The sequence below is a fragment of the Bradyrhizobium pachyrhizi genome, assembly GCF_029714545.1.
GTDB lineage: Bacteria > Pseudomonadota > Alphaproteobacteria > Rhizobiales > Xanthobacteraceae > Bradyrhizobium > Bradyrhizobium pachyrhizi.
The window spans coordinates 5667575-5725127 of sequence record NZ_CP121667.1; the positions used below are offsets into that span (position 1 = coordinate 5667575).

Annotated in this window: 50 protein-coding genes and 2 pseudogenes (1 of these 52 only partly in view); 26 read left to right on the top strand and 26 right to left on the bottom strand. The window is 64.2% G+C overall.

All coding sequences use genetic code 11. From position 1 onward, the window contains the following. Together QA639_RS26885 and QA639_RS26890 are read right to left on the bottom strand one after the other, a co-directional pair. Positions 1 to 472, bottom strand: partial view of an MFS transporter gene (locus tag QA639_RS26885; RefSeq protein WP_283090625.1) — the 5' portion only. Its footprint begins 665 nt before the window's first position; the window shows 472 of its 1137 coding nt (coding positions 1–472); the start codon lies at positions 470 to 472; the stop codon falls past the left edge of the window. A 106-nt stretch (positions 473 to 578) separates the two neighbouring features. Continuing rightward, the gene (locus QA639_RS26890; protein WP_050384751.1) at positions 579 to 1889 is read right to left on the bottom strand and encodes a COG3904 family protein; all 1311 of its coding nucleotides are present in this window, start codon (positions 1887 to 1889) and stop codon (positions 579 to 581) included. 227 nt (positions 1890 to 2116) lie between these two features. On the opposite strand from QA639_RS26890, the gene thrS reads away from it, so the two are divergent. Further along, the gene (gene thrS, locus QA639_RS26895; RefSeq protein WP_157346305.1) at positions 2117 to 4165 is read left to right on the top strand and encodes a threonine--tRNA ligase; all 2049 of its coding nucleotides are present in this window, start codon (positions 2117 to 2119) and stop codon (positions 4163 to 4165) included. 84 nt (positions 4166 to 4249) lie between these two features. Further along, on the top strand, positions 4250 to 4813 hold the full coding sequence (locus QA639_RS26900) for a nitroreductase family protein (RefSeq protein ID WP_057019692.1): 564 nt from the start codon (positions 4250 to 4252) through the stop codon (positions 4811 to 4813). Positions 4814 to 4927: 114 nt separating this feature from the next. On the opposite strand, the gene QA639_RS26905 is transcribed toward QA639_RS26900, so the two are convergent. Together QA639_RS26905 and QA639_RS26910 are read right to left on the bottom strand one after the other, a co-directional pair. After that, entirely contained in the window at positions 4928 to 7411 is a 2484-nt protein-coding gene (locus tag QA639_RS26905; protein ID WP_050384749.1) for a putative bifunctional diguanylate cyclase/phosphodiesterase, read from the bottom strand. Positions 7412 to 7589: 178 nt separating this feature from the next. Then, positions 7590 to 8666, bottom strand: a complete 1077-nt coding sequence (locus tag QA639_RS26910) for a hypothetical protein (protein ID WP_028336153.1) — start codon at positions 8664 to 8666, stop codon at positions 7590 to 7592. Between the two features lie 268 nt (positions 8667 to 8934). Here QA639_RS26910 and QA639_RS26915 point away from each other — a divergent pair, with 268 nt between their 5' ends. Beyond that, positions 8935 to 9981, top strand: coding sequence for a patatin-like phospholipase family protein (locus QA639_RS26915; protein WP_050384748.1), 1047 nt, complete (start codon positions 8935 to 8937; stop codon positions 9979 to 9981). 3 nt (positions 9982 to 9984) lie between these two features. On the opposite strand, the gene QA639_RS26920 is transcribed toward QA639_RS26915, so the two are convergent. Both QA639_RS26920 and QA639_RS26925 read right to left on the bottom strand, forming a co-directional pair. After that, positions 9985 to 10413 carry a CBS domain-containing protein gene (locus QA639_RS26920; RefSeq protein WP_028336151.1) on the bottom strand — a complete coding sequence of 143 codons (429 nt, stop codon included), beginning with the start codon at positions 10411 to 10413 and terminating at the stop codon, positions 9985 to 9987. 192 nt (positions 10414 to 10605) lie between these two features. After that, on the bottom strand, positions 10606 to 11403 hold the full coding sequence (locus QA639_RS26925) for a rhomboid family intramembrane serine protease (protein ID WP_028336150.1): 798 nt from the start codon (positions 11401 to 11403) through the stop codon (positions 10606 to 10608). 486 nt (positions 11404 to 11889) lie between these two features. Here QA639_RS26925 and QA639_RS26930 point away from each other — a divergent pair, with 486 nt between their 5' ends. Together QA639_RS26930 and QA639_RS26935 are read left to right on the top strand one after the other, a co-directional pair. Beyond that, positions 11890 to 12444: a PAS domain-containing protein gene (locus QA639_RS26930; protein ID WP_028336149.1), complete on the top strand. Its 555-nt coding sequence runs from the start codon at positions 11890 to 11892 to the stop codon at positions 12442 to 12444. 129 nt (positions 12445 to 12573) lie between these two features. Next, positions 12574 to 14307 carry an adenylate/guanylate cyclase domain-containing protein gene (locus tag QA639_RS26935; RefSeq protein WP_283087687.1) on the top strand — a complete coding sequence of 578 codons (1734 nt, stop codon included), beginning with the start codon at positions 12574 to 12576 and terminating at the stop codon, positions 14305 to 14307. A gap of 28 nt (positions 14308 to 14335) precedes the next feature. On the opposite strand, the gene QA639_RS26940 is transcribed toward QA639_RS26935, so the two are convergent. Next, a complete protein-coding gene (locus QA639_RS26940) occupies positions 14336 to 14722 on the bottom strand; it encodes an ester cyclase (protein ID WP_028336147.1) in 387 nt (128 codons plus the stop codon). 257 nt (positions 14723 to 14979) lie between these two features. On the opposite strand from QA639_RS26940, the gene QA639_RS26945 reads away from it, so the two are divergent. From QA639_RS26945 to QA639_RS26960, 4 genes are all read left to right on the top strand, one after another. Further along, positions 14980 to 15576: a tetratricopeptide repeat protein gene (locus QA639_RS26945; protein ID WP_038383260.1), complete on the top strand. Its 597-nt coding sequence runs from the start codon at positions 14980 to 14982 to the stop codon at positions 15574 to 15576. Positions 15577 to 15776: 200 nt separating this feature from the next. Continuing rightward, positions 15777 to 16928, top strand: a complete 1152-nt coding sequence (locus QA639_RS26950) for a DJ-1/PfpI family protein (protein ID WP_157346311.1) — start codon at positions 15777 to 15779, stop codon at positions 16926 to 16928. Between the two features lie 106 nt (positions 16929 to 17034). Continuing rightward, positions 17035 to 19392, top strand: a complete 2358-nt coding sequence (locus tag QA639_RS26955; protein ID WP_283087688.1) for an Orn/Lys/Arg family decarboxylase — start codon at positions 17035 to 17037, stop codon at positions 19390 to 19392. Positions 19393 to 19410: 18 nt separating this feature from the next. Continuing rightward, on the top strand, positions 19411 to 19971 hold the full coding sequence (locus tag QA639_RS26960; RefSeq protein ID WP_028342702.1) for a GNAT family N-acetyltransferase: 561 nt from the start codon (positions 19411 to 19413) through the stop codon (positions 19969 to 19971). 504 nt (positions 19972 to 20475) lie between these two features. On the opposite strand, the gene QA639_RS26965 is transcribed toward QA639_RS26960, so the two are convergent. Next, the gene (locus QA639_RS26965; RefSeq protein WP_026192947.1) at positions 20476 to 20697 is read right to left on the bottom strand and encodes a dodecin; all 222 of its coding nucleotides are present in this window, start codon (positions 20695 to 20697) and stop codon (positions 20476 to 20478) included. A gap of 244 nt (positions 20698 to 20941) precedes the next feature. Between QA639_RS26965 and QA639_RS26970 the strand changes: the two genes are divergently transcribed. Further along, positions 20942 to 21523, top strand: a complete 582-nt coding sequence (locus QA639_RS26970) for an HdeD family acid-resistance protein (RefSeq protein ID WP_028336143.1) — start codon at positions 20942 to 20944, stop codon at positions 21521 to 21523. A 166-nt stretch (positions 21524 to 21689) separates the two neighbouring features. Here the strand turns inward: QA639_RS26970 and QA639_RS26975 are convergent, their stop codons facing one another. Further along, the gene (locus tag QA639_RS26975; RefSeq protein WP_028336142.1) at positions 21690 to 22076 is read right to left on the bottom strand and encodes a COG4315 family predicted lipoprotein; all 387 of its coding nucleotides are present in this window, start codon (positions 22074 to 22076) and stop codon (positions 21690 to 21692) included. 215 nt (positions 22077 to 22291) lie between these two features. Beyond that, the gene (locus tag QA639_RS26980; RefSeq protein WP_028336141.1) at positions 22292 to 23032 is read right to left on the bottom strand and encodes a bestrophin-like domain; all 741 of its coding nucleotides are present in this window, start codon (positions 23030 to 23032) and stop codon (positions 22292 to 22294) included. 159 nt (positions 23033 to 23191) lie between these two features. Here QA639_RS26980 and QA639_RS26985 point away from each other — a divergent pair, with 159 nt between their 5' ends. Next, the gene (locus QA639_RS26985) at positions 23192 to 24136 is read left to right on the top strand and encodes an ornithine cyclodeaminase family protein (RefSeq protein ID WP_283087689.1); all 945 of its coding nucleotides are present in this window, start codon (positions 23192 to 23194) and stop codon (positions 24134 to 24136) included. 180 nt (positions 24137 to 24316) lie between these two features. Here the strand turns inward: QA639_RS26985 and QA639_RS26990 are convergent, their stop codons facing one another. The 4 genes from QA639_RS26990 to QA639_RS27005 all read right to left on the bottom strand — a co-directional run bounded on the left by QA639_RS26990 (position 24317) and on the right by QA639_RS27005 (position 28637). Continuing rightward, positions 24317 to 26575 carry a xanthine dehydrogenase family protein molybdopterin-binding subunit gene (locus tag QA639_RS26990; protein WP_157346315.1) on the bottom strand — a complete coding sequence of 753 codons (2259 nt, stop codon included), beginning with the start codon at positions 26573 to 26575 and terminating at the stop codon, positions 24317 to 24319. Then, positions 26572 to 27054, bottom strand: a complete 483-nt coding sequence (locus QA639_RS26995) for a (2Fe-2S)-binding protein (RefSeq protein ID WP_157346317.1) — start codon at positions 27052 to 27054, stop codon at positions 26572 to 26574. The genes QA639_RS26990 and QA639_RS26995 overlap by 4 nt, the downstream gene beginning before the upstream one ends. Before the next feature lie 4 nt (positions 27055 to 27058). Continuing rightward, positions 27059 to 27919: an FAD binding domain-containing protein gene (locus tag QA639_RS27000; protein ID WP_283090626.1), complete on the bottom strand. Its 861-nt coding sequence runs from the start codon at positions 27917 to 27919 to the stop codon at positions 27059 to 27061. Between the two features lie 259 nt (positions 27920 to 28178). Further along, entirely contained in the window at positions 28179 to 28637 is a 459-nt protein-coding gene (locus tag QA639_RS27005) for a hypothetical protein (protein WP_028336136.1), read from the bottom strand. A gap of 443 nt (positions 28638 to 29080) precedes the next feature. Between QA639_RS27005 and QA639_RS27010 the strand changes: the two genes are divergently transcribed. After that, positions 29081 to 30565, top strand: coding sequence for an ABC transporter substrate-binding protein (locus QA639_RS27010; RefSeq protein WP_283090627.1), 1485 nt, complete (start codon positions 29081 to 29083; stop codon positions 30563 to 30565). A 593-nt stretch (positions 30566 to 31158) separates the two neighbouring features. Here the strand turns inward: QA639_RS27010 and QA639_RS27015 are convergent. The 4 genes from QA639_RS27015 to QA639_RS27030 all read right to left on the bottom strand — a co-directional run bounded on the left by QA639_RS27015 (position 31159) and on the right by QA639_RS27030 (position 36548). Further along, the gene (locus QA639_RS27015; protein WP_283087690.1) at positions 31159 to 31659 is read right to left on the bottom strand and encodes a hypothetical protein; all 501 of its coding nucleotides are present in this window, start codon (positions 31657 to 31659) and stop codon (positions 31159 to 31161) included. 57 nt (positions 31660 to 31716) lie between these two features. Then, positions 31717 to 33267 carry a DUF1254 domain-containing protein gene (locus tag QA639_RS27020; protein ID WP_346283702.1) on the bottom strand — a complete coding sequence of 517 codons (1551 nt, stop codon included), beginning with the start codon at positions 33265 to 33267 and terminating at the stop codon, positions 31717 to 31719. 88 nt (positions 33268 to 33355) lie between these two features. After that, positions 33356 to 34822, bottom strand: coding sequence for a DUF1254 domain-containing protein (locus QA639_RS27025; RefSeq protein WP_283087692.1), 1467 nt, complete (start codon positions 34820 to 34822; stop codon positions 33356 to 33358). A 220-nt stretch (positions 34823 to 35042) separates the two neighbouring features. Next, positions 35043 to 36548, bottom strand: coding sequence for a DUF1254 domain-containing protein (locus QA639_RS27030; RefSeq protein WP_428841065.1), 1506 nt, complete (start codon positions 36546 to 36548; stop codon positions 35043 to 35045). A 181-nt stretch (positions 36549 to 36729) separates the two neighbouring features. Here QA639_RS27030 and QA639_RS27035 point away from each other — a divergent pair, with 181 nt between their 5' ends. After that, positions 36730 to 37752: a helix-turn-helix domain-containing protein gene (locus QA639_RS27035; RefSeq protein ID WP_283087694.1), complete on the top strand. Its 1023-nt coding sequence runs from the start codon at positions 36730 to 36732 to the stop codon at positions 37750 to 37752. A 206-nt stretch (positions 37753 to 37958) separates the two neighbouring features. Here QA639_RS27035 and QA639_RS27040 read toward each other — a convergent pair whose 3' ends face one another. Both QA639_RS27040 and QA639_RS27045 read right to left on the bottom strand, forming a co-directional pair. Next, positions 37959 to 38174, bottom strand: coding sequence for a hypothetical protein (locus QA639_RS27040; RefSeq protein ID WP_283087695.1), 216 nt, complete (start codon positions 38172 to 38174; stop codon positions 37959 to 37961). Between the two features lie 39 nt (positions 38175 to 38213). Further along, positions 38214 to 38420 carry a hypothetical protein gene (locus QA639_RS27045; RefSeq protein WP_283087696.1) on the bottom strand — a complete coding sequence of 69 codons (207 nt, stop codon included), beginning with the start codon at positions 38418 to 38420 and terminating at the stop codon, positions 38214 to 38216. Between the two features lie 23 nt (positions 38421 to 38443). Between QA639_RS27045 and QA639_RS27050 the strand changes: the two genes are divergently transcribed. The 4 genes and pseudogenes from QA639_RS27050 to QA639_RS27065 form a co-directional block, all read left to right on the top strand. Continuing rightward, positions 38444 to 39742, top strand: a complete 1299-nt coding sequence (locus QA639_RS27050; RefSeq protein ID WP_157346336.1) for a peptidase M15 — start codon at positions 38444 to 38446, stop codon at positions 39740 to 39742. Positions 39743 to 39781: 39 nt separating this feature from the next. Next, on the top strand, positions 39782 to 40975 hold the full coding sequence (locus QA639_RS27055; protein WP_283087697.1) for an aspartate kinase: 1194 nt from the start codon (positions 39782 to 39784) through the stop codon (positions 40973 to 40975). Between the two features lie 261 nt (positions 40976 to 41236). Further along, the gene (locus tag QA639_RS27060; protein WP_157346340.1) at positions 41237 to 42412 is read left to right on the top strand and encodes a M14 family metallopeptidase; all 1176 of its coding nucleotides are present in this window, start codon (positions 41237 to 41239) and stop codon (positions 42410 to 42412) included. A gap of 15 nt (positions 42413 to 42427) precedes the next feature. Then, positions 42428 to 42514, top strand: a pseudogene (locus tag QA639_RS27065) (IS5/IS1182 family transposase); the annotation flags it as partial. Between the two features lie 119 nt (positions 42515 to 42633). On the opposite strand, the pseudogene QA639_RS27070 reads toward QA639_RS27065, so the two are convergent. Next, positions 42634 to 42991, bottom strand: a pseudogene (locus QA639_RS27070) (amidohydrolase/deacetylase family metallohydrolase); the annotation flags it as partial. A gap of 289 nt (positions 42992 to 43280) precedes the next feature. Here QA639_RS27070 and QA639_RS27075 point away from each other — a divergent pair. Then, a complete protein-coding gene (locus QA639_RS27075; protein WP_283087698.1) occupies positions 43281 to 44501 on the top strand; it encodes an ABC transporter substrate-binding protein in 1221 nt (406 codons plus the stop codon). A 254-nt stretch (positions 44502 to 44755) separates the two neighbouring features. On the opposite strand, the gene plsY is transcribed toward QA639_RS27075, so the two are convergent. The 4 genes from plsY to QA639_RS27095 all read right to left on the bottom strand — a co-directional run bounded on the left by plsY (position 44756) and on the right by QA639_RS27095 (position 49961). Then, on the bottom strand, positions 44756 to 45409 hold the full coding sequence (plsY, locus tag QA639_RS27080) for a glycerol-3-phosphate 1-O-acyltransferase PlsY (protein ID WP_283087699.1): 654 nt from the start codon (positions 45407 to 45409) through the stop codon (positions 44756 to 44758). A gap of 36 nt (positions 45410 to 45445) precedes the next feature. Then, entirely contained in the window at positions 45446 to 46585 is a 1140-nt protein-coding gene (locus QA639_RS27085; protein WP_157346346.1) for an amidohydrolase/deacetylase family metallohydrolase, read from the bottom strand. Between the two features lie 75 nt (positions 46586 to 46660). Then, positions 46661 to 48586, bottom strand: a complete 1926-nt coding sequence (locus tag QA639_RS27090; RefSeq protein WP_283087700.1) for a patatin-like phospholipase family protein — start codon at positions 48584 to 48586, stop codon at positions 46661 to 46663. Between the two features lie 223 nt (positions 48587 to 48809). Continuing rightward, a complete protein-coding gene (locus QA639_RS27095; protein ID WP_050385824.1) occupies positions 48810 to 49961 on the bottom strand; it encodes a zinc-binding dehydrogenase in 1152 nt (383 codons plus the stop codon). Between the two features lie 88 nt (positions 49962 to 50049). On the opposite strand from QA639_RS27095, the gene QA639_RS27100 reads away from it, so the two are divergent. The 5 genes from QA639_RS27100 to QA639_RS27120 all read left to right on the top strand — a co-directional run bounded on the left by QA639_RS27100 (position 50050) and on the right by QA639_RS27120 (position 54658). After that, positions 50050 to 50709 carry a hypothetical protein gene (locus QA639_RS27100; RefSeq protein WP_283087701.1) on the top strand — a complete coding sequence of 220 codons (660 nt, stop codon included), beginning with the start codon at positions 50050 to 50052 and terminating at the stop codon, positions 50707 to 50709. Between the two features lie 49 nt (positions 50710 to 50758). Next, on the top strand, positions 50759 to 51121 hold the full coding sequence (locus QA639_RS27105; RefSeq protein ID WP_283087702.1) for a hypothetical protein: 363 nt from the start codon (positions 50759 to 50761) through the stop codon (positions 51119 to 51121). Between the two features lie 277 nt (positions 51122 to 51398). Next, positions 51399 to 52952, top strand: a complete 1554-nt coding sequence (locus QA639_RS27110; protein WP_283087703.1) for an FAD-dependent monooxygenase — start codon at positions 51399 to 51401, stop codon at positions 52950 to 52952. 140 nt (positions 52953 to 53092) lie between these two features. Next, positions 53093 to 53710 carry a PilZ domain-containing protein gene (locus QA639_RS27115; RefSeq protein ID WP_028336124.1) on the top strand — a complete coding sequence of 206 codons (618 nt, stop codon included), beginning with the start codon at positions 53093 to 53095 and terminating at the stop codon, positions 53708 to 53710. 333 nt (positions 53711 to 54043) lie between these two features. After that, on the top strand, positions 54044 to 54658 hold the full coding sequence (locus tag QA639_RS27120; protein ID WP_026192955.1) for a transglutaminase-like cysteine peptidase: 615 nt from the start codon (positions 54044 to 54046) through the stop codon (positions 54656 to 54658). A 129-nt stretch (positions 54659 to 54787) separates the two neighbouring features. On the opposite strand, the gene QA639_RS27125 is transcribed toward QA639_RS27120, so the two are convergent. Beyond that, positions 54788 to 55198, bottom strand: coding sequence for a hypothetical protein (locus QA639_RS27125; RefSeq protein WP_283087704.1), 411 nt, complete (start codon positions 55196 to 55198; stop codon positions 54788 to 54790). A 96-nt stretch (positions 55199 to 55294) separates the two neighbouring features. Here QA639_RS27125 and QA639_RS27130 point away from each other — a divergent pair, with 96 nt between their 5' ends. From QA639_RS27130 to QA639_RS27140, 3 genes are all read left to right on the top strand, one after another. Further along, positions 55295 to 55924, top strand: a complete 630-nt coding sequence (locus QA639_RS27130) for a TetR/AcrR family transcriptional regulator (protein WP_283087705.1) — start codon at positions 55295 to 55297, stop codon at positions 55922 to 55924. A gap of 33 nt (positions 55925 to 55957) precedes the next feature. Further along, positions 55958 to 56488, top strand: coding sequence for a bifunctional 3-hydroxydecanoyl-ACP dehydratase/trans-2-decenoyl-ACP isomerase (gene fabA / locus QA639_RS27135; RefSeq protein WP_283090628.1), 531 nt, complete (start codon positions 55958 to 55960; stop codon positions 56486 to 56488). Positions 56489 to 56676: 188 nt separating this feature from the next. After that, positions 56677 to 57168 carry a hypothetical protein gene (locus QA639_RS27140; RefSeq protein WP_283087706.1) on the top strand — a complete coding sequence of 164 codons (492 nt, stop codon included), beginning with the start codon at positions 56677 to 56679 and terminating at the stop codon, positions 57166 to 57168. The last annotated feature ends 385 nt before the right edge of the window (positions 57169 to 57553 follow it).

The window sequence follows — 57553 nt, forward strand, 5'->3', positions numbered from 1 at the left end:
TCAGCGCGATCGCGCCATAGGTCGCGCGAAAGCCGTAGCGGCTTGCGATGAAGGTGATCAGCGGCAGCCCGATCGCGGCGGCCAGCGACCAGCCGAGGAAGATGTAGGCAATCGTGCTGCCGCGCTTCTCCACCGGCACGATCAGTGCCGCGGTGCCTGCCGCCTGCGGCGTGTAGAGCACGCCGACCGCGAGCATCACCAGCCGAATGATCAGGAGGCTGTCGTAGTTCGGCACGAAGGCAGAAGCAGCATTGGTCAGGGTCAGCACCAGCAGCGTCGCCGTCAGCAAGGCCCGCCGCTCGGTCCGGCTGGTCAACCACGCCGTCACCGGCGAGCCCACGCACAGCACGATCGCGCCGAAGGTGATCAGGAGACCCGCGGTGTGGATCGTGACGCCTAGTCCGTCGGACAACTCCGCCAGCATGCCGGCCGGCGCGAGCACCGAGCAGCCGGTGACGATGTTGCCAAGCATCAATGCGGTGGGAGCGAAGCGTTTCACGCCGCGTTGTTAGCAGACGCCGAGATCGATGCAACTGCATCTAAATGCATGGCACCTGATCGAACGGCGCCTCTTGCGCTCATGGCGACGGCGATGCCGCCGGCACCGCACTGACGCTCGGCGACACGGCGGCCGGCAACGGGCTCGCAGGCTTCGGACCAGCGGTCGCCGCCGGGCATGATGCCAGAAGCTGCGTCCAGCCCCGCTCCAGCCCGGTGGTGCCGATATCGAATGTCGCAAGGCCGGACTTGGTGTCAGACTTGACGTCAGACTTGGCGTCAAGCTTGGCGTCAAGCTTGGCGTCGGCTGCCGGCGGGCTTTCGCCGATCTGCAGATGCGGGGCCGCGAGCATCGCCTTGACGGTGTCCGAGGTCACCGCCTCGCTCCAGACCTCGTATTTGCCGAACCGCGCCGACCGGCCGAATGCGACGGTTCTGGTCGCGCCGGCCATCATCACCACCGTGCCCTTGCCGGCTGCCCCCTCCTCGAACTCGCGCACGAACATCAGCCGCCCGCGATCCTTGCTCTCGCAGAACAGCCGCCACTCCATCATGCGGAACGCGCTGCCGTCGGCTCTTTTCTGCTGCACGATCTTGCGAACATAGGGCCGTGTCTCCTTCTCCACCGCCCAAAGGGTTTCCGGCAGCGGCCGCGTATCGATGCCGAATCGATAGAGCTCCGGCCGCGTCAGCACGTGCAGGTCCTCGAACTTCACGGACTTGATGAGGTCGCTGAGCTCATGGCTGATGCCCATCGCCGCGAGGAATACATTGCGGTCGCGATCGGCGCTCACCATCTCGCGCCGCCTGAAGTCCGCGACGACCTGCGCAGGCGGATGCCCGTGGACGACGAACATCAGCTTGGAGTTATGCACCGCGAGCACCGAATCGGGCGCCACTTCGCGGCTGGTCGCGCCCAGGAACAGATAGGCGCAGGCCGAGACGCACATCGCGTTGCGCGTGGTGAGTTCGGCCTCGACCTCTCCCTTGGCGGCCTTGATCTTCAGGCAGGCGGCGTCAATCTGTGTGCCTGTGGAACAGGCCGGCACGATAGTACGGCCGACCCGGGCGATTGCCTTGTGCGCGCGCAGGAACCGCGCGATCCCATAGGACTGCTCGACGTTGCCGCCCGGCGAATGAAGGTAGATCGGAAGCTGCCTGTCCTTGTTGGCAAACAGGAAGGTGCGAATCCGCTGCGCGGCTTCCCGATCGATCTCGCCTTCGATCGCGATCCAGCGATCGCAGCCGGCGCCGCAGGCGTTCGCCGGCCCATGGGCGAGATAGATGGTCAGCTTTTTCGCAAATCCGGCCTTCTGGACCGGTGTTTCTTCCGCCCGCAACACGCCCGGGATCAGAAGCAACGCCACGAAAAACAGGAGACGGGAAAACATGAACCTTGCGGATCGCGCGATGGCGGAAAACGGACGCCGGACGTTAGACGATGATCGGCAGCGTCGCAACGATCCGTGGCGTCAGCTGCGGCCGAGCCTTGTTCAAATCCGTGCGGCCGGAGGCCCATTTTCTTGATATTGCCGGATTGCAGGCGTCAAATCCCCTGCTATACCGCTGCTTTCCGCTTACCTGCGCTCGTTCGCAGGAGTGAGCTACAGGAGACACCATGGCCGATACGCCACCCAAATCCGAATCCGGATTCCAGTACAGCCTCTCTAACCTCAAACCCGCAGAACCCGTGAACAAGATCGCCCTCACCTTCCCTGATGGAGCGAGGCGCGATTTCCCGAGAGGGACTACCGGTCTCGACATCGCCAAAGGCATTTCGCCCTCGCTCGCCAAGCGCACCGTCGCGATGGCGCTCGACGGCACGCTTGCCGACCTCAATGATCCGATCGAGGCCGACGCCAAGATCGAGCTGATCGGCCGCGAAGACCCGCGTGCGCTGGAACTGATCCGGCACGATGCCGCGCATGTGCTGGCGGAGGCCGTGCAGTCGCTGTGGCCGGGCACCCAGGTCACGATCGGCCCGGTGATCGAGAACGGCTTCTACTACGACTTCTTCCGCAACGAGCCGTTCACCCCGGAAGATTTTGCCGCGATCGAGAAGCGGATGCGCGAGATCGTCGCGCGCGACAAGCCGTTCACCAAGGAAGTCTGGGATCGCGAGAAGACCAAGCAGGTGTTCCGCGACAAGGGCGAGGCCTTCAAGGTCGAGCTGGTCGACGCCATTCCCGGCAACGAGCCGATCAAGATCTACTTCCAGGGTGACTGGTTCGATCTCTGCCGCGGCCCGCACATGACCTCGACCGGCAAGATCGGCAACGCCTTCAAGCTGATGAAGGTGGCGGGCGCGTATTGGCGCGGCGACTCCAACAATCCGATGCTGACCCGCATCTACGGCACGGCATTCGCCAAGCAGGAAGACCTCGACGCCTATCTCAAGCAGATCGAGGAAGCCGAGAAGCGCGACCATCGCAAGCTCGGCCGCGAGCTCGACCTGTTCCACTTCCAGGAGGAAGGCCCGGGCGTGGTGTTCTGGCACCCCAAGGGCTGGACCATCTTCCAGCAGCTGATCGCCTATATGCGGCGCCGGCTGCTCGGCGATTACAACGAGGTCAACGCCCCGCAGATCCTCGACAAGGCGCTGTGGGAGACCTCGGGCCATTGGGACTGGTACCGCGAGAACATGTTCGCGGCGCAGTCCGCCGGCGACGAGGCCGAGGACAAGCGCTGGTTCGCGCTGAAGCCGATGAACTGCCCCGGCCATGTACAGATATTCAAGCACGGGCTGAAGAGCTACCGCGACCTGCCGTTGCGGCTCGCCGAGTTCGGCGTCGTGCATCGCTATGAGCCGTCGGGCGCGATGCACGGCCTGATGCGGGTGCGCGGCTTCACCCAGGACGACGCCCATGTGTTCTGCACCGAGCAGCAGCTCGCCGACGAGTGTCTCAAGATCAACGACCTGATCCTGTCGACCTACGCCGATTTCGGCTTCGACGGCGAGCTCACGGTCAAGCTCTCGACGCGGCCGGAGAAGCGGGTCGGCACCGACGAGATGTGGGATCACGCCGAGCGCGTGATGGCGACGGTGCTGTCGGAGATCAAGGCCAAGGGCAGCAACCGCATCCGGACTGAGATCAATCCGGGCGAAGGCGCGTTCTACGGACCGAAGTTCGAGTATGTGCTGCGCGACGCCATCGGCCGCGACTGGCAGTGCGGCACGACCCAGGTCGACTTCAACCTGCCGGAGCGGTTCGGCGCGTTCTACATCGATCACGACGGCTCGAAGAAGGCACCCGTCATGGTGCACCGCGCGATCTGCGGTTCGATGGAGCGCTTCATCGGCATCCTGATCGAGCACTATGCCGGCAACTTCCCGCTCTGGCTGGCGCCGACGCAGCTCGTGGTCACGACCATCACCTCCGAAGGCGACGAGTACGCCAAGGTGGTGGCAGCCGCCGCGCGCCGCGCCGGGCTGCGGGTCGAGATCGACCTGCGCAACGAGAAGATCAACTACAAGGTCCGCGAGCACTCGCTGGCCAAGATTCCGGCCCTGCTCGTCGTCGGCAAGAAGGAAGCCGAAACCCATTCGGTCTCGGTCCGCCGCCTCGGCAGCGAGCGGCAGACCGTGATGCCGACCGATGAGGCGATCGCCGCGCTGGTGGATGAGGCGACGCCGCCCGACGTGAAGCGGGCGCGATCCGTCGCCTGATCTTCAAAATCGGTCTAAACTGGCTTTCATTGGCTTGGTCGTGCTCCCATCTTGGGGGCACGACTCCCCTTGAAGGACAATTCCGTGCCCGATGCCATTGAACTCCTGAAGACGCGCCGCTCGATGAAACCGCGCGAGATGACCGGCCCGGGCCCGTCCGCAGCCGAGCTCGAGACCATTTTGACGATCGGCGCGCGCGTGCCTGACCACGGCAAGCTCGCGCCCTGGCGCTTCATCGTGTTCGAGGGCGATGCCCGCGCGCGGGCCGGCGACGTGATCGCAAAGGTCTTCGCCCGGAAGAATCCCGGCGCGCCGGCCTCCGACATCGAGGTCGAGAAGAAGCGCCTGACCGACGCGCCGCTGGTGATCGGCGTGGTCTCCTTCACCAAGCCGCACCCGAAGGTGCCGCCGTGGGAGCAGGAATTGTCGGCGGGCGCCAGCGCGATGAACATCGTCACCGCGGCGACCGCGCTCGGCTACGGCGCCTGCTGGCTGACCGGCTGGTTCGCCTTCGACCGCGACGTGCTCGACGGCCTCGGCCTGAAGCCGGACGAGAAGCTCGCCGGGCTCATTCACATCGGCACCCCGACCAGGCCGAGCGAGGACCGCCCGCGCCCGGCGCTATCGGATATCGTGACGCGGTTCTAGGGTTACAGCCTTGTAGCCCGCATGAGCGCAGCGACATGCGGGACGCTCGTCCCGGGTATCGCTGCGCTCACCCGGGCTACGAGGGCCCTCGGGCTTGGCAATCGCAGAAGCGACTCAAGCCGCCTTCGACGCACGCTCGGCAAAGCCGCTCAGCAAGGCCGCGATCTCGCCGGCCGGCCTCGCCGCGCTGAACAGAAATCCCTGCACCTCGTTGCAACCTTCGGCGCGCAGCCAGTCGAGCTGGTCTGTCGTCTCGACCCCTTCCGCGGTCGTGGTGATCCTGAGGCTGCGGCCAAGGCCCGAGATCGCGCGCACGATCGCGAGGCAATCGGAGCGCCGCGCCAGATCCTTGACGAAGGAGCGGTCGATCTTGATCTTGTCGAACGGGAAGCTGCGCAGATAGCTCAGGCTGGAATAGCCGGTGCCGAAATCGTCCATCGAGATGCTGACGCCCAGCTCGCGCAGCTGATGCAGGATCGCGAGGTTGGCCTCGGTCTCCGCCAGAAACACCGACTCGGTGATCTCGAGCTCGAGCCGCCGCGCCGGCAGGCCGGAATGCGCCAACGCCGAGATCACGGCCTGGACCAGATTGCGGCTGCGGAACTGCACCGGCGACAGATTGACGGCCACTTTCACATCGGCGGGCCACTTGATCGCCTCGGAGCAGGCTTCGCGCAATACCCATTCGCCGAGCGCGACGATCAGGCCGATGTCTTCGGCGACCGGGATGAACTCTGCAGGCGAGACCATGCCCTTCTGCGGGTGCCGCCAGCGCAGCAGCGACTCGAAGCCAGAGATACGGTCGGCTGCGATATCGACCAGCGGCTGGTAGTGCAGCTCGAACTCGCCGTTGCTGAAGGCCGCGCGCAGATCTCGCTCCATGTCGCGGCGCTTCTGCGCCTGCTGATCCATCTCCGGTTCGAAGAAATGATGCACGCCGCCGCCCTCGGACTTGGCGCGGTACAGCGCCATGTCGGCATTGCGCATCAATTCTTCCGACGTCGTGCCGTCACCCGGTGACAGCGCGATGCCGACGCTGGCGCCGACCACGACCTCGAGCCCGTCGATGTTGTAGGGCGCGCTCAGCGCTTCGATCAGCCGTTCGGCGAAAGCGCTCGCCTCGTTCGGCGAAACGTCGGCCGCAAGCACGATCGCGAATTCGTCGCCGCCGAGGCGGGCCGCCACGTTGTCGTCGCGGACCACCTCGCGCAGCCGCTCCGCCACCAGCTTGAGCAGCCGGTCGCCCATCGGATGCCCGAAGGAGTCGTTGACGTTCTTGAACAGGTCGAGGTCGATGCACATCACCGCGACGCGCCTGTTGCCGCTGCGGCCGCGCTCCAGCGCCTCGCGCAGGCGCTCCTGGTAGAAATCGCGGTTCGGCAGATTGGTGAGACCGTCATGGTGCGCCATGTGCGCGATCCGCGCTTCGGCGGCGCGGCGCTCGGTGATGTCGACCACCGCGACCAGATAGCCGTCGCGGCCCTCGAACGCCACCTTGCGTCCGAAGGTCAGCACATGGATCTCACTGCCATCGGCCCTGATGTGCCGCCAGTCGCGGCTCGATTGATAGACGTCGCCGATCTCGCGCAACGCGGCGCTGTGCACGCTCCACTCATCCACCGGCCAGATCTGGCGCAGCGTCATGCCGAGAAACATTTCCCGGCTGTAGCCATAGTGCTGAACGGCGGCGTCGTTGACGCTGAGAAATTCCATCGTGCCGGCGTCGAACACCCACATCGGCATCGGGTTGTTCTCGAACAGCAGGCGGAACGACAGCTCGCGCTGCTTCAGCGCGGTGACGTCGGAGACGGTCAGCGACAGCATGTCGCCGAACGCCGTGACGCCGAGCCGCAGGCAGCGATCGCCGCTGTCGATCTCGAACTGCCCGCCCGGGCCGCCGCCGACAAATCCACGCAGACGGCTCATCACCGATGACGCCGCAAGCGGGTTGCCGCCGGCGCTGAGCCGACGCCACAGCAATTCGGTCGCAGGCTGCATCAGCAGCCTTGCGGCGCCCTGGTTGAGATGCACGATCTGGAAGTCGGCCGGCTCGCCGCGCGCATCGCGGATCGCGGCGAGCGACAGCACGCCCTCGTCGGTGGCCGAGAAAATCGTATCGAGCAGATTGTACTGCGCATTGCGCTCGTTGACGTAGACGCCGACCAGGATACCGCCCCAGCGCGACCGCGTCGGCAGCGCCAGCACGTCGAAGGTACGCACCAACCCGTCGCGGACGCAATGTGCCGACGCCAGATAGGGCCGGCAGTTCTCGCGCGCGTTTGCGGCGGCTTCGGTCAACGCGGTGGCGCAATCCGGCGGCAGGGCGCTGAGCGGAATGTCCCAGCGCTCGTCGTTCAGCCATGTCTGGACATAGCGGCCGGCGTGCGAGACGCTGAGCACGCCATCGACGCTCCGCAACAGCACGATATGATCCGCGAGCCGGCCGAGACTGCCGAGCATCACGTCTTCATAGTGCGGCAGCTTTTCGCCGGGACGGACCGCGGCCTGCCACTTGCGTTGCAGAACCGGTACGTCGGCGAACATCTCGGAATTGAATTTGGCCGATGCTTTTGCTGATTTCTTGTTGGCCATGACCATGGCGCGCCCCACGCAAACACTAGTCCCCACGACATCCAAGTCATGCCGCGGCTTAACGTCATGTAAAAATTAGGCAGGCCCGGCATCGCCGCGAGCGATTATGACGGCTCAAATTCGCGCGATGGTTAGTTCACATTAGAGACTATGACAGCTGCATGAAATGCGGGCCAGTCGGACGTCAGCGCGCCACGACCTCGACTTCGCCATCGACACCATTGACGACATTGAAGGGACGCTCGAACACCTTGCCTTCGTTCTTGGCGATCGCGCGATACTCGCCTTCCGAGAGCACGACGCGCGGGAACGCGCCGATCGATTCCTTGATCACGTCGCCGCCCGGCGTGATCACCGACCAGGCGGTGTTGGCAAGCGCCTCGCCGCCACGCTCGCTGACCAGCTTGAGGGTGATGACGGCGGCGCGATGGGTGACGGTGACGTCGGTCAGCTTGCCCGCTGCGACGCGAATGTCGGAGCGCACCACCGAGTTGGCGTCGCCATAGTTGGAGACGATGTAGTAGGTGCCCTCAGGCAGCAGCGCGACGTCGCCGGCGGCAACGTTCGGCACCATCGGTCCACGGTCCGAACCGTCGAACTGGCTGCCCTTGTAGATCGCGAACGAGATCTGGTTGGCGGGGATCTTGCTGCTGCCGACGCGGCCCTCGATCCGCAGGCCCCCGGCTGGCAGCACGAAGGACTCGCGGTCGGTCTCCGACTTCAGGTTGACAGCGCGCACCGCGCTGACGAGCCCGAGCGCGACATGGACGACATAGTTGCCGGGCGGCAGCACCACGTTGGGCGTCGCCCCGCGCTCTTCGCGGATCAGCTTGTAGGTGCCGTTGTCGTCAGGCTTGTCGGCGAACACCCGCCACACCAGCCCGGCATTGATGACCGGCAGGTCCTTGCCGTACCGCGCCGTCAGCGACAGCACCGCCTGCCCCGCGGCCGGCGACCCGGCCGGCGGCGCTGCTAACACCGGCGGTACCGTCGCAGTCGAGGGCTGGACGATGGTCGGCTGGTTCAGCGGGCCGGGCAGAACGGGCCCTGAACCACCGCCCGATGGCGGCGCCAGGTTGAGCGCCGGACCGGACGGCACCTCCGGGACCGAGGCGGGCGGAATCGGCGGCGGCCGGTCGCTGAAGAACTGTGCAGATACGGAACCGGGGATCAGGGCGAGCAAAAATGCCGCAAGCGTCAACAGCGGAAGGAGCCGCATGCCCCGCCCGCATCCGCCGATGCCGTTGCCCCTCGAAGTCATCACCATGCTTTTCAACGAAAACGCGGCAAATTCAAGCCTTCGTCCAAGGTGCGTCCAAGGCTTTGTCACAGTCCGGGCGGGCGCCCTCCGCCATTTGGAACCGCGCGATCAAGCCGATGTTAGCCCTATCGTCGCGGTCCAGTCACATTCCCTGCCTACCGCGGACTACCCGGGGCATGAATCATGCCTGTGGGACTAACCATGAAGACGGACGACGCTGGCGCAGCCATGCTGCGCAGCCTAGTCTCGCGCTGGCAGGAGATTTGTCGTGTTGGATAGCTGGATGGGCCGAGGCCACAAGAGCTCCGACGGCCCCGACAAGGTAGGCCTGGGAACGGTTCGCCGGCCGGTCATCGGGCTTGCGCTCGGCGGCGGCGCCGCGCGCGGCTTTGCCCATATCGGCATCATCAAGACCCTGCTGGCCCACGGCATCGTCCCCAATGTGGTGGTCGGCACCTCGATCGGCTCCGTGGTCGGCGGCGCCTATGCGGCCGGCCATATCGAGACGCTGGAGCAGTGGGCGCGCGGCCTGCAGCCGCGCAGCGTGCTCGGCTACCTCGACATCCGCCTCAACGGCTCCGGCCTGATCCGCGGCGCCAAGCTGGCCGCCGAGATCGAGGCCGCGCTTGGCCAGGTCATGATCGAGGACCTCACGGTCAAGTTCGCCAGCGTCGCCACCGAAGTGCGCACCGGGCACGAGATCTGGCTGACCCAGGGCCGTGTGGTCGACGCCATGCGCGCCTCCTACGCCCTGCCCGGCATCTTCGCGCCGGTCCTGATCGGCGACCGCTGGCTGGTCGACGGCGCGCTCGTCAATCCGGTGCCGGTCTCGGCCGCGCGCGCGCTCGGCGCCGAGATCGTCATTGCGGCGAACCTCTCCAGCGACGTGTTCGCGCACTCGACCACGATCTACAATCACGGCCCGTCCGCCGCGCCCGAAGTGACGGTTGCCGTGACCGCCGAGGCCGAGCTCGAGCCGGAGCCGCCGAAGCGCCGGTTTGGCCGCTTCTTCTCCGCCGAACGTACCGTGAAGCGGGAGTTTTTCGGCAGCGCCAGCCGGCCCGGCATTTCGAGCGTCATGGTCGACGCCTTCAACATCATGCAGGACCGCATCACCCGCGCGCGCCTTGCCGGCGATCCGCCTGATATGCTGATCTCGCCGCGGGTCGGTCAGATCGGCTGGTTCGACTTCCACCGCGCCGACGACCTGATCGCGCACGGCATCCGCGCCGCCGAACGCTCCATCAGCGCAATCGAGGAGGCGATCGACATCCTGGTGCCGCCGTCGAGCAGCGCGGGCAGCACCGGCAAGTAGCGCTCAGGCGGTCTTGATGTAGTCGCGCAGCGCCTCCTGCTCGCGCTCATATTCCTCGACGCGCCGCTTGACGATGTCGCCGATCGAGATCAGCCCGACCACCTTGCCGTCCTCGACGACAGGAAGATGGCGGAATTTTCCCGTGGTCATCATCTCCATGATGCCGCTGACCGTATCGGACTCGCGGCAGCTCACGACTTTCTTGGTCATGACCGCGCTGACCGGTTCGTCCAGCGCGCCTGCGCCGCGCTCGCTGAGCACGCGCACGATGTCGCGCTCCGACAGGATGCCCTCCATGCGGCTCTGCTCCATCACAAGCACCGCGCCGATCTTGCGCTCGCCGAGCAGCTTGACCGCGGCCGAGAGCTTCGCGCCGGGCGCGACGCTCATGACCTGATGGCCTTTTGCATCGAGAATGGAACGTACCGTCATTGTCGGCCTCCCTGAATCCGCTCGTGCCCCGCGCCTTGGGCGGGTCGAGCCTGTTCGCCAGAGTCTTCAATCAACAGTTCCGCGCCGATTTCGGTTCCGGGGCGCGGCGAGTAGCAGGGCTCGATTGTCGGCCCGCTTTGTTTCTGCGTCGCAAAGATGATGGAGGAATTCGATCCAGGCCGCAAGCGGCGATCAGACGCGCCCCGACTGATCCACCGATGACGCATCTGCAGCATCGTCCCGCGTGCGTGGCACCGGATCGAACAACGAGAACAGCAGCAGTCCGGCGAGGAAGCCGCCGATATGCGCCTGCCAAGCGACGCTCGCGCCCTCGCCGCCGAGCGACAGCGAGGTGGCGCCGAACAGGATGTTGACGCCGAACCAGATCGCCAGGAAAGCGAGCACCCGTCCGTTGCGCAGCGCCCGCCACAGCGACAGCGCAGGCACCTTGGCCGCCGCCTCGGCATCGCCACGGCTGAACGACAGGAAGCTGCCCTTCACGAAGGCAAAGCGGATCGCCGCCGCCATCGTCCCCGACACCGAAGCCGACGCTCCGATCATCGGCGCGATCGCGTGCTCATGGGTCAACAGATGCGCAAGCGCGCCGGCGGCCGCCGTCACCGCCATGAAGACAAAGAAACGCAGCGCGCCGAACCGCCGCGCCAGCGCGCTGCCGAACGGCAGCAGCCACAGCACGTTGAAGCCGATATGGGTGAGGTTGGCGTGCAGCAGCGAATAGGTGACGAAGGTCCAGACCTTGGCGCCTTCGCCGCCCGGAAAGGTGATGTCGAGCAGCGTCGAATCGTAGCGCTTCGGGATGAAGCCGAAGACGTCGATGGTCCAGTTCTCCAGTTCCGGCGGCAGCAGCACCCGCAGATGGATCGCCGCGACCAGGAGGATGTAGGCGGTGAGCGCCGGCGGCAAGGTCAGGATCGGCTCGCGCGGCGCCTCCGGCGGCGGCGCGAGCGGGGATTCGGGATGGGAGTCCAAGGGGTCGGCGACCTCGATGCGGCGGTGGATCAGAGATAGGCGGCTTTCGCACCCCTGTGCAAGTGCACAATCCCAAAATCGGACACCGAGTCTCGCGCAGCCCGGAATCGGGACAAAAGAAAAGGGAGGGCGCTGAGAACGCCCTCCCTGATCGGCTGGTCTTCTCGTGCCCCGGAGGGATCGGGAGAACGTCCCCACCCCTCCCCGCACGGTGACCAAACTGTTTGACGCCACCTGTGTACCAACGGCGCCGGCGCTTGGGGCAGCCGGCGCGAACGGGAACGCGCGGACCCTACCCACTGGTTCCGCGGGGGCCAAGGACATAGTTAAATTTACGTTAACAACACAAAGCTGCCGATAAGCCGCCCAAAGCGCGGCCACGGCATGGACGCTGCACAGCCTTCCCTGCACAACAGAGAAGGGAAGGCGCCTGAGCAAAACCGGGACAGATGTGTCCCGCCGAGACAGGTGCCGGGCAAGGTTTAGATGAAACACAGCTCAAGCCGCGAGTTCTTCGCATATTGGAATGCGAAGCGCGGCACCGCACGTGCACCTGACCGGAGTGAGTTCGAGCCGTCCGCGATACGCGAACTGCTGTCCGACATCTTCGTACTGTCCTATGACGGCGAGACCCGCTTTCCGTTCCGCGTGGCCGGCACCCGCACCTCCGCCCTGCTCGGCTGCGACCTCAAGAACCGGAGCTTTTCCGCCCTGTTCACAGGTGCGAGCCGCGGCGAGATCGAAGACATCATCACCTGCGTCGTCGAAGAGACCCTGCCGGCCATCGCCGGCATCACCGCTACGACCGAGACCGGCGCCAAGGCGCATCTCGAACTGCTGCTGCTGCCCTTCACGAGCCGCGTCCATATGCCGGCGAGCCTCACCGGCCTGCTCGCCCCGTTCGAGGACGACGTCAGCCGGCTGCACGACCTGGTGCTGACCTCGTGGCGTTACCTGCATCCCCAGGAGCGGTTCGTGCCGCGGACCCTGCGCAAGCTCGCCATCGCGCGCGGCTTGATGGTCTACGAAGGCCTCCGCTAGCCGCCGGCGCCCGCCTCGGGACGGGATGGCAGGCGCCGGTCGCTTGCACCCCGCCCCGCGGAACTCTATTAGCTGTCTGGCCGTCACGGCGGGGTGGACCCGCTCAGTGCAGCTGCGGCCGGGCTGGGCATGTTTCGGAATTCGATCAGGCAGAAGATCGTCGGCATTGCCGCGGGACTCATCATCCTCGCGGTGATCACCTCGCTGCTGTCGATGGTGATGGCGGGCCAGGTCGGCCATCTCCTCGACGAACTCACCAACCGCTACATCCCCGCCTACGGCCACCTCGCCCGCGTCAACATCCGCGCGCTGGAGCGGTCGCTCGCCATGCGCCGGATGATGATGGCAAAGATGCAGGCGCCGGGCGAAGACTCCGGCTATGAAAGCGCGCGCAAGGCCTTCGAGGAGATCGAGCCCCTGATCAAGCGCGAGGCCGACGCCGCACGCGTGCTGATCGATGCGATCATCGCCGATCCATCGACGCCATCCGACAACGCCGCGCTCGGACGCCTCGATGACCGCATCGACAATGCCGTCAACGACCTGTTGATGCGCCTGAACGCAGAGAACAAGACGCTGCTCGAGCAAATCGAGGCCAAGGACTTTGCGGCGGCGAAAGCGACCACGCTCCGCGCCGACGCCCTGCGCGACGACTTCAACACCAGGATCGAGGGCATCCGTGCCGACATGCTGGCGCAGGTCGCTTCGGCCGCCGCGAAGGTGATGAGTGCCCAGCAGCGGGCGATCATCATCTCCGGCGTCGTGACCGCCATAGCCGCGATCCTCGGCTTCGTGTTCGCTATGCTGGTCGGCAGCGGCATCACGCGTCCGGTGATGCGCCTGCTCGAAAGCACCCGCGAGGTCGAGGCCGGCCGCCTCGACGGCGCCATCACCATCACGACCCAGGACGAGATCGGCCAGCTGTCGGCCGCCTTCAACCGCATGATCGAGACGCTGCGCCACAACCAGCGCATCCGCGAGACGTTTGGCCGCTACATCAATCCGCGGATCGCCGAGGGCCTGCTCGAACAGCCGGCGATCGCCGCGACCGAAGGACAGCGCCGCGTCATGACGGTGATGTTCTGCGACATGAAGGGCTTCACCAGCCTGAGCGAGGGCGTGACGCCGAGCGGCCTCGTCAAGATCATGAACCTCTATCTGTCGACGATGTCGGCGCCGGTCCATGCGCATCGCGGCATCATCGACAAATATATCGGCGACGCCATCATGGCCTATTGGGGCGCGCCCTTCGTCGAGGAAGCCGAGCAGACCCATCTGGCCGCGCTTGCCGCCATCGACATGATCGGCCAGGTCAACCAGCTGCGCAAGGATCTGCCGGAACTGCTCGGCGTGCGCGTGATCCCGGCCGATTGCGACATCCGGATCGGGATCACCACCGGCGAGGCCCTGGTCGGCAGCATCGGCTCCGAGTTCATGATGAGCTACACCGTGCTCGGCGACACCGTGAACCTCGCCTCGCGGCTGGAAGGCGCCAACAAGTTTTACGGCAGCCGCAGCCTGATCTCGGAGGCCACCGCCGCGGCCTGCGCCGCAACCATCGAGCTGCGCGAGATCGACCGTCTCGTCGTGATGGGGCAGACCCAGCCGGTCGCGGTGTTCGAAATCCTCGGCAAGAAGGACGAACTGACGCCGGCGCAGACCGAGTTGCGGCAGCGTTACGCGGACGGCCTCGCCGCCTATCGCGACCGCCGCTGGGATGACGCCGAGCAAGCCTTCGCCGCGGCGCTGGCGGCGGCGCCTGGCGACGGCCCGTCGATCGCTATGAAGGCGCGCGTCGCAGCTTTTGTGCAGAACCCGCCGGCGGCGGATTGGGACGGCGCCTGGCATCCGGAGCGGAAGTAGCGGCGTCACGTTCATCCAGGCTCCGCCGCTACAGCTGGGCCTCGATCGCAGCCTTGTCGATCACCGACCAGACCTGCACGATCTTCCCGTCGCGGAATTCATAGAACACGTTCTCGGCAAACGAGACGCGCTTGCCGTTGACGCCGAGACCGAGGAATGCGCCGTTCGGCGAACAGTCGAACGCCAGCCGGCTTGCGACATGGGACGCATCCGACACCAGCAGAACGATATTGAAGCGAAGGTCCGGGATGTCGCGAAAGTCCCCTTCCAGCATCTCGCGATAGCCGGATAACCCGAGCCGCCGGCCGTTGTGGCACACGTCCTCGTCAACGAACTGACCGAGTTGCGGCCAGTCCTGGCGATTCAAACAGGCAATGTAGTTGCGGTAGATCTCGGCGAGGTCCGTTTTCATCATCGATCGTCCTCCTTGCCGCGGGTCCAGCTGGCCATTGGGCATTTGAGTTTGATTCTGACACCGATGTCAGTTTCGACTCCGATATCGATGGCGTGAACAAAACGCTCAGCCGGCGTGCACGTGAAAGCGCGACGTCCCGATGAGACAGTGCGATTGCCGCTTCGGCAAACAATTTCTCAAAACGCGCGGAATGTCTCCCGCGATCGGGAGTTAGTGCTTCAGGTCAATAACTGTCCTTGTCAAATCGGGAGGCGTACATGATCAAGTCACCGATGATGCTTGCGGCATTTCTGACAGCGCCGATCATTCTGTTCCCACCGCAGACCGCCATCGCGGCTGGCGGAGGCGGCGGTGGTGGTGGTGGTGGCGATCCATACGGGTCGAGCTACGGCACTCCCGCGCCGTCCTATCCCCAGCAGAAGGACAGAAAGACCACGCACAAGGTCAAGAAACCCGTCAAGCAGTCCGGCTTCGAAGACCCGGCATTCCGCGACGGCTATCGCGCGGCCTATGCGACAATCTACGAACGCAACGACTACGCCGCCGCGATCGATCAGTTGCACGCACTCGGCCGCGATGATCAGCCGAACGTCGCGAACCTGATCGGCTATTCCTATCGCAAGCTCGGCGACTACAAGCAATCGCAAGTCTGGTACGAACGTGCGCTCAAGGCCGATCCGAACCACGTCCTGACGTGGAACTACTACGGCCTGTGGCAGATCGAACAGGGAAACCGCGATCAGGCGCAGTATCATCTGCAGCGGATCGCCGAGATCTGTGGCACCGACTGCGAGGAGTATCGGACGCTGGCGGCGGCACTGGAAAAGCCGCCGGGTACGAACCTCGTCTACTGAGCGCGTCGCGTAGCCCGCATGAGCGGAGCGACATGCGGGGAAGGACCGCCCCGGATGTCGCTGTCGCTCGTCCGGGCGATGCCTTTGAGCCGCTTTGTTCGCGTGTCCGTTTTTGCGGGAATTTCGCCGTTTTGGTCGACGTGACCGGCGAGTAGCTTGCTTGCCGGGCGACGCACGCGGATATTTTGAGATCGATCATCATGACCTGGCGGCTTCTCGCGTGGAGCGGCATCGCCGTTGCCGCGCTGGTTCCAATCATCGGCGGCATCTGGCTCTTTACCCTGCCCGCCACATCGGCGTTCCGCCTTCCGCCTCCGATCGCCAAGGCCGAGCAGGATGCAACGCTCGCGGCGCTGACGCCGCCGAAGCGGTCGCGCCCGTTGATCGCGATGCTCGGCATCAACGACATGACCGAGACCACCGATTACCTGATGCCCTACGGCATCCTCAAGCGCGCCGATGTTGCCGATGTCGTCACGCTGGCGACGGGACCCGGTCCGGTCGCGCTGTTCCCGGTGCTGAAGGTCGAGCCTGATGCGACCATCGCCGCATTCGATACCGCACATCCCGACGGCGCCGACTACGTCATCGTGCCGGCGATGAGCCGCGATGACGATCCGGCGGTCATGCAATGGATCCGGCAGCAGGCGGAGAAAGGCGCTGTGATCGTCGCCGTCTGCGCCGGCGCCAAGGTGCTCGCCTCGACCGGCCTGCTCGACGGCAGGCACGCCACCACGCACTGGTTTTACCTGAAGAACTGGCGCAACAAACATCCCGAGATCCGGTACGTCGCCGACCGCCGCATCGTGGCCGACCGCGGCGTCGCGACGACGACGGGGATTTCGGCGTCGATGCCGATGTCGCTGACCCTGATCGAGGCGATCGCCGGCCGCACCAGGGCCGAGGCCGTCGCGCGCGAGATCGGCTTGCCGGGCTGGGATGCGCGACATGACAGCAACGCCTTCAAGTTCACGCGTCCTTTCGCGCTGACCGCCATCCGGAACACGCTGGCGTTCTGGAACCGGGAACAGCTCGGCCTCGCGCTGGCTCCCGGCGTCGACGAGGTCTCGCTGGCGCTGGTCGCCGACAGCTGGTCGCGGACCTACCGCTCGCATGCCGTGACGTTCGCCGCGACCGGCGACGTCGTGACGACACGCAACGGCCTGCGCGTCTATCCGCAAGTCGTGGCGCCGGATTGGTCCGCAGATCGTCTGCTGCCCGCGGTCGGCACCGCGCCGCCCGCGCAGGCGCTCGACCGGGCGCTTGCCGGGATCGAAACACGCTATGGCCGTGATACGGCCGATTTCGTCGCCATGCAGCTCGAATATCCACGGGCTGACGCCGTGCAGTGAGGGATTGCGTCCCCAACAACGTATTCGATCCTCCGTCCGCCCCATTGTCATCTGCCTGTCATGAATTGTGCCGACACGTCAGCGCCGGACCAGTTCGGGGACACGCATGGACTATTTCAAACGCTTCAACTTCCTGTTCGCTGCGCCGGTGTTCGAGGCCGACGACCTCGAGGGCATCCGCTTCAACCAGATCATCGCCGAGATCGAGCGCTCCGGCTTTGAGGTGGTCCGCGCCCGCAAGCTGGAAGATGCCGAGATCGCGGTGCAGACCGACGCCGCGATCGGCTGCATGGTGGTCGATTGGGGCAAGAAGGGCCTTGAAGGCAAGACCGCGGCGCTGATCAATCTGATGCGCCGGCGCGGCCTCGACTTCCCGATCATCCTGTTGATCCGGCGCAAGCGGTTCGAGGACCTGCCGGTCGAGGTGCTCGATTTCATCGACGGCTACGTGTTCCTGTCCGAGGAAACCCCGCCCTTCATCGCCAAGAACCTGATCTCCAGGCTGAAGCAATATGCCGAGAATTTGAAGACGCCGTTCTTCGGCGCACTGGTCGATTATGCCGAGGAAGGCAACCAGCTCTGGACCTGCCCGGGCCATAATGGCGGCGTGTTCTACAGCCGCAGTCCGATCGGACGGGTGTTCGTCGAACATCTCGGCGAAGCCGTGTTCCGCGACGACCTCGACAATTCCGTGCTCGACCTCGGCGACCTCCTCACCCATGAGGGACCGGCGCTGCGGGCGCAGAAGGAGGCGGCGCGGATCTTCGGCGCCGAGAAGACCTATTTCGTGCTCAACGGCACCTCGACCTCCAACAAGGTCGCGCTCGGCTCGCTGGTCACCGACGGCGACCTCGTGCTGTTCGACCGCAACAACCACAAGGCCGCGCATCACGGCGCGCTGCTGATCGGCGGCGGCATCCCGGTCTACGTGCCGACGGTGCGCAACGCCTGGGGCCTGATCGGGCCGATGCGTTGGGACCTGCTCGACGAGGGCACGCTGCGCGGCCACATCCGCAAGCACCCGCTGGTCAGGGACGAGAACGCCTGGAAGAAGAAGCGCCCGTTCCGCGTCGCTGTAGTCGAGCAGTGCACCTATGACGGCACCATCCACTCGGCCGAGATGATCCTCAAGCGGATCGGCCATCTCTGCGACTACATCCTGTTCGACGAGGCCTGGGCCGGCTTCATGAAATTCCACCCGATCTATTCCGGCCGCTTCGCGATGGGATTGTCCGATCTCGGCCCCGAGGCGCCCGGCATCATCGCGACCCAATCGACCCACAAGCAGCTCGCGAGCTTCTCGCAGGCCTCGCAGATCCACATCCGCGACCGCCACATCAAGGGCCAGAAGCGCCGGGTCGAGCACCGCCGCTTCAACGAAAGCTTCATGCAGCACGCCTCGACGTCGCCGTTCTACCCGATCTTCGCCTCGCTCGATGTCGGCGCACAGATGATGAAGGGGCGTTCCGGCGAAGTCTTGTGGGACGACACGATCCGGCTCGGTATCGAGCTGCGCAAGAAGATCCGGGCGGTGAAGCGCGAGTTCGAGGAGAAGGAGACGCGGCCCGAGCGGCGCTGGTTCTTCGAGCCGTTCGTGCCGGATCGCGTCATGATCCCCGACGTCGCGCGCGAGAACGGCGTGCACAATGTCGCCTGGGAGACGATTTCGACCGACCAGCTCGCGACCAACCCGTCCTACTGGCAGCTCAATCCCGGCGAGACCTGGCACGGCTTCCCCGAGCTGACCGCGGGCTTTGCCATGACCGACCCGAACAAGCTCACATTGCTGACGCCGGGCTTCGATCACGCCACCGGCGCCTATGCCGATCACGGCATCCCCGCACCGGTGGTGGCGCAATATCTGCGGGAGAACCGCATCGTCGCCGAAAAGAACGACCTCAATTCCCTACTGTTCCTGCTGACGCCCGGCGTCGAGGCCAGCAAGGCCGGCACGCTAGTCTCCGGGCTGGTCGCCTTCAAGAAGCTGCACGACGACAACGCGCTGCTCGAGGACGTCATCCCGGAATTCTACCGCCGCCGTCCGGGCCGCTATGCCGAGGTGCGGCTGCGCGACCTCTGCGGCGACATGCATCGCTTCTTCCGCGACGGCGACGTCAGCACGCTGCAGGCCAGGCAATTCCTGCCCGAGCATCTGCCCGAGATCGCGATGTCGCCGCGCCAGGCAGCGCAATATCTGATCCGCAACGATGTCGACTATCTGCCGATCGACCAGATCTTCGGCCGCGTCGCCGCGACGCCGTTCGTTGTCTACCCGCCCGGCATCGCCACCATTGTGCCCGGCGAGCGGCTGTCGGAACGCAGCAAGCCGATGATCGATTATCTCAAGATGTTCGAGGCGAGCTTCAACGCGTTCCCGGGCTTCGAGGTCGAGGTCCAGGGCATCTACAAGGAGATCGACGATTCCGGCCGCGTCCGCTTCTACACCTATGTCGTGTCCGAATAGGCGAACGGACGCAACACAATGGAGAATGATCACAAGATCACCGTCCGTCCGTCCCGCGACAGCGACGTCGACGCCATGCTGTCGATCTACCGCCACCATATCCGCCGCGGCGTCGAGGAGAGCGTCGACGACAGCGGCACGCCGGAGCCCGACGATCTGCGCGACCGCCGCAAGAATCTACGCAACACCCGCCTGCCCCACCTCGTCGCAATCTGTGACGGCGAGGTGGTCGGCTATGCCTATGTCGTGCTGTTTCGCAAGCGTCCGGCCTACCGCTACACGGTGAAGCATTCGATCTATGTGCATCACCGCTTCACCGGCCAGCGCGTCGGCGGCCGGCTGCTGCAGGAGCTGATTGATACCTGCGCCGCCGCCGGCTTCCGCCAGATGATCGGCTACATCGACAGCGACAACGCCGCCTCGCTCGCGCTGCACGACCGCTTCGGCTTCGCCCGCGTCGGGCATTTGCCCGGTGTCGCCTATCGCTATGGCCGCTGGTCCGACACCGTGATGGTGCAGCGCTCCCTCGCCGCCGGCGCCACCGCCCCGCCGCCCCCCGCACCGCTGTCGCGACGGTGATGGGCACGACACTTTCCATTCGTCGTCCCGGCGCAGGCCGGGACCCATAATCACCTAATTCGGTAACGAACGGGGTCGCGGCCCCAGCGTCGCGCAACAATCGAGATTTGGGGTAATGGGTCCTGGCTTTCGCCAGGACGACGATGAGGATAGTTCTCGATTCAGGCAACGCGGCGTAATCACCCGCGCATGCGCGAAAGCGGATGATCCAGTATTCCAGAGACGTCGGTGCGTCACCGAGAAGCCGCGGCGTACTGGATCGCCCCGTCCCGTCTACGCCAAGGCTTCGACGAGGCCATGCATCCATGGCGCGCCGAAGCTTTAGCGGAGGCGGCGAGCCGGGCGATGACAGATGAAGACGGGGACACAGCTTCGCGTTCTCGCGACATGATGCTGGGTTGCCCGTCGGGCTAATTTGTCGCACCTCTCCCCCGTACCGCGAGCGAAGTACGCCGTTGGCTCTACCCATCCTACAGGCTGCAAGGCGCAAGCGACCTGAACGCGCTACTCCAGCGTAAAGCCGACCCGCAGCGCCACCTGGTAGTGCCGGATCTTGCCGTCCTCGATATGGCCCCGCGTCTGCACCACCTCGAACCACTTCATTTCCCGGATCGTCTTTGACGCGCGGCTGACGGCGTTCTCGATCGCCGCCTCGATGCTCTTGTCTGATGATCCGACCAGTTCCAGGATTTTGTAGACGTGATCCTTGTCGTGCGTGGCGGGCATGTCGACCTCCTCTGTGGATGCGCGATCCGGACCGCTTGCGCTGCGGTCCGGACAGTCCATCGTCCGATGCGGGCCGGCCGTCGTCAAACCGACGAATGCTGCGCGGCAACACAGCGGACGAACTGAATCAACGTGTCGCGGCGCCTTTGGTGCCAGCATGCAGTTCGTGCCAGCTGCGCACCCGCCCTTGTCCGTGCCTTGACCTATGGTAGCATGGTTTCATCAAGTATTCGGGAGCGATACGATGTCCACTGCGTCCAGCTCACCCGCCACACCTCCTCACAGCCTCGGATCCGGGCTTTCCAACCTCCGCGCCAAGTGGGGCTGGATCGTCGCCCTCGGGGTGATCTACCTGATCGCCGGCGTGCTCGCCTTCGGCAGCGTCTTCTTCGCCACCGTCGTCAGCGTGCTCTTCGTCGGCGCCATGATGATCGTCGCCGGCGTCGCCGAGATCATCAACGCGTTCCAGTTCAAGACCTGGGGCAAATTCCTGTTCTGGCTGCTGCTCGGCGCGCTCTATGTCGTGGCGGGCTTCATCACCTTCGAGAACCCGCTGCTCGCCGCGGCGACGCTGACGCTGTTCCTCGGCATCGCGCTGGTGGTGTCGGGCATCGTCCGCATCTTCCTCGCCTTCGGCATGAACTCGGAAGCGCCCTGGGGAATGGTCGCGATCTCCGGCCTGATCACGCTGGTGCTCGGCGCCATGATCCTGGCGCGCTGGCCGGTCTCGAGCCTCTACGTGCTCGGCATCTTCCTCAGCGTCGATCTGATCTGCGCCGGCGTGAGCTGGATCAGCATGGGCATGGCGCTGAAGCGCAGGACGTGAGGCGCGATCGTCGCCTCAGGCACGATCGACGGGTGGGTTAGCCAACGGGTCCGCGCGCAGGGCGGCCCGATGGCAGGCTCTGCGCAACCCGCCGCATGTTTCGCGCGCGGAAGATGGCGGGTTGCGCTTGCGCTAACCCGCCCTACCCTCAATCCACCTGCAAGCCTCAGGGCTGCGCGAGGTGCCAGGCGCCGTTGAGGAAGCCGTCGCCGGTGATGTCGCCGGCCTTCTGGTCCTTGGCGAAGGTATAGAGCGGCTTGCCCTTGTAGGCCCACTGCTTGGAGCCGTCGTCACGCGAGATGATGGTGTAGCCGCCTTCGGCCTTGTCGCTGGCGTCCGCCTTCAAGACCGGCCAGTTCGTCGCGCACGGGCCGTTGCAGGCCGACTTGCCTTCGGAATCCTTGTCGAAGGTGTAGAGCGTCATGCCCTTGGCGTCGGTGAGGACGGAGCCTTTCGCGGTGGTTCCGGTCTTGGTCGGCGGCGCGGCAAAGGCGGCTGAGGCGAACACAAACGACACGGCGGTGGCGAGCGCGAGCGAGATCGACGTCTTCATGATGTCTCCTGTTCGAATGCAAATGGCTTGCATGCGTTAGGACGCCGGAGGGCGCGCACTATTCCGCTGATGGCGCGCGAAGAATTTTCGAAACAGCCGTCAATGCGAGGGGAATAAAGCCGCAGGCGCGTGCCGATACCTTCCCGTAGCCCGCATGAGCGCAGCGACATGCGGGAGACTCCGCCCCGGATGTCGCTTCGCTCATCCGGGCTACATTACCGCTTGATTTCCTCGACCGCGCGGACCAGCGGGCGGTCGGAGAGCTGGATCGGGCCGGAGAACGGCGTGCTCATTTCGAGGATCAAGTAGATCGCGGCCGAGATCAGCGCCGCGGCAGCGACGGTGGTCGAGATCACCACCGCGTTGCGCGGCGCGCGAAAGCCGAGGGTTGCGAACATCAGCGTCAGCCACCCGACCAGTATGCAGATCAGCGGCGACGGAAACGAGCCGTCGGACTGCTCGACAAAGGTCCAGCGCTGCTGCACCGCCTGCCGGTAGACCGACCGCGCGTCGTTCCACAGCGCGACCTTCTGCTCGTCGTCGAACCTGAGCTCACGGAGGCTGTTGCCGACCTCGTCGAGCAGATGTTCGGACACCTCGTTCGCCCGCGAGATCGGGACATCCTTGAGCACCTGCTCGACATAAGCGAGCAGCCGCTTGCGCGGCTCGTCGGCGCTCGGGCCGAGCGGCCGCATGCTGCGGTCGAGCAGGATGATGTCGGTGGCGAACACATGCAAATTGCGGTCGACCGCGACATAAGTGTTGGCGGCACTGTTCATCATCAGGCCGAGCAGTAGCGACGGCATGGTGACGAACAGCGTCGCGACCAGGCGTACCGAGGTATTGGTTTCGTCGCTGCGGTGATGATCGGCGAGCCGGGCATGGATCGCCATGGTCGCAAGCGCGGCGCCGCCGAGCAGGATGAAGATCAGGACGGCGACGATGAATGCAACCACGGCTTGCGAGAACCTGCGAGAGAATCAGGTCCGCAGGATAGCAAGGGACGCCCGGCGGTGCATGTCCGGTTGACTAGCCGTCCCCACGCGCTATCCAGTCCGCTCAGGTTTGGGGGACGTCCGGCGAGAGCGCGAGGGGCGCTCCAGAGGAGATACCACGTGCATATCGTCGACGACAGCGAGGTCAACCGCGTCCTGAGCTTTCCGGTCCTGATCGAGGCGATCGAGGCCGCGCACCGGCGGCCGAAGATCGCGGTGCACGACGATTATCTCGGCGACGACAAAGGCCAGCAGCTGGTGACGCGCAGCGCGGTCGATGCCGGCCGCTTCATGATGACCAAGCTCTACACCAGCTTTCCCGGCAACCTCGCCCACGGCAAGCTGCCGGCGGTGCAGGCGGTATGCGTGCTGTTCGACGGCAATGACGGGCGTCCGCTCGCGGTGATGGACGCCGCCGAGATCACCCATTGGAAGACCGCCGCGGACTCCGCGCTCGGCGCAAAACACCTGGCGCGGCCGGATGCCGAGACGCTGCTGGTGGTCGGCGCCGGCGAGATGGCGCGCTGGCTGGTGCGCGGCCACCGCACCGTGCGGCCGCAGCTGAAGCGGGTGCGGGTCTGGAACCGGACCGTGGACCGCGCGAAAGAGCTCGCCACGCTGCTGGAAGCCGACGGCATCGCCGCCGAGGCCGTCACCGACCTCGACGCCGCGACCCGCGAGGCCGACATCATCACCACCTGCACCCGCTCGCGCGAACCGCTGGTCAGGGGCGCCAATCTGAAGCCCGGCACCCATCTCGATCTGGTCGGCGGCTTCACCCCGGAGACCCGCGAGTCCGACGACGAGGCGGCGCGGCGTTCGCGCATCTTCGTCGACCGCCGCGAATCCGCCTTCGACGGCGTCGGCGACATCCTGCAACCGATCGCGAGCGGCGCGATCACCGAGAGCGACGTGCTCGGCGACCACTACGATCTTGCCCGCGGCACCGTCGCCGGCCGGCTGTCGGATAGCGACATCACCTTCTTCAAGAACGCCGGCGGCGGGCATCTGGATCTGATGACCTGCGAGACGGTGTTGGCGCAGTTGGGGAAGGAGCTGCGGTGAACGGAACTGTTCTGTTGTCCGGATGAGCCAACGGGTCGCACGAACGTGGGCCCGATGACGGGCTCCGCAACATGCGGGATCACCTCCCCGGATATCGCTTCGCTCATCCGGGCTACCCGGCAACCGCTATAGAACCGTAGGGCGGCTTGCGAACCGCAACCGCAACCCGCCCTACGTTCCCTACTCCGCGGCCTGCTGCGCCGGCGCATCCAACGCCTCCGACACTTTCGGCGGCGACATCGGCAGGCTGTAGAAGCGTTTGCCGAGCGCGTTGTGGACGGCGTTGGCGACCGCGGCCATCACAGGCACCAGCGGCACCTCGCCGACGCCCTTGACGCCCTGCGGATGCTTCGGGTTCGGCACCTCGACCAGCGCGCAATCGAGCATCGGCAGGTCGGAGCAGACCGGCATGCGATAATCGAGGAAGCCCGGATTATCGACCTTGCCGTCCTTGTTGTAGATGTACTCCTCGTTCAGCGCCCAGCCGATGCCCTGCGCGACGCCGCCCTGCAGCTGGCCCTCGACATAGCTCGGATGCACGGCGCGGCCGACATCCTGCACGGCGGTGTAGCGAATGACGCGGACGATGCCGAGATCGACATCGACCTCGACGTCGCAGATATGCGTGCCGAAACCGCCCTCCGCGCCTTGGGTGTTGAGCTGCACGCTGGCGCCGATCGGGCCGCCCTGCGACGGCGCCTTCTCGGCGAGGTCGGCGAGCGTCAACGGCTCGAACTGGCCGGCATTCGGGCTCACCGGATGCGCGGCGCCGTTCTCCCACTTCACGGCTTCAGGGTCGATCTCCCAGATCTTCGCCGCGCGCTCGCGCAAGGTCGCGATCACCTTGTCGGCCGCCTGCGTCACCACCATCGAGGAGGCGAACAGCACACGGCTGCCGCCGGTCAGGTTGGAGAAACCGACGGTCTGGGTGTCGCCGATGATGACGGAGACGCGCTTGTAGTCGATGCCGAGCAGCTCGGCGCAGATATTGGCGATGCCGGCGCGCGAGCCGCCGATATCGGGATGCCCGGTCGTGACGACGACGTTGCCGTCCTCGGTGATGTTGACCTGCGCGGAGGATTCACCGCCGGCATTGAACCAGAAGCCGGACGCGACGCCCCTGCCCTGCAGCTTGCCGAGCGGCGCGGCATAATGCGGATGGTTCTTCGCGGCTTCCAGCGTCTCGATATAGCCGATCCGCGGGAACACCGGGCCGTGCGCCGCCTTGGTGCCTTCCTTCGCCGCGTTCTTCAGCCGCAGCGCTAAGGGGTCCATCTTGAGCGCCTCGGCAAGCTCGTCGAGCACGCACTCCACCGCATAGGCGCCGATCGGCGCGCCCGGCGCGCGATAGGCCGCGACCTTGGAGCGGTTGGAGCAGACGTCGAACCCCTCCGACAGCACATGCGGGATGTCGTAGGGCGCGAAGCTGCATCCGACTGCACCGCGGATCGGCGAACCCGGGAAGGCGCCGGCCTGCAGATAGAAGCTGCCATGGGCGGCGACGATGGTGCCGTCCTTCTTGGCGCCGATCTTGACCGTGCTCTTCGAGCCCGAGGTCGGCCCCGTGGCGCGCATCACCTCCTCGCGGGTCATCACCATCTTGACCGGGCGACCTGATTTCCTGGCGAGCAAGGTCGCGAGCGGCTCGAGATAGACGATGGTCTTGCCGCCAAAGCCGCCGCCGATCTCGGCGGGGATGGCGCGGATGTCGCTCTGCGGGATGCCGGTCAGCATCGAGGTCATCGCGCGCACCATGAACTGGCCCTGGCTCGACGACCAGATCGTGGTCTTGCCGTCGGCGGCGACCGAGATCAGGCAGGCATGCGGCTCGATATAGCCTTGGTGCACCGGGCGCGTGGTGAAGGAGCGCTCGATGACGACTTCAGCATCCTTGAATCCCTGCGCGATGTCGCCCTTCCTGGATTCGAGACGGCCCATGATGTTCGAGGGCTTGCCGTCGAATCTGTTGAACTCGTGCAGGATCGCCGCATCCGCCTTCAACGCGTCGTCGATCTCGATCGCCCAGGGCAACACCTCGTAGTCGACCTCGATCAGCTTGCAGGCTTCCGCCGCGATCGCCTCCGTGGTCGCGGCGACGGCGGCGACGGGATGGCCGGGGAACAGCGCCTTGTCGCGCGCCATCACGTTGCGGCACATCCAGCGCATGTCCTGGATGCCGAGCATCACCGCGCCCTTCTCGATCGTGAAGTCGACGATGTCGCGCGAGGTGACCACCGCCTTGACGCCGGGCAGCGCCTCGGCCTTGGCGGTGTTGATCGACTTGATGCGGGCGTGGGGATGCGGGCTGCGCAGCACCTTGCCCCAGATCATGCCGGGCATGGTGGTGTCGGCGGCAAACGCCGCGCGGCCGGTCACCTTGTCGACGCCATCGGGCCGGATGGTGCGCTGGCCGATCCATTTGTTGTTGACGACGTTCATGGGCGCATCTCCCGCATTTCGGCAGCGGTCTCCATCACCGCGCGAACAATCTTGTCGTAACCGGTGCACCGGCAGAGATTGCCGGCGAGCCAGAAGCGGACTTCCTCTTCGGTCGGGTTTGAATTCCTGGCGAGCAGCGCCTCGGAGGCGACCAGCATGCCCGAGGTGCAGATGCCGCACTGAAGCGCGGCGTGCTCGAGGAACTTCTGCTGCAGCGGGTGCAGCTTCTCGCCCCTCGCCATGCCCTCGATGGTCCTGATCTCGTGGCCTTCGGCTTCGGCCGCGAGCATCAGGCAGGAGCAGACCAGGCGGCCGTCGAGCGTGATCGAGCAGGCCCCGCAATCGCCGGACGCGCAGCCTTCCTTGGAGCCGGTGAGCCCCAATTGCCCGCGCAGCGCATCGAGCATGGTCTCATAGGGCTCGCACAGGAATTCGACCGGCTCGCCGTTGACTGAGGTGGTGACGTGCAGTTTCGACATGGTGCTAGTGTCCTCCCGCGCGCTGGGCGGCGATCGCGGCGGTGCGCTTGAGCAGCACGCCGGCGGTTTTGGTCCTGTAGGCGATGGTGCCGCGCTTGTCGTCGATCGGACGGCAGGCGGCGCGACACGCGGCGGCGGCGGCTTCGAGCGCGGCATCGTCGAGCTTCGAGCCGATCAGCGCCTTTGCCGCCGGTTCAACCAGCAGCGCGGTCGGCGCCACCGCGCCGAGGCCGACACGGGCCGCGGTACAGACGCCATCCTTCAAGGTCAGGCTGACGCCGATGCCGACCACCGCGATATCCATCTCGGTGCGCGGGATCATCCGCAGGTAGGCGTCGCCCGAGCCTTTCGGCCGCGGCGGCAAGGTGAAGTTGACCAGGATCTCGCCCGGCTTGAGGTTGGTGCGGCCAGGTCCGGCCGGCACATCCTCAACCTTCATGTCCCGCCGGCCATCCGGCCCCTGCACGGTGACGACGGCGCCCGCCGCGATCATCGCCGGCACGCTGTCGCCGGCCGGCGAGCCGTTGCAGAGATTGCCACCGGCGGAGGCGCGGCCCTGCACCTGCTTGGAGCCGATCAGGTTCACGGCCTCGAGCACGCCGGGCCAGACCTTGCCAAAGCGCGCGTGCTCGGCGAGCTCCATGCCGGAGACGGCGGCACCCACGCGGAAACCGCCATCGGTGGTTTCGCTAATCTCGGTCATCTCGCCGATCTTCTTGATGTCGACGATCAGTCCCGGCCGCACCAGGCCGGAGCGCATTTGCACCAATAAGTCGGTGCCCCCTGCCATAATGCGGGCGGCACTCCCGGCGGCAGCAAATGCGCCAATCGCTTCGTCAAGCGTGCGCGGTGCTACGTATCGGATATCGGTCATGACGGTTCTTTCGGTCTCCCTCGACTGCTTGTTCCCTTAAGATTTGCGGGATGTGGCCTTATTGCCGGCCGGCAGACCGCGAGCCTACACGGCGGATCGGGGTCCGAACAGCCTGCGAGGTGCGGCAGGAAGCGCAGGCTCCTATGCAGGATGCGGACTTGTGCGGTGCCGGCGGCGGCGCGCGACCTTCGCTTTGCGGCGCGCTCGCGACCCGCCGCGACCCGCCGCGACGAGGCCGCCGACAGATCGATCAGGCCCGACCGCGTTTGCCGGAGCCGATCCCAAGCATCGAGAACATCCCGATGACGAGCAGCGCCGCCGGAATGCACCACCACAACACATAGCCGAACATGTATTCGAAGATCGTGCGCCGGTAAGGGGGAAGCGGATTGGGCAGCGCGCCGGCACGCTGCATCTGCTCGATCTTCTCCTGCGACAGCTCGTGGTAAACGTTGAGCGGGCGGCCGTTGAGGTCCTTGCCGGAGCCCTTGACCATGAGGGCATAGTAGCCCGTCATCTTGTAGGGCAGGATGAAGGAGTGCGTGAGGCTCACATAGCCTAGCGCGAGGGCTTCGCCCTTGGGACCCTTCTCGGTCAGGTCCTGCAGCTGCTGGTAGCTGTATCGCGTGCCGAACTCCGCGGCGCGCACGTCCTGACCGGACACCGCCATGCCGGCGAACACGAGAAGAACGAGCAGACCGCGGCGCATGGCGTCTTGCCTCTCAAAGGGACGCGGCGGTTCGACCGCCGCACGTTCATCGAGCAAGCTACCGGAAAGATGTCCAACCCCGGCTAACCCAGGCAATACAAGTGTCAGCAGCCGGTTAAGTCCTCCTCAACCTCGTCGGGACGTGCTGAGCGCGGCGAAGCCCGGAACCAATGCCTGCTCGGCGATGTGCTCAAGCCGTGAGCGCACACGGCTGCGCAACCTCGCAACCGGACCGAACGCGATGGCGCGGCTCTTGCTTGCTTTCAACAACGGATTGGTGAAGCATGCCGGCGCAACGGCAGATCGGGAGACGGCGAATGGTCGAATTCTCGCGCAGAACGCTCCTCAAATTTGCGGCCGGCGTGCCGCCGGCGATCGCGGCGCCGGCCATCCTGTCATCGCGCGCCTTTGCCGCGGGCAAGGGCAAGACCATCACCGCAGTGATGCATTCGGACCTGCGCATCATCGATCCCGGTTTCACCACCGCCTACATCACCCGCGACCATGGCTACATGGTCTACGACACGCTGCTCGGCATCGATTCGAGCTTCAAGGTCCGCCCGCAAATGGCGGACTGGACGATCTCGGACGACAAGCTCACCTACACCTTCACGCTGCGCGACGGCCTGAAATGGCATGACGGCGCGCCCGTCACCGCAGAGGACTGCATCGCCTCGCTGAAGCGCTGGACCGCCGTCGACGGCATGGCGCAGAAGCTGGCCGAATTCACCGCTTCCCTCGAGGCCAGCGGGCCGAAGGCGATCGTGCTCAAGCTCAAGGAGCCGTACGGCCTCGTGCTGGAGTCGCTGGCAAAGCCCTCCTCCTACGTCGCCTTCATGATGCCGAAACGGCTCGCGGAGACGCCGCCGGGCAAGCAGATCGCCGAGCAGATCGGTTGCGGACCGTTTAAATTCATACAGGCGGAATTCCAGCCGGGCGTGAAAGCGGTCTATGAGCGCAACGCCGACTACGTGCCGCGCAAGGACAAGCCGGATTGGCTGTCGGGCGGCAAGGTCGCGAAGGTCGATCGCGTCGAATGGGTCACGATGCCCGACGCGCAGACCGCGATCAACGCGCTGCAATCCGGCGAGATCGACTTCCTGGAACAGCCGTCGGTCGACCTGCTGCCCGCGCTGGAGGCGAACTCCGATCTCACCGTGGCCGTGCTGAACAGGTTTGGATTCCAGATCGAGGGCCGGATGAATTTCCTGCACCCGCCATTCGACAACGCCAAGGTCCGCCGCGCCGCATTCCTGGCGATGAACCAGAAGGACGTGCTCGACGCCACCGTCGGCAACGCGAAATATTACGAGATTTGCGGCTCCTATTTTGCCTGCGATACGCCGCTCGCCAGCGACGCCGGCGCCGAGACGCTGATCAAGGGCAGCGGCATGGCCGAGGCGAAGAAGGCGCTCGCCGCCTCGGGCTATGACGGCACGCCCGTGGTGATCATGATCCCCGGCGACGTGCAGACGCTGAAAGGACCGCCGACGGTCGCGGCGCAGCTGTTGCGCGCGGCCGGCTTCAACGTCGACGCGCAGGTGACGGACTGGCAGACCGTGGTGAGCCGCCGCGCCAGCCAGAAGCCGCCCAAGGAAGGCGGCTGGAACCTGTTCTTCACCTTCACCGGCGCGACCGAGGTGATGAACCCGATCGTCAACAACCAGATCGCCGCGAACGGCAAGAAAGCGTGGTTCGGCTGGCCCGAAGACGCCAAGCTCGAGCAGATGCGCGACGCCTATGCGCGCGCCACCACGCCCGAAGAGCAGAAGAAGCTCGCGGTCGAGATTCAAAAGCAAGCCTACGAGCAGGTGATCTATATCCCGCTCGGCCAGTTCCGCTTGCCGAGCGCCTGGCGCAAATCGCTCACCGGCGTGCTGGAAGGCCCGGCGCCGCCGGTGTTCTGGAACGTCGACAAGACCGAATAGGATTGGCGACGCGATCGACGCGCCGCCGATCATCTTTGGGCCAGCAGAAGCACGTAGGAATGTTCATCGGTTCAGCCACCGAGGCGCTTCACCTCTCCCGCTTGCGGGCCCTGCAAAATATCGAAAACAACCCCATGCAAAGGAGCCGGCGGCCACCGGCGTTCGACCGAGCAACTTGACACGTCGGGCAAATCAGGAACATACTTCCAATATTCCGAAATCACGCGCCCCCTCGCCCGGCGATTGCATCCACGCCGTCGTCGCCCTGGCCTCATTCAGCACGCGCTTCCGCACGCGAAAGATTTGCGAGATAACCGGCCATGGACCCACAAAATGGGCTTTTGAGGGAAGCGGTAGTTGTTGACCCACATCGGACATTCACCGCCGGAGACTTGAGTGTTGGAGCACTATCACGGGCGTTAATCCGGAACTGTTCTTGAAGTTGTAGACGGGACCGGAGACTTTCATTCCAATCCGCTCGTCAAACGCGAGTCCCAGCGCTTTTTTCAGCTCGCGACCGTGGCCATTTTCATGTGGTGCTACCATTGCCGGTCGATGGGCCGGCGCCGGAGCGCCGGCCCGAGGTTGGGTCCCTACCGACAATAATCCCAGAATCCCTGGGTGCGGGATGGATCAGTGTAATACCAGCACATGCCGGGCGCAGGTGCTGCGCCCGGCCAGGCGGCTGCTGTCGCTGCTGACACCATGCCGATTGCCGCTCCGGCCGCAATCGCGCCGCCCCTCGGCCATCCGTACCAGCCGGGCCTGGCCCATCCGCCGCCGCCTCTGACCACGGTCGTGCCGCGAACCGCGGCGTTGCCGCGCGGCCCGACGACGGCAGTACGCCCGCGATACGCGCCGCCGCGTGGTCCGACCACGGCACCGCCGCGATGAACGACGGCTCCGCCGCGCGGCCCTCTCGCCATGCCGCCCCGGTGAACCGCCGCCCGCACGTCGATGATGTCGGATGATCTCACGTCACGTTCGCCCAGCGCCATAGGGCTAAGCGGTGCCGCCGACAGGGTGCCGGCCTGCATCGCTGCCGCGAGCGTGATCGCCAGAATTGAAGTCGCCAATCGTGAGCCGTAACGCATTCTCGCACCTCTCTGACCAAGTTTGATTTTGGAATCGGAGACTGACAGACCGTTCTTTCAGGCTAGCTTCTTGATGACCGGCGGCTTCCACGAACCGTCGAGGATACCCTCCTTGCCCCAATAGGCGCGGATGTAGAGGGAGAAATGTCCGTTCGGCGCGGGCAACCAGTTTGCTTCCTTGTCGCCGCCCGGCGACTTCGCACCGGCATAAAGCGTGAGTGATCCGTCGGCGTTGCGCTTGAGATTCTTGTTCTTGGTGCCGAGCGAATAGCGCTTCAGATCGTTCGGATGGAAGAGGTGCTTGTCGTTGTACATCGTCAGCGACCAGAAGCCGTTGACCGGCGGCTCCTCGCCCTTCGCGAACGTGATCTCGTAGCTGCCGCTTCCGTTCAGCTCGGTGCCTGAGGCGTCAGAGTCGGTGTAGAAGTATTGCGTTTCGGTCGGCCTGTTATCGAACATGTTGGATTTTGCCGTGCCAGTCCGGTTGAAATAGTCGATCCCGAACACGGCGTTGTTGGTCGAGCGATTCCAGCCATTGCCGGCCGGGCGACCGTTGTGCTTCCACTGGAAGAACTGCTTGATGACCTTCTCTTCGGTCTCGACGGCGGTATCGACGAGGACCTTCTTAAGTGCCGGATCCTGCGCCGCGGAATCGAGCAGCAGGCGAAACTGCCCATACAGAGCTTCCTCGCCGGGAAAGGGATCGACGAGATCAAGGGCGGCGCCGAGCTGATCGAAACATTTCTCAGGTACCACCCATTTCGTTTCGCCGCCTTCGGACTTGGGCCCCGTAACGCTTGGCAGCTTGCTCCATTCGACAATCTTCATCTTGCCGGTGAAGTCCTTCAGGGGGTAGGCGTTGATTTGATTGATCACCGGCTGGATTGCCTTCTTGTCCTCTGGCGTGTCATCCTGAAACGCCCGCGGGATGACATTGGCAAGTGAGGTTGGACAGCGGACGATTTCTGTAATGCCGGACGGCTTGAGACCTCTCCAGTTCGGGCCCACCAGCAGATAGAAGCCGGGCCTTGTACCGTAAGGCTTGCCCAGCTTGCCGAACTGATCGGTTCGTGCGTCGTACATGGCATAGACCCAGAAGCGGTCGCCGAAATCCGGAACCTGGATGACCACCGGCTCCTCATCGAGGGAGAAGAAGCCAAGGCCGTAGACCACGTCCTGATTGGGGCACGTCACGAAGGTCTCTGACGGGTCGATGTAATCGGCGAGCATGGCCAGATGGCCGCGGGGCGAAACCGGGAGCACGCCATTGAGGAGGCTCGGCTGCGGCGCCTGCGTGATTGTGGCGCTGCGGTTCATCATGTTGATGATGGGCCAGCCCCAGACATAGGCCATTTGTGCGATCGTTCTGGCGTAGTCGGGGAACATCGTGATGCCCGTTGCAGGCTCGGTCACGCGCGCTGCCATCGCGCCTTCGTGTGATGGCCGAGCCTGAGCCGGTCCCGCTCCGACGGCGACGGCGGAGGTCGCAATCGCAGCGGGAACAGCGGCTCCGGCGCCGACTGCAGCAAGCGATGCCGCTCCGATGCCGCCCTTGAGCGCATCACGACGCGAGGTGCCTTCATGAGTGGTAGTAGGCTTCGTCTTCATCGCAGCTTCCTCTTCAGTTCGACTGACAGTCTGGAAATGCCCCTCAAATTCACGAGGAAATCGGCCCGGCCTGGACGCCGCGCCTGCCTCACTTGACCTTCTCGATGTCGCCGGGCTTCCAGCTCCCGTCGATCGCGGGAGCGGCCGGCGCGTACAGCCTGAGAATTGCGAAGAAGCCGCGGCCCGGCGCAGTGGCGAGCCAGTTGCCTTCCTTGCCCGCGGGCGCTTTCGGTCCGATGTACAGATCCGTGCTGCCGTCGGCGTTCTGGGCCGGCTTGTCCAGTTTGCCGAGTGACGGGAAGGGTTGGCCGTTGTCGAGACCGGATGCATTCTCCGCCTCGTAAAGCGTGACGGACCAGAACAGCTCGGCGGGGATATCCTTGGGCAGGTTCACCTTGTAGCTTCGATCGCCGGCCAACGCGTCGCCATCCGAATCCTGGAAGGCGATCATGTAGAACGCGCCCTTGCCTGGCGTCATGGACACCATGCCGGGGCTGATCGAATAGTAGTCCGTGAAGAACCAGATGCGCGCGTCAAGCGCGCGCTGGCCGCCCTGACGCGCCAGGAAGCTCAGGTCGGTGGCCGATTTCGGCCACCGGGACTTCATGTTGTTGACCGGATTGAGCCACTTGCGATCGGCGTAGACGCGGTAGTCGACACCGTCCACACCTCCTTCGAGACCGATGACACGCGTCATCTTGTAGGCTGTCTTGGCGGCGGCATCGACAATGGCACGCATCCTGTCGTCGGGCTTGAACGGCCGGTTCAGCGTGATACCGAGCCCGTCGAGCATGCCAAGCCAGTCCGGATCCGCCAGACCGGTGCCTTCTGCGTCGAGCAACTGCTTGAGCTCTTCGAACGCTGCGATGTTGTTGCGCGGAAGCATGTTGAGCGACTTGCCCGACGCATCGGGGAAGCTCATCGGCCTTGCCGACGCCTTCTTGCCCAACGGATAGATCCTCGACTGCTTCATCAGGTCGACCGCAGGCTTGGTGTCCTTCGGGTCCTTGTAGAAGGAGCGCAGGAAAATGAAGACGCTGTTCGTCCCGGAACGGTAGACGTAATAGCCCTTGGGCACCTCGCCTTTGTAACCGGGGGGCAGGATCAGGAACTTGCCGCCCTTGCCGCCATCCGGCCCCGGGAGGCCCACGTCGCCGGCGAACTTGCCGCCATCGACCGGCATCGGACGTTGCCAGAAGTCGAGAAGAATCCCCTGCAAGTTCGGCGGCGCCTCGAACACCAGCGGTCCCGTCTTGCCGAGGTCCTCGAACACCATGCCGTAGATCAGGTCGGAGTTGGGCGTAGTGACATGAGTCTTGGCGTCAAGCCGCTTCATCCAGATCGGCATGACATTGTAGCCGGTGCCGAATGCTTCCTCGGCGCCGACCTTCATGCCCAAGGTGTTGATGAGGGGCATTGCCCAGAGATAGGTCTGCGTTGCGCGCTGGAAGAGCAGTTCGTCCGTTAATGTCTCTGCCGTCTTCTGCGTCGGCCGGTTCATCTCGAACGGCAGATTGGCGAGATCATCGAAGCGGCCGGCCTGACCGTGGGCCATACCGGTTGAGAAAATCATTGCGCCGGTAAGAGCGGGAAGCAACATGTTGCAACCGCGAACTTGTCTCATCTTGTTCTTCTCCTGGCCTTACGATCGATTCAAAGAACCGGGACAATGCTTGGTCGTAACTCACGATTGGATGCGCCAGGCGCGACCGCGTCGGCAGGCCTGTCGTGCAGCCTTTGATACGCTCGTGATGCAGCCTTGGCGCTCGCTTGACTCAATTCATCTTCACGACGTCATCCGGCTTCCAGGTCTGGTCGAAGAACTCGACCCCGGTGCCGTAGAGTCGCAAGGCGGCCAGGAAATTTCGTCCGTTGACCGTCTGGATCCAATTGGATTCGGGCGCGTTGGCCGGCTTCTGCGGGGCGAACCAGATATCGATTGATCCGTCGCTGTTGGTCGCAACCTTGTTGAATCCATTGATCGACGGCAGAAGCTGCGCGGTCTCGGGCATGGTCCCGTCGGTGACGTTATAGGCCGTGACAGCCCAGAACAGCGCGGCCGGAGGATTTGGCGGCAAATGCATTTTGTAGGTGTTCGAGCCGTCGAGGAAGTCGCCTTTCGCATCCCTTGCCGTGAACGGGTACTTTGATCCGGCGCCCAGGGTCCGCATGACCATGGCTGACGCCGACGAATAGGCGAACTGGAAGTAGGACGCCCGCTGGTCGATATCGAGATAACCGTCCTGCAACCACTCGGCCGTGCCTCCGGCCCAAGTGTTCTCATATTGACGGTCGTTGTAGTACTTGGTTCGCCCGTCGGGCCGGCCGAGCTGGCGGTTCGCCAGGATCATTTTCGGTGCGGTCTCGACGGCTTTTTTCAGCAGCTCCTGCTGCTTCGCGCTCGGATTGAAAGGCTGGCCCTTGATGATACCGATCGAGGCCAGCACGCCGCGTAACTCCGGATCGATCGCCGAGACGGGTTCGTAGTCGACGAAGGCCTTGAGCTTGGTCCAGTACGTGTTGTCGACCGGGTACATCATGTTGACGCGCTTGCCGCTGCCGTTGGGAAACTGCATCGGCTTGACGTCTCGCTCGACAGCCCACAGCGGGTAGATGCGCGTATGTTCAGCCAGCGCGACTGCCGGCTTCGGGTCCGGCCCGTTGTCACCCTTTGCCATCACGGTGCGGAAGAACAGGAAGACGTTGTAGGTCGACGATTTGAACGCGAAGTAGCCCTGAGGGATCTCGCCCTCATAGCCGGGCGGCAGCAGGAGGTAGAGACCGCCACGTGCGCGATCGGGCCCGATGGCCCCGACGTCGGTGATGGTTCTTTGGAAGAAGTCGGTGAACATGCCGATGACGTTGGGCGGTGCCGCGACCACCAGAGGCCCGGTTTCCTTCAGGTCGAGATAGCTCATTGAATAGACGACGTCTGCGTTGGGCGTCGGGACCCAGGCGCGTGCGTCCATCCGGTCCTTCCAGATCGGAAGAACGTTGTAGCCCTTGCCGAAGACGGCCTCCGAGCCGTCACGCATGCCGATGACGTTCAGCGCCGGCTGCATCGTCATGTAGGCGTGGACTGCGCGCTGGTAGAACAGTTCATCGCGCAACGCCTCTGCCTCATTTTGGGGCAGCCAGTTCCCATTGTTCAACTGCTTCAGCAGCGGAGGCATGGTTGGCTGTTGCGCAAGAGAGGGCGAAGCAAGCTGCGCAAGACCAATCAGCGCCGATCCGGCGATAGCCAAGCGTCCATAGCGACTGAACGTCGTCTTCAACTGCATGGTCATTCCCTTCCCAAATTGGCTGTAGCCGGAATTTCTCACCTAGATTTGAAACCGCAGGTGGAAGGTCTTGAGAAGGTTAGTTTTCTTGCGACGGGCGCTCAATTGACGATTCATGCCAGCGATTGACGTTTCGTGCCAAAGTTGCTTTTTTTCCTCATGTCGCAGATGAGGGTACGTTGTGGGCCGTGCAGTACCATCCACGCATTTCTCGACGAGAGACCTGCCTGTCATCGATGGCTTTGACGCCTGGCGCGACAAGATTTCGGTCATCTTCGACGTTGATCGTATTGGTGGCGGGCCGCGGCCTACCTCGTTTCAGGCCAGCGTTGACGCGTACCAGATCGGCAATCTTGTCATCACGGTCTCTACGCAAGGTCAGCAAGCCTACTCGCTTTTGCCAAAGCGAGCTCGCTCGGGCAGCATGGACCTCATTCAAGTCGGCCTCTATCGGTCGGGCGGCTATCGCGGCAACGCCGGTGGCATTTCGATCGAGGGGAATTCCGGCGACATACAAGTGCTTGATCTGGGGCGACCGATGCGCTCGGTCGAGCCGGACTCGGACATGGTTTGCGTATTCCTGCCACGAGAAATCCTGCAGGAACGGATAGGCGACCTCGACGGCCTGCACGGGATGGATTTGCGCTCCGGCACCGGACGCCTGCTTGCGGACTATCTTGGCCTGCTTGCACAACGGCTCCCGCAGATGTCTGCAGACGACGGTGAACCAGCAGCGAACGCGACAGTTGAAATGATTGCGGCTTGCTTGCGCCCCACTATCGCCAAGTTGCGAGAAGCGCAATCATCCGTTCAGGACGTCATTCTGCTACGTGCAAAAAGGGTCATCGAAGAAAAGCTTCTATCTGCGCGACTGACCCCGGAGCTTCTGTGCGGAATGCTTGGCATGTCGCGGCGATCGCTCTATCGCCTTTTCGAGCCGCTGGGTGGCGTGCACCACTACATTGTCCGACGCCGTCTCAGTCACATCAGAAGAGAATTGAGCGACCAAGGCAATCATGAGCGCATAGCGGATTTGGCCGCGCGCTTCGGCTTCACATGCCAAGAGACGTTCTGGCGGGCATTCAAGCGGGAGTACGGTGTTCCGCCTGGAGAGGTCCGATCGTCCCTTTTTCCCGATCGTAAGCACCGGGTGGCTGACCCCGACGCCGGCTTTGATCAGTGGCTTAAACAGCTAAGGATATGAAGCGAGCAAAGGCTGCACCAAGGCAGAGGCGAACTATGCCTTCCAAGCGGACGTGCCTTCGGACGGTATCAGCTTCTGGCTCTTCGCCGGCCCCTGGGGCAGACTGATCGACGTCCGTTCTTGACGATACGGTAATTCAGCTTCCGATCGTCGAGTGCGGGTCGTGTTCCCCCCACCGCGATCGCCGCGTCCATCACAAGACGTCATCAATGCCCGAGCCGCGCCTCCGTGCCGGCCAGCAGCCGCTGGATGTTGGCACGATGGCGCACGAGAATTGCGGTGCGGACATGTGGCGCGCGGCCCTGGCGAAGCAAGGCGTGAACATTATTCGCACTGCCAATCTTTTTTGGTGACGGGATGAACTGGCAAACGAGTCGCGCGACATCGATCGGCGCGAACCATTGGCTGCGATTGCGCATCATTCGCCGCACCCCAGCCTTGCCGATAACGAGGGCGTGGACTCACAGAGGTCCGCTTCTGACGGCGGCGCAGTAGTTGCCGTGCTCGATCGTCGTCGACTGCTTTTGACCTAGAACGGAAATCAGAGCTCGATCGCTGGTGAAAATCACCGAACGCAGCAGCACGCGCCGTGCCGGGTTGCTGGCGGCCGCGCGTTGCGGTCGGGCAACACTTTCTGGAAAAAGCGTGGCGCCAACCGCTTCCCCCATTGCGCGTTTTCATTTTGATCCGAATGATCGATGCCGTCGCGTGCTGGGCGGTGCAACAGGGCTCGGATCGAGCCTTTGGAGGCTACGGGGTGATGAACCCGCGGCGAATTGCGACTCCGGAGTTGTGCGGGACGGTCATTCTCGCAGGTTGGCTCCTTGCCTGGCTTGCCGGCTCTGCCGGCATCGGGAACAGCGGCGCGGTGTCCATCAAGGACCTCGCACCATCTCTCGCCGCCAACGCCGAACTGGCTGATACGCGACAGGCCACGGCAGTCGACAACGTCACCAAAGTGAATGCTGAAGCAGCGATGGCTGCAGAGCCCGTAGCGGGGCCGGCGTCCGACACGACGGCCCCGCCGCAGGCAGGCGTCATGGGTAACGCTGTCGCCAACGCCGATGCGGCGATAGCGGTTGAATCGGCGCCGGCGACACCCCCTGATGCGACAGCGACCTCGAACGAGCCGAAGTCAATCGTCGTGGCTGCGTTGCCCGATCCGTCGCAGACGCTGCCGGCCGAAACATCGCCGGTGCAAGCGGCGACGGCGAGCCCGCCTCCAGTGTCGAGCGACACCGAGGAGGCCGCGAGACCCCTGGATATTTTCGAGGAGTGCCTCGTCGTCGATGTCTGCATCGACCGGTACCTGTGGGCGCTCTACCAGCGGACGCCGAAGGAAGACACGATCAGCGTACAAGAGCAGCGGAAAGTGACCGTCAAGAAGAAGCGCAAGACGGTGACTGTCACCAGGACGTTCACCCGGCGCGTCAATAACGATTTCACGTGGAAGGATCCGAAGGCGGCGGAACGAATGGGCATGCCGATGATCGACTACGTGATTGGAGGGGTGGATCGGAGCTTCAAACTCAAGCTGTTTCACGCGCTTTACGCGGCGGAGCAGGCCGGGTTGGCGCCCGGCATCACCAGCGCGTTCCGCGATGACTACCGTCAATCGATCGCGAGCGGCCTGAAGGCGGCGTCCGACAAGTCATACCATGGAGGGAGCTTCCGCGGCGGCTATGGCCACGGGCTTGCCGTCGATGTCGTGAGCGTCAAGGGCGCGACGCGGGCGGAGCGTTGGGTCTCCACCGATGCCCTTTGGAAATGGATCGATGCGCGTGGACCGGATTTTGGAATCGGGCGACCGTATCTCGATCGAGATCCACCGCATGTCGCGCCGATAGACGGCAAGGAATACGCCGCTCACCGCGGCGGGACGAAAGCTCAGCACGCGGAAGCGGATCGCAAGAAGCGCGACCGAGGCGCCGTGCGGGTCGTGGCAAAACGATCAAAGACCGCAAAAGCGTCGAAGGGGAGAACGATCTGATCGGGTTCAGCTGCGGCTTCCAACACGACGCGGGCAAGAATGCCTAGCAGTCCCATCATCGTGCAAAAATACGGCGGCGTCTGTCTCGAAACACCGGCAAGAATCCGCGCGGCCGCGAGCCGTGTCGCCGATTTGCATGGCCGTGGTCACCGTGTCGTGGCGATCGTTTCAGCGATGGGCAAGACCACCGATGAACTCGTCAGGATGGCCTATCAGGTCAGCCCGCATCCCAATCGCCGCGAACTCGATATGCTATTGACCACCGGCGAGCGCATCAGCATGTCCTTGATGAGCATGGCGCTGTCTGATCTCGGCGTGCCGGCGATCAGCTTTACCGGCAGCCAGGCCGGTGTCATGACCGACGGGTCCCATTCCTCCGCACGCATTCTGGACGTGCGGCCCATTCGCGTGCGCGAAGAACTCGATCGTGGACGCATCGTGGTTTTGGCGGGCTTTCAGGGCGTGAACCCGCTGACCAAGGAAATCACGACGCTTGGCCGGGGTGGCAGCGATACCACCGCGGTCGCCATGGCTGCGGCGCTCAAGGCGGAGTGCTGCGAGATTATCAAGGAGGTCGACGGAGTCTGCTCGGCTGACCCGCGCATCGTCGCGGACGCAAAACCCTTGCGTCAGCTGGATTTCGCATCCCTATCCGAAATGTGCTTCTGGGGCGCCAAAGTCCTGCACTTTCGCAGCGTGGAGCTGGCCCACAGCCAAAACGTGCCTTTGGTCCTGAGAAAGTGGGGCGGCGCTCGACACAGCACGCAAGTGATGAAGGAGGTCGCAGACATGGAGAACGGAAAAGTCCTGGCCGTCAACTCGATGGCTCGCATTGAGCATGTGGAGATCGATTCGGCGGACCTCAATCAAGGCTTTGAGAAGTTCGCGCAGCATCTCCAGCAAAATGGCTTGCCTTGGCCGCAACTCCTCGCCTCGGCTTTCACCGCCGAAAAAACCCGCATCATGATGACTTGCGATTCTGAGGCACTCGACGCGTTGCTGCGCACACTGGAACAGAGCAAAGACCTGCGCAAACAGCGCGAGACGCTGAGTTCGGTGAGCCTCACTTGCTTCGGCGGCATTTCCTCGGACCTGCCATACAAGGCGGTTCAGATTCTGCAACGTCACGGAATCATCGCCGACAAGTATGTTTTGTCATCGCATTCGGTAAGCTTCTTTGTTCCGGTGGAGAGCCGTGAAGCCGCGGTCATGGCTTTGCACTCGCTGATCTAGGCCGTGAACCCATAAACGCGCCGCGCTGACGCGTTGTCAGTGTCCGCTGTGCCCCGATAGCCCACGCATCGTTGCACAGCAGTTTGGCGAACAACGCTGCAAAGTCCCTAGTCCGAGCCAATTCCAACATAGCTCGCGCAACAATCTTGCACCCTGATGAGATCAGTAACACACTTCGGTGCCCGGCAGTCGCGGGATGTCGCGACCACTATGCGTTTCATTCTCTGATCGTACCATCATAAAAAAGCGAGAATTGACACCATGCCAGACAATTCCGAAAAAGGTCTCGATCGCCGCAACTTCTTGATTGCATCTATCGCCACCGCTGGAGCCTCGGCCGCCTTCGCTGTCAACGCTAACGCTGCTGGCGAAGCGTCGGCTGCGTCGGCGGGGACCGTCTATACCGGCGATGTGATCCAGGGGAAGAAGGTCATCAGCGCGCTGGACGTCAACGACCTTGAGCCCGGGCAGAAGCATCTCTTCTATTTTCAGGGCGTGCAGATGCCTACGGGCAAACACTGGAATGTGTCGGTAGTGGTCGCGAAGGGGGTAAGGCCAGGCAAGCGCGTCCTTCTGATCAGTGGTGTGCACGGCGACGAGATGAGCTCGATCCATACGGTCATGACCGTGATGAACCAGCTCGACCCCAAAAGTATGTCGGGCACGGTGATGGCGGTCACCGATGTGTCTCGCCCCGCCTTGGAAAGCATGCAGCGGCGATGGCCCAACGTGGGGTTGGGTGCCGACCTCATAGACATGAACCGAGTATGGCCGGGAGACGAAAACGGCCCCACCCCGACCAGCCGACATGCGGGGTTGCTGTTCAATCGTCTGCTGCGGCCGAACGCCGACTTCGCCATCGATTTCCACACCGGGGCAACCGGCTTTAGTGCCAGTGCCTTCAATATCGGCGATATGAATATTCCGGAGGTCAAGGCGATGCTGGAACTCTTTCCCGTTACCCAGATCTTCAATAATCCGGTGTATCCGGTTGTTCTCCATAACGCTCTGATTGACGTGGGCATTCCTGCGTTCTGCTCTGAGATTGGCCCCGCTCGGGTACTCACTCCTGATATGATCGATCTGTTCGTTGAGGGTACGATGAACGTACTCAAACACCACGGTATCGTATCCGGCCCGATGGGCAAAACCGGCAAGGACGTGACTGTTTTCATTGGCAACAGTGGCTTCCCGATTGTTGCGACCGAAGCCGGCTTCGTCGAACCTCTGGTTAAGCTTCACGACAGGGTCAACCCTGGGCAGAAGGTCGCTGTACAGCGCAACAGCTTTGGCGAGATTGTTGCCGAATATATGAGCAGCGTCACGGGGGAGGTCTTTGCACTGCGTACTGACGTGACATCTGAGCCGGGCAATCCTCTGCTGTTTATTCTTTTCGAGAAGCCGACGCGGGAGGGCATGGAGTCTTATCCCGAGTAGTTCGCCCGAGCACGTTCCGTCGTGCGCGTGCACCAGCACGGAGCATGCATCGCGGACAACGATCGCCAAGATATGGGTCGCTCGCGAGGGGGCCTGACGAGTCCGCGCCCTAGTTGAAATTTGGCAAGGGGACGACGTCGCCCGTCGGCCCTTGGCATCCAGACCGGCTTCGCTATCGCCTGCTTGAGAACGAAGCGGACGCGGTTTTGTGAGTACGTGCCCTATTTCGGATGCCACCAGCGTCCGCCGATCACGACGCCTTCGGATGCGATCTTGCGATCGCCCCTCAGATGTTCGCCGACCACATCGACATAGTCGAACGTCCCCCTGCCGGACCGAGATCAGCGTGGCGTCGCCGACGCTGCCCGGCTTGAGGCTGCCGAGCTCCGGCCGCCGCAATGCCATCGCGGCATTGACGGTGGACGCCGCGATCACGTCCGGCAAAGGCATCCCCATGCAGAGGAATTTCGACATCGTCGTCACCTGGTCGAATGCCGTTCCGTCGATGCAGAGCTGATGGATGTCGGAGAAGATGGTGTCGGGGTAGAAGCAGTTGGCGAGCATCGCGCGCGCCGTCTTCACGCGGCGATGGAGCGCAAGGAGCGCAATGTTCCCGGACGAAGAACTCACGCCGCACAGGAACGTGGCTCGCCGATCAGTCGGGAGTATTTCCACGCCGCTTCGGGCAAAACGCCCGATGACATTGCGAGACCGCCTGCACGCGCGAATGCTAGGAGTCTGTTACGAGGGAATGCTTGCGCGGCAGCAGGCAGCCAAGCGCCGGCGCCTCCTCGACGGTCGTACCACGCCTCCACAACCCGGTGCGCGGATGACTCGCCATCATGACTGCCGATCGTGGAGCCACGCGATGCGCAAGGGCTGGTTCAGGCCGACCATCGGAGTTGCGATCATCAGCCTCGGTCTGCTTGCTGCGGCCGACCTGTTTGCCGAAGGCCGCAAATACGATCCCGGTGCCAGCGATACCGAGATCAGGATAGGACAGACGATGCCCTATAGCGGCCCGGTGTCGGTATTCTCCGTCATCGGCAAGGTGCAGGCCGCCTACTTCCGGATGATCAACGAGCGGGGCGGCATCAACGGCCGCCGGATCAACCTGATCTCCTACGACGATGCCGCAACGCCGGCGAAGACGGTCGAGCAGGTCCGCAAGCTCGTCGAAAGTGACGAAGTCCTGTTCATGTTCCAGTCGGTGGGCAACGCCCCCAACATCGCGATCCAGAAATATCTCAACGACCGCCACGTTCCCCAGCTCTTCGCGGGCGGGCGGTCCATGCGGTTCGAGGATCCCGTCAACTTTCCCTGGACCATGGGATTCGCGCCGAACCTGCAAACCGAGATCCGCGTCTATGCGCGTTTCATTCTCGACAATTACCCGAACGCCAGGATCGGCCTGCTCTATCAGAATGACGAGAGCGGAAAGGAATATCTCGCGGGGCTGAAGGACGCGCTCGGCGCGCGGGCGCCGGCCATGCTGGCGTCCGAAGCCCCCTATGACATGACGGACCCGACCATCGACTCGCAGGTGGTCCGGCTCAAGGCTGCTGATGTCGACGTGCTGATCGACATGGCCGCGCCGAAATTCGCCGCGCAGGCCATCCGCAAGACCGCCGAGCTCGGTTGGAAGCCGCTGCATTTGCTGGGTGTCGGCTCGTCCTCGATCGACGCGGTGCTTGTGCCGGCGGGGATCGAGCACGCTCGCGGGCTGATTTCGGCGAGTTCGTTCAAGGAAGCCAGCGACCCGACCTGGGCCGACGATGCCGGCATGAAACGATGGAGCGCCTTCATGGCCTCCTATTACCCGGAAGGCGACCGGAACAGCCTCTTCACGACCTACGGCTACAGCGCCGCCGAGTTGCTGGTGCGCGTGCTGCACCAATGCGGCGACGATCTCTCGCGCGACAACATCATGCGCCAGGCCGCCAGCCTGAAGGATGTCAGACTCGATCTGCTGTTGCCCGGCCTCGCCATCAATACCAGCCGCGCCGACTATCGCGTGGTGAAGGAGTTCCGGATGATGCGCTTCACCGGTGAGCGATGGCAGCCTTTCGGGCCGGTCGTCGCCGACTAAAGCATGATCCGGAAAAGTGCGAAGCGGTTTTCCGAAAAGATCATGCTCAAACAAAGAGCTAAGGCGCGATGACGATTCAACCTAATCTCATCGCGCTTTAGCACGCCGTTCCGATGGAATCGGAACGGGATTCCATATCCATGGTTCAAACACGTTTTCTTCACGCACACCGGTACCGACTTCGCTCAGGAGCGCTCAAGGTCGGATCATCGGATTGATCGATCAGCCTTCCCTGAGGAAATCCGAACCTTTTATCAATGCCCGAGCCGCGCCTCCGTGCCGGCCAGCAGCCGCTGAATGTTGGCACGATGGCGCACGATCACGTAGATGCCGCCTGCGATCACCAGCAAGCGATAGGGCAACGGTTGCTCCAGGCCGCAGACGAGGACGATCGCCGTCAATGCCGCCACCATCGAGCCGAGGGAGACAATCCGAAAGACAGCCACCACAGCGCCAAAGGCCGCCGCAGCGCCGAGGCCTACCGGCCAGGACATCGCCAGCAACACGCCGAGCCCGGTCGCAGCGGATTTGCCGCCGGTGAAATTCAGCCAGATCGAACGGCCGTGCCCCAGCAACACAGCAAGCCCGGCCAGGCAGACAGCCCAGGACACGCACGTTTGCGGATCAAGCGCTGCCGGCGGCGTGACGGATGGCAAGGTGTACAACCAGAGATAAAACCAGCGGGCGAACAGGATTGCCGCTACGCCTTTCAGCACGTCGACAAGGAGCACCGCCAATGCGGGCCACTTCCCCAGGGTTCGCAATACGTTCGTTGCCCCGGTGGATTTGGAGCCATGCTGGCGGATATCGATGCCCCTCAGCAGCTTCCCCGCCAGATACCCCGTCGGCGTCGAACCGAGCAGATAGGCGATCGCCAATCCAGCCACACCCGCGATCCAGAAGATCATGTCAGTCACCTGCCCTCGGCGGCGCGTCCATCAATTCTAACGCGGATGCCACCAGCGTCCGCCGATCACGACGCCTTCGGATGCGATCTTGCGATCGCCCGTCAAATGCTCGCCGACCACGTCGACATAGTCGAACTGCCCTTCCCTGACCGAGAGCAGCGTGGCGTCGCCGACGCTGCCGGGCTTGAGGCTGCCGAGCTCCGGCCGCCGCAACGCCATCGCGGCATTGACGGTGGACGCAGCGATCACGTCCGGCAACGGCATCCCCATACAGAGGAATTTCGACATCGTCGTCACCTGGTCGAATGCCGGTCCGTCGATGCAGAGCTGATGGATGTCGGAGGAGATGGTGTCGGGATAGAAGCCGTTGGCGAGCATCGCGCGCGCCGTCTTGAAGGCGAACGAGCCCTTGCCATGGCCGATGTCGAACAGCACGCCGCGCTCGCGCGCCTCCAGCACGACCTTCTTCACCGTGCCCTGCGCGGTCGCGGGCGTGTTGGGGAACGGACGGAACGCGTGGGTCAGCACGTCGCCCGGACGCAGGCGCGCGAGCACCTCCTCATAGCTCGGCGGCGGATGGTCGATATGCGCCATCAGGGGCATGCCGACCTCCTCGGCAACCTCGAGCGCGATCTCGAGCGGCACCAGCCCCGAGGTGCCCGAGGCGAACAGGCCGACCCGCACCTTGATGCCGACGATCAGGTCGCGGTTCTCGTCGGCGACGCGCGCCGCGTCGATCGGATTCATCAGCCGCAGCTCCTCGCTTTCGCCGACCATCACGCGATCCGAGAAGCCGAAGATGCCGGCGTGCGAGACGTGCAGATAGGCGAGGATACGGACCTGGCTCGGCTCGATCACATGCTTGCGGAAGCCGGCAAAGTTGCCAGGGCCGGCGCTGCCGGTGTCGACCGAGGTGGTGACGCCGGAGTTGCGGCAAAACTCCTCCGCGTCGATGCCGAGCGAGGTGCCGCCCCAATAGACATGAGTGTGCAGGTCGATGATGCCCGGTGAGACGATCAGCCCCGAGACGTCGCGGACCTCGGTGGCTGGATCGGCTTGCAACTCGCGGCCGAGCGCAGCGACCTTGCCCGCGGCAAAGCCGATATCGGTCACGGCATCGAGTTTCTGCGACGGGTCGATCACCCGTCCGCCGCGCAGGATCAAATCGAAAGGCATCGTGTTCTCCGGATTCGGTCCGGCACGATGGTCGACTTCGCCGGCGCCTGCAAGCCGCTCAACCGAGCGGGCCTGCTAAGAAACCGGCGCGGTCGCTGTCGCGCGATCCGCGCCCTTGTCAGCGACCATGTCCGATCCCTTGTCCGCTCCGCTGGCCGACGCGACGATGGCCGCAATGGCGGGATTATGCGCCGCCTCCGAGGCAGCAATGATCTCGCGAGCCCAGCGGTACGAAGATTCGAAGATTTCCTGATGGCGGTCGAAATCGGTGACGTCGATGCCGTCGGGCGTCGGCGGACGCATCACCATGTCGAGCGGCGTGGTCGGCAGCGTATCATAGCGCTGATGCGCGACGAGGCTTCGCCACAGCACGTTGACGGCGCTCGGCGCGGCCGGAAGCAATTTCTTGCGGAACGGCGTCAGCAGCGATGCAAGCAGCTCAAGCCGCCCCGGCAGCGCGGCGTAGTCGACGTCGAACATCTCGGTTGCCGGGTCGCCGAAATGGACCACCAGATTCGGTCCGCTCTTCATCTGGTGCATCTGCGCCAGCGGAACGTTGTCGACGAGGCATCCGTCGACCAGCATCGAGCCGTCCCTCGTATAGAACGGCGGCAGCAGACCGGGGATGGCGCTCGACGCCCGCACCGCCTGCCACAGCAGACCGGTTCGGATCAATTCGAGACTGTGCGTCGACAGATTGGTCGCGACCGCCGCGAACGGCCGCCAGCAGTCCTCGATCCGGCAATTGTGGCCGTACTGATCGGCGAGCGCGGCATCGAACGCCTTGTGGTCCAGCAAGGCGTAGCGCGGCCAGGTCGGACGGCGGAAGCTGCGGCTGGAGACGAATATCTCATGCGTGCCGCGCTCGAGATGCTCGGCGTCGTAGTTCTTGGCAAAGCCCGCTGCCATCGCCGAGCCGACGCTGGTGCCGACAAAGATGTCGAACATCGCGCCGCGCTCACGAAACGCCTTGTAGACGCCGACATGCGCGGTGCCGAGGCTGCCGCCGCCGCCGGCGACAAATCCGACGGCGCGACCGCACAGGAAGCGAACCAGGCTGTCGATGTCGAGCTGGTCCTCGAGCGCGACGTGATGATGCATGAAGCAGGGCAGCCGCGCCAGCCACGACGCGGTGCCGCTGACCTCGTGGCGCCTGACGTCATGAACCCGGACGAGGCGCCGCGTCGACGCCGGATGCACGGCGCAGGCGAAGCGTTCGATCTCCGTCAGATCGGGCGTGGGCGCATGGCCACGGCAGGCGAACACGACCAGATCGGCCTGGCGGATGGTTTTCCGCGCCCACTCCGATGCGTCAGGACCACCGAAATAGGCCACCAGCGGCGCGTCGTACTCGATCCTGTTGAGCCAGTCGGCGACCTCGGATGCGTCCAGCGCGCGGCCGGGAAACATCGCCTGAACCCGCGCGAGGTCGACGATCTCGGCACCCGCAGCGGCAAGGCCTTCGCGCAACCTGTGCTCAAAGGCGGCAGGCACCGGTTCCCGTCCGCCTGGGATCAGCGCGACGGTGCGCGCCTTCGGCGACGCCCGGAGCGGCAACAGGCGCGCGGTCTCGGTGGCAAACCGCCGTGCAAGCGCAGCCAGCAGCGCCTCGACGATCTCGGGCGTTTCCCGCGCCAGCGTCGTATAGGCGGCGCGCGTCAACACCAGCACGCTGGTATCGCGGATCGCAATCACATTGGCCGTGCGCGGGATATTGGCAAAGAACCCGATCTCGCCGACCAGTTCGCCGGCGCGAAGCTCCGCGATCGGTTCGGGATGACTGGTCCGGTACACCGCGAGCGCGCCATGCAGCACCAGGAACAGCGCGTCGGAGGCGCCGCCCTGCTCGACCAGCAGTTCGCCGCGCACGAGGTCGCGCCGGGTCATTGCGCCAAAGGCGATCAGCCGCTGCTCCGCGCTGAGGGTTCTGAACAGCGCGAAGTCCTCGGACACGTTTCCCCACGCAAACGTCGCGCTCGGCGGCACACGGTTCGAATGCATGATCCGATGTTAGCGCCGGGCCGTCGTCCCGGCGAGCGATATCAGGGCCCAATCGGCCGCACCCTGGAGCCTTTTTCCGTTCCGATGGAATCGGAACGGGGCTCTGGATTCTTGTTTTGACGCGTTTTCTTCACGCGAACCGGCATCCACTTCGGCTCGAAAACGCTCTAGCCACAAATCCTTGGGAGCACTGCAGCAGGATTTGCAGCATCCGCGATCTGCTTCACCCGACCAATTCCGGCCACGGCACGATGGTCGACTTCACCGTCTTCATCGCCATTGCGTCGGCAACCGCGCGGGCGACGCCGTCTTCGGTGAACGGATAGATCGTCTGCATGTCGAGCCAGGGATATTTGTTGCGCGTGCGGTAGAGCATGTCGACGCCGAGCGGCAGGTCGTTGCCGGTAAAGCCCCAGGAGCCGAGCACGTTGAGATCCTTGGTGCAGATGCGGTGCCACGAGGTGTTGATCGAGCCGGCATCGGTGAACTGCCCCATCTCGACATAGGTGCCGCCGTCGCGCAGCATCTCGATGCCCTCGGGGCCGGCGGTCGGATGGCCCGAGCAGTCCATGACGAGGTCGGCGCCGAAACCGCCGACGATGTCACGCACCGCCTTGATGCGCTGCTCCGGCGTCTTGAGCTGCTCGATATCGACCGTCGCCTCGGCGCCGAACTTGCGCGCCAGCGCAAGGCGCGGTGTCTCCGGCGCGCCGACGCAGATCACGCGCCCCGCGCCCATTTCCTGCGCGGCGGCGACCGCGAGGATACCGATCGGCCCCGAGCCCTGGATCACCACCGTGTCGCCCCAGCTGAAGCCGCCGGCGCGGGTGGCGCGGTTGAAGGCGCGGATGCAGGAGGTCAGAGGCTCGGAGAGCGCGCCGAGCCGCAGCGACATGTCGTCAGGCAATTTGTAGATCTTGGTGCCGGGCAGCATGTCGAGATCGACATAGACATATTCGGCCCAACCTCCCCACATGTGCGGCGCCTTGTCGAAACCGAGATAGCGGCCGTAATAGACCGGCGTCAGACACTTGTTGGCGCTCTCGGGATAATGGATGCAGTAGTAGCAGCGGCCGCACGGCATCAAGGGCGGGATCATCACCTTCGATCCTACCTGCAGCGGCTTGCTCATGAAATCCTCGGTGAACTCCGCGCCGCATTCGACGATCACGCCACCGAGCTCGTGGCCGAGCGTGAACGGCCACGGCAACGGCTTCGGCCAATGCCCCTTCAGGATGTGCAGATCGGTTCCGCAAACGCCACAGGCACCCACCTTGATCAAGGCCGCCTTTTTGCCGATTTCCGGCCATGGCACTGTCCGGATTACCGGCTTGGCTCCAGGTCCATCATGCGTGCAGACGCGGATCTGCTCCATCGGTTCGCTCTCCCTGTCCTTGTCGTTGGGCCGGGTTCGGCCGAGCCGACTTTAGGTCAGGACGATTGGGATGTCATGAAGGCCTGTCATGAAGGTCTTCATGACAGACCTTGGCGGAACGAGGCGCTTCGAGTCCTGGCGGAGTATTTTCCGCAAGGAGGCATCGATTGTGAAGGCAGCCGAAGGCGAATTGGCTGGTAGCATTGCGGGGAACGACACCATGAATCCTGGTATCGAAGGCATCGTCGGCATGTACGTCAAGTTGGGCGAACTGGACACGCTGCAACGAATGAAGGAGCATCGACAGGGCTTGCTCGACCAATGCGTCGATACGGCGAATTTCAGCTTCGATGTGACGAGATCGATCTACAGGAGCGACCTCGAGGTGATCGAGGCGGGCATCGAGAGCCTGTATGGCGAGATCACCGGTCATGTCGACGTCGTCAACGAGAAAAGGATTGCCGGCTGGGCCCTGTACAACCAACACCCCGACAAAAGGGTCGCGATCGATATCTACTTCAACGGCAACCTCGTTGGCGAAGTCGTCGCCGATGAGTTCCGCAACGATCTTCTCAAGCTCAACAAGGGCGATGGACACCATGCCTTCGTCTTCGTGCCGCCGAGCGGGTCCTATCAGCCGCCGCTCCAGATTGAGGTCCGCGCCGCGAAGCGAAAGGTGCTGAAAACCGTGGCTGTTGAACCACCAGCGGCGGCTGTCGAACCGGAAATGGACGCCGAGGCCAAATAACCTCACCGCATCGCTTCCGCGCGCCCCGGATCCGCCGGGCGCCGCCACCGTGGAGCTGGCCGGTCTGGGGCATCTGATCGGTCATTACTCGCATCGCAAGGGCGGACAGACCTGGATCATCGAAGGCGTCGCGGCCCAGGGCTACAATGTCGGCATCGCGGGCCTGATCAGCACGGGCGAAAGCTTGCACAACAATCACCACGCCTATCCTGGCTCCGCGAAGCTCGGGCTGCTGCCGGGTCAGATCGACCTCGGCTGGTGGTTGATCAAAGCATTCGAAGCCGCAGGGCTCGCGAGCAACATCAAGACGCCGGATAATCTTGCGCCACGCCCGGGCTCGCGCCGCGTCGACGAACCGGGCAACGCCGGCGCGGTCGCGCCGCGACATCGCGGCAGCGCATTGTTCCAGTAATGCGCAGCCGCGCATCTTCCGTTGCGGATCGAACGCCACGCAGCTATATACGCCGCGTCGGAAAAGGCAGACTTGGTTTGGTAAGCCCAAGTCCTTTCGAAAACGAAGGTCCTTTCGGATCGAAGTCCTTTCGAACGAAAGCTCTGGTCTCGCGCCACGTGCATGAGATCCCCACGACGAACACCGGACGCCACCATCCAGGCGCCCAATGTTCGTCCGTGTGGTTCTCAACCCGACGAACCGCTCCGGTCGAACAACGACATAGGAGCAGCAGTTCATGCACACCAGCCGCCCCCTTCCCCATGATGTCGTGATTGCCGGCGCCGGCCCCGTCGCCTTGATGCTCGCCTGCGAGCTGCGGCTCGCAGGGTGCTCGGTGCTGGTGCTGGAGCAGGCCGCCGATCCGCATTCGCCGCTGAAGCGGCTGCCCTTCGGGATGCGCGGCCTTTCGGCGCCAAGCATCGAGGCGTTCTATCGTCGCGGGATGCTGGATGACATCGCGGCACGACAGCACACGAGAGATGGCTCGGGCAGCAGCGCATCGAATGGCACGCATTGGATGCAAAAGCCGCGCCGCCCGGCCGGGCATTTTGCCGGCATCCAGTTTTATCACGATGATGTCGACACGTCGAAGTGGCCGTTTCGCCTGCCGAGCCCCGCCGGCACCAGCATGGCGGTCGAGATGGAGGCGCTCGAATCCGCTCTCGCCGCGCGCGCAACCGCGCTGGGGGTTGAGATCAGGCGCGGCCTGAGTGTCGATGCGTTCGATCAGTCGGACGACGGCGTCACCGTTCGCGCCGGGGACGCGACTTTCCACGGACGCTGGCTGGTCGGCTGCGACGGCGGCCGCAGCATGGTGCGCAAGGCCGGCGGCTTTGAATTCGTCGGCACCGATCCCGAGTTCACCGGCTATTCGGTCGAGGTCGAGATCGTCGATCCGGACGAGCTCAGCGCGGGCCGTCACTACACGCCGACGGGCATGTATACCTACGCGCGGCCCGGTACGATCGCGATGGTGGAGTTCGACGGCGGCGCCTTCCACCGAACCCGGCCGATCACGCGCGAGCATGTGCAGGCGGTGCTGCGCCGCGTCTCCGGCACGGACATCACGTTGACGGCGCTCCGGCTTGCCACCACCTGGACGGATCGCGCCGGTCAGGCGACGGATTACCGCAAGGGGCGCGTGCTGCTCGCGGGCGATGCCGCACATATTCATTCTCCGCTCGGCGGCCAGGGGCTCAATCTCGGGCTGGGCGATGCGATGAACCTCGGCTGGAAGCTCGCGGCCACGATCCGCGGCGACGCACCAGCGGATCTGCTCGACAGCTATTCGCGTGAGCGGCATCCGGCGGGCGCGCAGGTGCTGGACTGGTCGCGCGCCCAGGTCGCGCTGATGCGGCCAAGCCGAAGTTCGCGCGCGCTCGAAGCCATCATCTGCGACCTGATCGCGACATCAGACGGTGCGAGCTACTTTGCCGAGCGCGTGTGGGGCGTTTCGCTGCGCTACGATCTTGGCGGCAACCATCCGCTGGCGGGACGCAGCGCCCCCGACTTCGAGCTCGCCTGCGGCTCGAAGCTCGGCGAACTGCTCAGGAACGGGCGCGGCCTGCTGCTGGACTTCGATCCGCACTCTCCTCTGCAAGCGCTTGCCGATCGCTGGCGTGGCCGGATCGGCTATGTCGCAAGCGACGCGCGGGATCGGCTGGGCCTCAATGCCGTGCTTGTACGCCCCGACGGCTTCGTGGCATGGGCCGCTGACACTGCCCCTCACCTCGATGAAGTCGCTCAGGTCATGTCGCGGTGGTTCGGCGAACCTGATGCGCGGCCCTGACCCCTTCGGGGCCATGCGGGATCCACTCACGCTTCTCTTGCACCGTGTGCGGGTTCCCCGCCTCAACCGTAACGCCCCGTTAACCCTATCAGCCTTAGGGTCGTCGGGGCTCCGAATGGACGGTGGCCGGGTTTGTCGTGATGTCGTTTGCACAGAAGAAAACTACCGTCGTCCCCGTAGCCGAGGAGCGGCGGCGCTTCCAGCGCGTCAAGGTGCACCTGCTCGGCCGCTACATGCTGCCCGACCGGCGCGAGTTTCCCTGCCAGATTATCAACATGTCGCCGGGCGGCCTCGCTTTGCTGGCGCCGGGCATCGGCAATGTCGGCGACCGCGTGATCGCCTATCTCGACCATATCGGCCGGGTCGAGGGGCGCATCACCCGCATCATCGACAACGGCTTTGCGATGACGATCGGCGCCACCGCGCGCAAGCGCGACAAGCTCGCCGCGCAGCTGACCTGGCTCGCCAACCGCGACATCCTCAATCTGCCCGAGGATCGCCGCCACGACCGTATCGTGCCGCGCAACCCGATCGCCCTGCTGACCCAGGAAGACGGCACGCGGATGACCTGCCGCATCATCGACCTTTCCTTGTCCGGTGCTGCGATTGCCGCCGAGAACCGCCCGCCGCTGAAATCGCTCGTGATGCTCGGGCGGGTACAGGCCCGCGTGGTGCGAAATCTCGAGGAAGGCTTCGCGCTCGAGTTCGTTCACGAGCAATCGGCGGAAACGCTCGAAGAGAGCGTTACCGCGAGGTAAAGCGAAAAAGCGCTCAAGACCCCTGTTTTGGCCCGCGAAGGCGGCCACCGGTGCACCGGTGGCCGCCTTCGGCGCGTTTGGCCCGGTGAAAATCGGCGGTTAACGGCCGCAGCGTTTGACGCAACAAACCGCGCTGGCGCAGCGCTCGCCGCGTTAATGCATAAAATTTGAATCAATTGCAGTTGTTTCAAATTTTACGCGAATTAGATTCAAGTACAGTTCGAATTCGCCGCAAGTTTTACCAGTATTCGCGTCAAATCTACTTTGCGTACTTAGCGGCGGCGCAAAAGCTTTGTGCGAAACGTGGTCCCAACAAGAAGAACGGGGGCCACGATGTTTGGGTTCAGGGGACAGGGGAAAGGTTTGGCGGTTGCCGCCATTCTGTTTGCGACGTGCGTGTCGGCCAAGGCCGGCGACGTGGTCTACGCCAGCCTGGGTGACGTTGCGCGTTCGCCGATCGGCTGGGTCGAATTCTGTGCCGACAATCCGGGCGAATGCCGCGGCGGCGCGACGCAACCACGCGACATCGTGTTGTCGCAGACCGCTTGGCGGGACCTCGTACGGGTCAACAAGTGGGTCAATGAATCCATCAAGCCGATGACCGACATGGATCATTGGGGCGTGATCGAGAAATGGTCGTTGCCATCAGACGGTTACGGCGACTGCGAGGACTACGTGCTTCTGAAGCGCAAGATGCTGATGGACGCCGGCTGGCCCCGCGAGGCGCTGTTGATCACGGTGGTCCGCGATAAGAAGGGCGAAGGCCACGCGGTGCTGACGGTCAAGACCGACAAGGGCGAGTTCGTGCTCGATAACCAGAACGAGAGCATCGTCGCCTGGACCGACACTGGCTACCGCTTCGTCAAGCGGCAGTCGCAGGGCGATCCCAATGTGTGGGTCTCGCTCGGTGACAACCGCCCGGCAGTTGCAACGGCAAGCTCGCGCTGAGCAGAACAGGAAATTTGGAGTTCGCGACCCGGTCACATCCCCACCCCTCCCCGTCCCAGACCGGTTCGCGCGCGGCCAGCCTTCCCCCAAAGGCTGGCCGCACCCTTTTTGAGCGGCGTCGATCGACGCCTAGAAGAACCGCTCGAGAAACGCCGCGGTCTCGTCTGAGATGCCGGCGATCTTGTTTGTGGCCTGGCGATAGAATTTGAAATTCAGCTCAGTCTCGGGCCGGCCATCGCCCCAATCCTTGAAGCGCTTGTGTTGGTCGCGCCCGAACAGCCGCGCCGCGGATGCGGTGCGTCTGACCGTGATGCTGACGCGCGGCGTCTGCCTGATGACGCCGATCTTGCGCGGTGTCGCGTCGGCCGACGCGACGATCGCGCGGGCGATCAGGCCGCTGCCGCCCTCGTTCTCGCTCGCGAACACGAACACGACATCGTCGGCCGCGATGTGCTTGCCGCCATACATGGTCTTCTGCGCAGTGAAGGTGAACACCTTCGCCCGCGGATTTCGGATCTCGGTCTTGATTGCAAACGCCATCGCATCCCTTCGCCGGCTCGCTCTGCCATCCGCGTCGGCGGTTTGACATCCTAGCATCGACCATATTGAATTGAATTCAATTCAACAAATGGGCCCATGATGGACGCGAGCCTGGGGACACGGGAACGATTGCTCTCGGCAGCGCAGGCCGAGCTCATCGAGGGCCACGGGCACCTCGAGATGCAGGCCGTCGCAAGGCGGGCGCAGGTCTCGGTCGGGCTCGCCTACCATCACTTCGGATCGAAAGCCGGCCTGATCGCCGCCGTGGTCGAAGGCTTCTATGAACAACTCGATGCGGCGGCGTTCGGCGGTGCCAAGCTGTCCGCCACGGACTGGGCCGACCGGGAGAAGGCGCGGATCGGCGCCTATGTCGCCTTTCACTACGATCACCCGTTTGCGCCCCTCGTGATCGGACCGCTCAGCCGCGCGCCCGAGGTGCTCGATGTCGAGACCGCCTTCACCGGCCGGCAGCTTGCAGCCGGCGCCCGCATGCTCGAGGCGGCCCAGCGCGACGGGATCGTGCCCGGCGGCATCGACCCTCACCTCACCATCGCGCTGATGATCGGCGGCATCCGCCAGGCGCTGATCGGCGCGCTCATGAGCGAAAGACGGCCTGATCCGGCGAGGCTGACCGGCGACATCTGGGCCTTCATGGCCGCCGCGCTGCGCCTGCCTGCCAAACCTCTGTCCGCGCGGCCAAGAGCCACGCGGCGCAGCCGCAGCTAAGCTTCAGCCAGAACCCAAACATCGATGGCTATCCTGTTCAATCCGCACGATTTTCACGCTCCGCAATCGTCCTACAGCAAGCAGGATTTGCTGCGCTCGAGCGAAGGCGGCTATTTCGGCCCGGGCAATGCGCAGTTGCCGGCACCGCCGATGCTGATGATGGACCGCATCACCGAGATCAGCCTGGACGGCGGCACGTTCGGCAAGGGCCACGTCGCCGGCGAACTCGAGATTGCACCGGACCACTGGTTCTTCGCCTGTCACTTTGCCGCCGACCCCGTGATGCCCGGATGCCTCGGCCTCGACGCCATGTGGCAGATCATCGGCTTCTGGCTCGGCTGGTCGGGCTCGCCGGGCAAGGGCCGCGCGCTCGGGGTCGGCGAGGTCAAGTTCAGGGGGCACATCACGCCGGATGTCAGGCTGGTGCGCTATGAGGTCGACATGCGCCAGGCCAGGCGCGGCCGGCTGGTGCTGGGCATCGCCGACGGCCGGGTGCTCGCCGACGGCGCTTGCGTCTATCTGGTAAACGACATGCGGGTCGGCCTGGTCGCACCCAGAGGCTGAATTCGGGGAGCTTGAGTTCGGGTCGGCCAGAGCCGATCGTGCCTCGCGCGGGCCGGGCAGCACGGCCGAAGACTAACATATGATACAAATTTCGCTGCTGCCGCAGTGGTCTACACACCCCCCGGTTTTGCCCGCGCCGGGGTTTGTGCTATTTCGAACCTTTCAATTGACGTCCGGTTGTTGGTCGCATGGTCGAACTTGCCCCCCGGAATTCACAAGCCAGCAGCCTGATTGGCGTGCAGCCGATCGCGATCGGCGCCGTGGCGCTGGTGCTCGTGCTGTTCGGGATCGGCTCGATCGCGCTGTGGCGCGCCTACACCGGCAACGTGCCGGAGACCGACCGCACGGTGGCTGCGCGGCAGTTGCAGGCGCGGACCGCGCAGGTCTCCGAGGCCCTGGTGGAAAAGACCAAGGGCATGGAGGTGACCCAGCAGGAATCCATCGACCAACTCCAGGAGGTGCAGGACCAGCTGCTGACCATGCGCAAGCAGTTCGCCTTGCAGGCGGCCGATGCGAAGAAGCTCTCCGACCAGGTCGCCGCGCTGACCGAACAGGTCGAGGGTTTGCGCCAGTCGCTGGCGAGCGCGCAGGCCAACGAGCCGGCGGCCGAGCCGGCGCCGCGCAAGCGCTCGAAGGCCACCCGTAGCGCCAACCGGAAGCGCCACAGGTCGCGCGGTTGACGCCTCCCGAAAAAGCCCGTGCCCGGCGAGGTGACGAGTCATAAAAATGCGCCAAATCCCCAGCAAGATCATCATCTAATGGGGAACTTTCGGGCTCGAGGGCGGCCGGCGGCGGCCGATCATGAGTGCCCGTTACCGTGAATTAATCCTGACTTTGTGAACTGGTTCACACATCGGCCTTCGAATCCGAGTCATCTTCGAATGACCGGATGGCGTGAGCCGATTTCAATATCCGGGGCTGGCAAGGTCGTTGACGGTATACTACGTCGACGGCCTTGTTTTTTGGGGTCCTTGAATCCCGCTCGGGACCGCCCAGCAGGAAAGCTCCGGCTCGAGATCCCGAAGGCGGCCCTCGCCGCGCGAAAGATGCAGACCAGCTGAAGAA

Coding starts and splice junctions, on each gene's coding strand:
- QA639_RS27120 (WP_026192955.1), top strand. CDS start 54,044: ATGTTTGGGTTCAGGGGACAGGGGAAAGGTTTGGCGGTTGCCGCCATT.
- QA639_RS26945 (WP_038383260.1), top strand. CDS start 14,980: ATGATCAAGTCACCGATGATGCTTGCGGCATTTCTGACAGCGCCGATC.
- QA639_RS26940 (WP_028336147.1), bottom strand. CDS start 14,722: ATGATGAAAACGGACCTCGCCGAGATCTACCGCAACTACATTGCCTGT.
- QA639_RS27060 (WP_157346340.1), top strand. CDS start 41,237: ATGCCAGACAATTCCGAAAAAGGTCTCGATCGCCGCAACTTCTTGATT.
- QA639_RS27005 (WP_028336136.1), bottom strand. CDS start 28,637: ATGCGCCGCGGTCTGCTCGTTCTTCTCGTGTTCGCCGGCATGGCGGTG.
- QA639_RS27125 (WP_283087704.1), bottom strand. CDS start 55,198: ATGGCGTTTGCAATCAAGACCGAGATCCGAAATCCGCGGGCGAAGGTG.
- QA639_RS26990 (WP_157346315.1), bottom strand. CDS start 26,575: ATGAACGTCGTCAACAACAAATGGATCGGCCAGCGCACCATCCGGCCC.
- thrS (WP_157346305.1), top strand. CDS start 2,117: ATGGCCGATACGCCACCCAAATCCGAATCCGGATTCCAGTACAGCCTC.
- QA639_RS27020 (WP_346283702.1), bottom strand. CDS start 33,267: ATGAAGACGAAGCCTACTACCACTCATGAAGGCACCTCGCGTCGTGAT.
- QA639_RS26965 (WP_026192947.1), bottom strand. CDS start 20,697: ATGCCCGCCACGCACGACAAGGATCACGTCTACAAAATCCTGGAACTG.
- QA639_RS27050 (WP_157346336.1), top strand. CDS start 38,444: ATGATCGATGCCGTCGCGTGCTGGGCGGTGCAACAGGGCTCGGATCGA.
- plsY (WP_283087699.1), bottom strand. CDS start 45,409: ATGATCTTCTGGATCGCGGGTGTGGCTGGATTGGCGATCGCCTATCTG.
- QA639_RS27030 (WP_428841065.1), bottom strand. CDS start 36,548: ATGCAGTTGAAGACGACGTTCAGTCGCTATGGACGCTTGGCTATCGCC.
- QA639_RS27090 (WP_283087700.1), bottom strand. CDS start 48,586: ATGCATTCGAACCGTGTGCCGCCGAGCGCGACGTTTGCGTGGGGAAAC.
- QA639_RS27015 (WP_283087690.1), bottom strand. CDS start 31,659: ATGCGTTACGGCTCACGATTGGCGACTTCAATTCTGGCGATCACGCTC.
- QA639_RS26950 (WP_157346311.1), top strand. CDS start 15,777: ATGACCTGGCGGCTTCTCGCGTGGAGCGGCATCGCCGTTGCCGCGCTG.
- QA639_RS27130 (WP_283087705.1), top strand. CDS start 55,295: ATGATGGACGCGAGCCTGGGGACACGGGAACGATTGCTCTCGGCAGCG.
- QA639_RS27025 (WP_283087692.1), bottom strand. CDS start 34,822: ATGGCCCACGGTCAGGCCGGCCGCTTCGATGATCTCGCCAATCTGCCG.
- QA639_RS26955 (WP_283087688.1), top strand. CDS start 17,035: ATGGACTATTTCAAACGCTTCAACTTCCTGTTCGCTGCGCCGGTGTTC.
- QA639_RS27055 (WP_283087697.1), top strand. CDS start 39,782: ATGCCTAGCAGTCCCATCATCGTGCAAAAATACGGCGGCGTCTGTCTC.
- QA639_RS26975 (WP_028336142.1), bottom strand. CDS start 22,076: ATGAAGACGTCGATCTCGCTCGCGCTCGCCACCGCCGTGTCGTTTGTG.
- QA639_RS27115 (WP_028336124.1), top strand. CDS start 53,093: ATGTCGTTTGCACAGAAGAAAACTACCGTCGTCCCCGTAGCCGAGGAG.
- QA639_RS26920 (WP_028336151.1), bottom strand. CDS start 10,413: ATGACGGTACGTTCCATTCTCGATGCAAAAGGCCATCAGGTCATGAGC.
- QA639_RS26970 (WP_028336143.1), top strand. CDS start 20,942: ATGTCCACTGCGTCCAGCTCACCCGCCACACCTCCTCACAGCCTCGGA.
- QA639_RS26960 (WP_028342702.1), top strand. CDS start 19,411: ATGGAGAATGATCACAAGATCACCGTCCGTCCGTCCCGCGACAGCGAC.
- QA639_RS26905 (WP_050384749.1), bottom strand. CDS start 7,411: ATGGTCATGGCCAACAAGAAATCAGCAAAAGCATCGGCCAAATTCAAT.
- QA639_RS27110 (WP_283087703.1), top strand. CDS start 51,399: ATGCACACCAGCCGCCCCCTTCCCCATGATGTCGTGATTGCCGGCGCC.
- QA639_RS27045 (WP_283087696.1), bottom strand. CDS start 38,420: ATGGGGGAAGCGGTTGGCGCCACGCTTTTTCCAGAAAGTGTTGCCCGA.
- QA639_RS26890 (WP_050384751.1), bottom strand. CDS start 1,889: ATGTTTTCCCGTCTCCTGTTTTTCGTGGCGTTGCTTCTGATCCCGGGC.
- QA639_RS26930 (WP_028336149.1), top strand. CDS start 11,890: ATGAAACACAGCTCAAGCCGCGAGTTCTTCGCATATTGGAATGCGAAG.
- QA639_RS27075 (WP_283087698.1), top strand. CDS start 43,281: ATGCGCAAGGGCTGGTTCAGGCCGACCATCGGAGTTGCGATCATCAGC.
- QA639_RS27010 (WP_283090627.1), top strand. CDS start 29,081: ATGCATTCGGACCTGCGCATCATCGATCCCGGTTTCACCACCGCCTAC.
- QA639_RS27140 (WP_283087706.1), top strand. CDS start 56,677: ATGGTCGAACTTGCCCCCCGGAATTCACAAGCCAGCAGCCTGATTGGC.
- QA639_RS27095 (WP_050385824.1), bottom strand. CDS start 49,961: ATGGAGCAGATCCGCGTCTGCACGCATGATGGACCTGGAGCCAAGCCG.
- QA639_RS26995 (WP_157346317.1), bottom strand. CDS start 27,054: ATGTCGAAACTGCACGTCACCACCTCAGTCAACGGCGAGCCGGTCGAA.
- QA639_RS26910 (WP_028336153.1), bottom strand. CDS start 8,666: ATGACTTCGAGGGGCAACGGCATCGGCGGATGCGGGCGGGGCATGCGG.
- QA639_RS27040 (WP_283087695.1), bottom strand. CDS start 38,174: ATGATGCGCAATCGCAGCCAATGGTTCGCGCCGATCGATGTCGCGCGA.
- QA639_RS27100 (WP_283087701.1), top strand. CDS start 50,050: ATGAAGGTCTTCATGACAGACCTTGGCGGAACGAGGCGCTTCGAGTCC.
- QA639_RS27085 (WP_157346346.1), bottom strand. CDS start 46,585: ATGCCTTTCGATTTGATCCTGCGCGGCGGACGGGTGATCGACCCGTCG.
- QA639_RS26935 (WP_283087687.1), top strand. CDS start 12,574: ATGTTTCGGAATTCGATCAGGCAGAAGATCGTCGGCATTGCCGCGGGA.